The 57,671-nt window shown below is 45.7% G+C and carries 57 protein-coding genes (1 of these 57 cut by a window edge); 7 read left to right on the forward strand and 50 right to left on the reverse strand.

Annotation, left to right across the window (positions count from 1 at the left end; translation table 11 throughout):
- Positions 1 to 94 precede the first annotated feature (94 nt).
- From lipB to MHH57_RS14905, 6 genes are all read right to left on the reverse strand, one after another.
- Positions 95 to 793: a lipoyl(octanoyl) transferase LipB gene (gene lipB, locus MHH57_RS14880; RefSeq protein ID WP_029517284.1), complete on the reverse strand. Its 699-nt coding sequence runs from the start codon at positions 791 to 793 to the stop codon at positions 95 to 97.
- Positions 794 to 838: 45 nt separating this feature from the next.
- On the reverse strand, positions 839 to 2,230 hold the full coding sequence (locus MHH57_RS14885) for a dihydrolipoamide acetyltransferase family protein (protein ID WP_340932510.1): 1,392 nt from the start codon (positions 2,228 to 2,230) through the stop codon (positions 839 to 841).
- Positions 2,231 to 2,317: 87 nt separating this feature from the next.
- Positions 2,318 to 3,304 carry an alpha-ketoacid dehydrogenase subunit beta gene (locus MHH57_RS14890; RefSeq protein WP_029517282.1) on the reverse strand — a complete coding sequence of 329 codons (987 nt, stop codon included), beginning with the start codon at positions 3,302 to 3,304 and terminating at the stop codon, positions 2,318 to 2,320.
- Positions 3,305 to 3,306: 2 nt separating this feature from the next.
- Positions 3,307 to 4,335, reverse strand: a complete 1,029-nt coding sequence (locus MHH57_RS14895; RefSeq protein WP_029517281.1) for a thiamine pyrophosphate-dependent dehydrogenase E1 component subunit alpha — start codon at positions 4,333 to 4,335, stop codon at positions 3,307 to 3,309.
- 140 nt (positions 4,336 to 4,475) lie between these two features.
- Positions 4,476 to 5,897, reverse strand: coding sequence for a dihydrolipoyl dehydrogenase (gene lpdA, locus MHH57_RS14900; RefSeq protein WP_342434261.1), 1,422 nt, complete (start codon positions 5,895 to 5,897; stop codon positions 4,476 to 4,478).
- Between the two features lie 126 nt (positions 5,898 to 6,023).
- Positions 6,024 to 6,257, reverse strand: coding sequence for a hypothetical protein (locus tag MHH57_RS14905; protein WP_013310799.1), 234 nt, complete (start codon positions 6,255 to 6,257; stop codon positions 6,024 to 6,026).
- 208 nt (positions 6,258 to 6,465) lie between these two features.
- Between MHH57_RS14905 and MHH57_RS14910 the strand changes: the two genes are divergently transcribed.
- On the forward strand, positions 6,466 to 7,062 hold the full coding sequence (locus tag MHH57_RS14910; protein ID WP_023989232.1) for a thymidine kinase: 597 nt from the start codon (positions 6,466 to 6,468) through the stop codon (positions 7,060 to 7,062).
- Between the two features lie 171 nt (positions 7,063 to 7,233).
- The gene (locus tag MHH57_RS14915) at positions 7,234 to 8,010 is read left to right on the forward strand and encodes a sporulation protein (protein ID WP_029517278.1); all 777 of its coding nucleotides are present in this window, start codon (positions 7,234 to 7,236) and stop codon (positions 8,008 to 8,010) included.
- A gap of 106 nt (positions 8,011 to 8,116) precedes the next feature.
- Here MHH57_RS14915 and MHH57_RS14920 read toward each other — a convergent pair whose 3' ends face one another.
- From MHH57_RS14920 to MHH57_RS15080, 33 genes are all read right to left on the reverse strand, one after another.
- On the reverse strand, positions 8,117 to 8,521 hold the full coding sequence (locus MHH57_RS14920) for a hypothetical protein (RefSeq protein WP_029517277.1): 405 nt from the start codon (positions 8,519 to 8,521) through the stop codon (positions 8,117 to 8,119).
- Between the two features lie 368 nt (positions 8,522 to 8,889).
- Positions 8,890 to 9,393: a hypothetical protein gene (locus MHH57_RS14925; protein ID WP_342434262.1), complete on the reverse strand. Its 504-nt coding sequence runs from the start codon at positions 9,391 to 9,393 to the stop codon at positions 8,890 to 8,892.
- Between the two features lie 163 nt (positions 9,394 to 9,556).
- Positions 9,557 to 11,257: a methyl-accepting chemotaxis protein gene (locus tag MHH57_RS14930; protein ID WP_342434263.1), complete on the reverse strand. Its 1,701-nt coding sequence runs from the start codon at positions 11,255 to 11,257 to the stop codon at positions 9,557 to 9,559.
- A gap of 300 nt (positions 11,258 to 11,557) precedes the next feature.
- Complete coding sequence (locus MHH57_RS14935; RefSeq protein ID WP_342424982.1) at positions 11,558 to 12,307, reverse strand: class I SAM-dependent methyltransferase; 750 nt, start codon at positions 12,305 to 12,307, stop codon at positions 11,558 to 11,560.
- Positions 12,308 to 12,686: 379 nt separating this feature from the next.
- Positions 12,687 to 13,490, reverse strand: a complete 804-nt coding sequence (spo0A, locus tag MHH57_RS14940; protein ID WP_029517271.1) for a sporulation transcription factor Spo0A — start codon at positions 13,488 to 13,490, stop codon at positions 12,687 to 12,689.
- Positions 13,491 to 13,706: 216 nt separating this feature from the next.
- Positions 13,707 to 14,867 carry a SpoIVB peptidase gene (gene spoIVB / locus MHH57_RS14945; protein ID WP_069012724.1) on the reverse strand — a complete coding sequence of 387 codons (1,161 nt, stop codon included), beginning with the start codon at positions 14,865 to 14,867 and terminating at the stop codon, positions 13,707 to 13,709.
- Positions 14,868 to 14,990: 123 nt separating this feature from the next.
- Positions 14,991 to 16,709, reverse strand: coding sequence for a DNA repair protein RecN (recN, locus tag MHH57_RS14950; RefSeq protein WP_342434264.1), 1,719 nt, complete (start codon positions 16,707 to 16,709; stop codon positions 14,991 to 14,993).
- Positions 16,710 to 16,767: 58 nt separating this feature from the next.
- A complete protein-coding gene (gene argR, locus MHH57_RS14955) occupies positions 16,768 to 17,217 on the reverse strand; it encodes a transcriptional regulator ArgR (RefSeq protein WP_013310809.1) in 450 nt (149 codons plus the stop codon).
- Positions 17,218 to 17,233: 16 nt separating this feature from the next.
- Complete coding sequence (locus MHH57_RS14960) at positions 17,234 to 17,710, reverse strand: hypothetical protein (protein WP_029517268.1); 477 nt, start codon at positions 17,708 to 17,710, stop codon at positions 17,234 to 17,236.
- A gap of 155 nt (positions 17,711 to 17,865) precedes the next feature.
- The gene (locus MHH57_RS14965) at positions 17,866 to 18,717 is read right to left on the reverse strand and encodes a TlyA family RNA methyltransferase (RefSeq protein WP_029517267.1); all 852 of its coding nucleotides are present in this window, start codon (positions 18,715 to 18,717) and stop codon (positions 17,866 to 17,868) included.
- Positions 18,718 to 18,793: 76 nt separating this feature from the next.
- Positions 18,794 to 20,692 (reverse strand): 1-deoxy-D-xylulose-5-phosphate synthase, encoded by a 1,899-nt coding sequence (gene dxs, locus MHH57_RS14970; RefSeq protein ID WP_029517266.1) that lies wholly within the window; start codon positions 20,690 to 20,692, stop codon positions 18,794 to 18,796.
- Positions 20,693 to 20,799: 107 nt separating this feature from the next.
- On the reverse strand, positions 20,800 to 21,723 hold the full coding sequence (locus MHH57_RS14975; RefSeq protein ID WP_342434265.1) for a polyprenyl synthetase family protein: 924 nt from the start codon (positions 21,721 to 21,723) through the stop codon (positions 20,800 to 20,802).
- The gene (gene xseB / locus MHH57_RS14980; protein WP_013310814.1) at positions 21,695 to 21,955 is read right to left on the reverse strand and encodes an exodeoxyribonuclease VII small subunit; all 261 of its coding nucleotides are present in this window, start codon (positions 21,953 to 21,955) and stop codon (positions 21,695 to 21,697) included. Before xseB ends, MHH57_RS14975 begins: the two co-directional genes overlap by 29 nt.
- A complete protein-coding gene (gene xseA, locus MHH57_RS14985; RefSeq protein WP_165147057.1) occupies positions 21,945 to 23,309 on the reverse strand; it encodes an exodeoxyribonuclease VII large subunit in 1,365 nt (454 codons plus the stop codon). Before xseA ends, xseB begins: the two co-directional genes overlap by 11 nt.
- 12 nt (positions 23,310 to 23,321) lie before the next feature.
- A complete protein-coding gene (gene folD, locus MHH57_RS14990; RefSeq protein WP_029517261.1) occupies positions 23,322 to 24,179 on the reverse strand; it encodes a bifunctional methylenetetrahydrofolate dehydrogenase/methenyltetrahydrofolate cyclohydrolase FolD in 858 nt (285 codons plus the stop codon).
- A gap of 37 nt (positions 24,180 to 24,216) precedes the next feature.
- Positions 24,217 to 24,666 carry a transcription antitermination factor NusB gene (gene nusB / locus MHH57_RS14995; protein ID WP_013310817.1) on the reverse strand — a complete coding sequence of 150 codons (450 nt, stop codon included), beginning with the start codon at positions 24,664 to 24,666 and terminating at the stop codon, positions 24,217 to 24,219.
- Positions 24,667 to 24,802: 136 nt separating this feature from the next.
- Positions 24,803 to 25,036 carry a DUF2273 domain-containing protein gene (locus MHH57_RS15000; protein WP_023989248.1) on the reverse strand — a complete coding sequence of 78 codons (234 nt, stop codon included), beginning with the start codon at positions 25,034 to 25,036 and terminating at the stop codon, positions 24,803 to 24,805.
- A gap of 15 nt (positions 25,037 to 25,051) precedes the next feature.
- Complete coding sequence (gene amaP, locus MHH57_RS15005) at positions 25,052 to 25,591, reverse strand: alkaline shock response membrane anchor protein AmaP (protein ID WP_342434266.1); 540 nt, start codon at positions 25,589 to 25,591, stop codon at positions 25,052 to 25,054.
- A gap of 73 nt (positions 25,592 to 25,664) precedes the next feature.
- A complete protein-coding gene (locus MHH57_RS15010) occupies positions 25,665 to 26,078 on the reverse strand; it encodes an Asp23/Gls24 family envelope stress response protein (RefSeq protein ID WP_029517259.1) in 414 nt (137 codons plus the stop codon).
- A 125-nt stretch (positions 26,079 to 26,203) separates the two neighbouring features.
- Positions 26,204 to 27,547 (reverse strand): acetyl-CoA carboxylase biotin carboxylase subunit, encoded by a 1,344-nt coding sequence (gene accC / locus MHH57_RS15015; protein WP_029517258.1) that lies wholly within the window; start codon positions 27,545 to 27,547, stop codon positions 26,204 to 26,206.
- A 61-nt stretch (positions 27,548 to 27,608) separates the two neighbouring features.
- Entirely contained in the window at positions 27,609 to 28,100 is a 492-nt protein-coding gene (gene accB, locus MHH57_RS15020; RefSeq protein ID WP_029517257.1) for an acetyl-CoA carboxylase biotin carboxyl carrier protein, read from the reverse strand.
- 138 nt (positions 28,101 to 28,238) lie between these two features.
- Positions 28,239 to 29,063 carry a SpoIIIAH-like family protein gene (locus MHH57_RS15025; RefSeq protein WP_165147060.1) on the reverse strand — a complete coding sequence of 275 codons (825 nt, stop codon included), beginning with the start codon at positions 29,061 to 29,063 and terminating at the stop codon, positions 28,239 to 28,241.
- Positions 29,064 to 29,125: 62 nt separating this feature from the next.
- Positions 29,126 to 29,767: a stage III sporulation protein AG gene (gene spoIIIAG, locus MHH57_RS15030; protein ID WP_029517255.1), complete on the reverse strand. Its 642-nt coding sequence runs from the start codon at positions 29,765 to 29,767 to the stop codon at positions 29,126 to 29,128.
- Positions 29,768 to 29,783: 16 nt separating this feature from the next.
- Entirely contained in the window at positions 29,784 to 30,554 is a 771-nt protein-coding gene (spoIIIAF, locus tag MHH57_RS15035) for a stage III sporulation protein AF (RefSeq protein WP_165147063.1), read from the reverse strand.
- A gap of 39 nt (positions 30,555 to 30,593) precedes the next feature.
- Entirely contained in the window at positions 30,594 to 31,787 is a 1,194-nt protein-coding gene (gene spoIIIAE / locus MHH57_RS15040) for a stage III sporulation protein AE (RefSeq protein WP_069012727.1), read from the reverse strand.
- 12 nt (positions 31,788 to 31,799) lie between these two features.
- Entirely contained in the window at positions 31,800 to 32,189 is a 390-nt protein-coding gene (gene spoIIIAD / locus MHH57_RS15045; RefSeq protein ID WP_013310826.1) for a stage III sporulation protein AD, read from the reverse strand.
- Positions 32,190 to 32,197: 8 nt separating this feature from the next.
- On the reverse strand, positions 32,198 to 32,401 hold the full coding sequence (gene spoIIIAC, locus MHH57_RS15050) for a stage III sporulation protein AC (protein WP_010345636.1): 204 nt from the start codon (positions 32,399 to 32,401) through the stop codon (positions 32,198 to 32,200).
- 12 nt (positions 32,402 to 32,413) lie between these two features.
- The gene (gene spoIIIAB / locus MHH57_RS15055; RefSeq protein WP_342434267.1) at positions 32,414 to 32,932 is read right to left on the reverse strand and encodes a stage III sporulation protein SpoIIIAB; all 519 of its coding nucleotides are present in this window, start codon (positions 32,930 to 32,932) and stop codon (positions 32,414 to 32,416) included.
- Positions 32,925 to 33,920: a stage III sporulation protein AA gene (spoIIIAA, locus tag MHH57_RS15060; RefSeq protein WP_029517251.1), complete on the reverse strand. Its 996-nt coding sequence runs from the start codon at positions 33,918 to 33,920 to the stop codon at positions 32,925 to 32,927. The genes spoIIIAB and spoIIIAA overlap by 8 nt, the downstream gene beginning before the upstream one ends.
- A 413-nt stretch (positions 33,921 to 34,333) precedes the next feature.
- Positions 34,334 to 35,587, reverse strand: coding sequence for an aspartate kinase (locus MHH57_RS15065; RefSeq protein WP_069012730.1), 1,254 nt, complete (start codon positions 35,585 to 35,587; stop codon positions 34,334 to 34,336).
- Positions 35,588 to 35,780: 193 nt separating this feature from the next.
- The gene (gene efp / locus MHH57_RS15070; protein WP_029517249.1) at positions 35,781 to 36,338 is read right to left on the reverse strand and encodes an elongation factor P; all 558 of its coding nucleotides are present in this window, start codon (positions 36,336 to 36,338) and stop codon (positions 35,781 to 35,783) included.
- 33 nt (positions 36,339 to 36,371) lie between these two features.
- Positions 36,372 to 37,445 carry a Xaa-Pro peptidase family protein gene (locus tag MHH57_RS15075; protein WP_340885765.1) on the reverse strand — a complete coding sequence of 358 codons (1,074 nt, stop codon included), beginning with the start codon at positions 37,443 to 37,445 and terminating at the stop codon, positions 36,372 to 36,374.
- Between the two features lie 81 nt (positions 37,446 to 37,526).
- Complete coding sequence (locus MHH57_RS15080; protein ID WP_340885767.1) at positions 37,527 to 38,108, reverse strand: YqhR family membrane protein; 582 nt, start codon at positions 38,106 to 38,108, stop codon at positions 37,527 to 37,529.
- 21 nt (positions 38,109 to 38,129) lie between these two features.
- On the opposite strand from MHH57_RS15080, the gene MHH57_RS15085 reads away from it, so the two are divergent.
- The 4 genes from MHH57_RS15085 to MHH57_RS15100 all read left to right on the forward strand — a co-directional run bounded on the left by MHH57_RS15085 (position 38,130) and on the right by MHH57_RS15100 (position 40,881).
- A complete protein-coding gene (locus MHH57_RS15085) occupies positions 38,130 to 38,258 on the forward strand; it encodes a hypothetical protein (protein WP_340885770.1) in 129 nt (42 codons plus the stop codon).
- A 135-nt stretch (positions 38,259 to 38,393) separates the two neighbouring features.
- Complete coding sequence (locus MHH57_RS15090; RefSeq protein ID WP_340932527.1) at positions 38,394 to 39,395, forward strand: iron-siderophore ABC transporter substrate-binding protein; 1,002 nt, start codon at positions 38,394 to 38,396, stop codon at positions 39,393 to 39,395.
- Between the two features lie 165 nt (positions 39,396 to 39,560).
- A complete protein-coding gene (locus tag MHH57_RS15095; RefSeq protein ID WP_342434268.1) occupies positions 39,561 to 40,553 on the forward strand; it encodes a DUF1385 domain-containing protein in 993 nt (330 codons plus the stop codon).
- A 7-nt stretch (positions 40,554 to 40,560) separates the two neighbouring features.
- Positions 40,561 to 40,881: a hypothetical protein gene (locus tag MHH57_RS15100; RefSeq protein ID WP_029517244.1), complete on the forward strand. Its 321-nt coding sequence runs from the start codon at positions 40,561 to 40,563 to the stop codon at positions 40,879 to 40,881.
- A 119-nt stretch (positions 40,882 to 41,000) separates the two neighbouring features.
- Here the strand turns inward: MHH57_RS15100 and MHH57_RS15105 are convergent, their stop codons facing one another.
- From MHH57_RS15105 to mntR, 3 genes are all read right to left on the reverse strand, one after another.
- Entirely contained in the window at positions 41,001 to 41,990 is a 990-nt protein-coding gene (locus tag MHH57_RS15105; protein WP_029517243.1) for a patatin-like phospholipase family protein, read from the reverse strand.
- Positions 41,991 to 42,085: 95 nt separating this feature from the next.
- A complete protein-coding gene (locus MHH57_RS15110) occupies positions 42,086 to 43,828 on the reverse strand; it encodes a family 10 glycosylhydrolase (protein ID WP_342434269.1) in 1,743 nt (580 codons plus the stop codon).
- Between the two features lie 136 nt (positions 43,829 to 43,964).
- A complete protein-coding gene (mntR, locus tag MHH57_RS15115) occupies positions 43,965 to 44,390 on the reverse strand; it encodes a transcriptional regulator MntR (protein WP_029517241.1) in 426 nt (141 codons plus the stop codon).
- 252 nt (positions 44,391 to 44,642) lie between these two features.
- Between mntR and splB the strand changes: the two genes are divergently transcribed.
- On the forward strand, positions 44,643 to 45,707 hold the full coding sequence (gene splB / locus MHH57_RS15120; RefSeq protein WP_023989268.1) for a spore photoproduct lyase: 1,065 nt from the start codon (positions 44,643 to 44,645) through the stop codon (positions 45,705 to 45,707).
- Here splB and MHH57_RS15125 read toward each other — a convergent pair.
- The 8 genes from MHH57_RS15125 to adhE all read right to left on the reverse strand — a co-directional run.
- The gene (locus tag MHH57_RS15125; RefSeq protein ID WP_029517240.1) at positions 45,700 to 46,416 is read right to left on the reverse strand and encodes a cytochrome c biogenesis protein CcdA; all 717 of its coding nucleotides are present in this window, start codon (positions 46,414 to 46,416) and stop codon (positions 45,700 to 45,702) included. The genes splB and MHH57_RS15125 overlap by 8 nt on opposite strands.
- 160 nt (positions 46,417 to 46,576) lie before the next feature.
- A complete protein-coding gene (metG, locus tag MHH57_RS15130) occupies positions 46,577 to 48,595 on the reverse strand; it encodes a methionine--tRNA ligase (protein WP_342434270.1) in 2,019 nt (672 codons plus the stop codon).
- Positions 48,596 to 49,009: 414 nt separating this feature from the next.
- Entirely contained in the window at positions 49,010 to 49,300 is a 291-nt protein-coding gene (gene yidD / locus MHH57_RS15135; protein ID WP_342434271.1) for a membrane protein insertion efficiency factor YidD, read from the reverse strand.
- A gap of 1 nt (position 49,301) precedes the next feature.
- Positions 49,302 to 49,793 (reverse strand): Fur family transcriptional regulator, encoded by a 492-nt coding sequence (locus MHH57_RS15140; protein ID WP_039270917.1) that lies wholly within the window; start codon positions 49,791 to 49,793, stop codon positions 49,302 to 49,304.
- Between the two features lie 253 nt (positions 49,794 to 50,046).
- Positions 50,047 to 52,269, reverse strand: coding sequence for a copper amine oxidase N-terminal domain-containing protein (locus tag MHH57_RS15145; RefSeq protein ID WP_341070962.1), 2,223 nt, complete (start codon positions 52,267 to 52,269; stop codon positions 50,047 to 50,049).
- 219 nt (positions 52,270 to 52,488) lie between these two features.
- The gene (pflA, locus tag MHH57_RS15150; protein ID WP_029517235.1) at positions 52,489 to 53,247 is read right to left on the reverse strand and encodes a pyruvate formate-lyase-activating protein; all 759 of its coding nucleotides are present in this window, start codon (positions 53,245 to 53,247) and stop codon (positions 52,489 to 52,491) included.
- Positions 53,248 to 53,298: 51 nt separating this feature from the next.
- Positions 53,299 to 55,560 (reverse strand): formate C-acetyltransferase, encoded by a 2,262-nt coding sequence (gene pflB / locus MHH57_RS15155; protein WP_029517234.1) that lies wholly within the window; start codon positions 55,558 to 55,560, stop codon positions 53,299 to 53,301.
- Between the two features lie 328 nt (positions 55,561 to 55,888).
- On the reverse strand, positions 55,889 to 57,671 hold the 3' portion of the coding sequence (gene adhE / locus MHH57_RS15160; protein ID WP_069012737.1) for a bifunctional acetaldehyde-CoA/alcohol dehydrogenase. The gene runs 830 nt beyond the window's last position; 1,783 of the gene's 2,613 nt are visible here — the last part of the coding sequence; the start codon falls outside the window, past its right edge — the gene reads right to left on this strand; the stop codon is at positions 55,889 to 55,891.

The raw sequence follows: 57,671 nt of genomic DNA on the forward strand, positions 1-57,671 counted from the left end.
TGCTCTAAGGCATTATGAAGCCTTGAGTGGACGAGCTGTTACGTAAAGCAAACAGGCGGGCTCCCGTGTAAATACACAATAGCCCGCCTTACCTTTATTGGAAAGAATGCGTTTGCCATTGCGCAGCAAATGAAAATTGCTGTTCAAAGTACGGTACAATTTCCTTCGCAATCTGCTCCACCGACGTAGGCTTCTGTATGCAGTCCTCCAATGATGTCACACCGTATTCCTGAATTCCGCACGGGACAATGCCCTCAAAGCCCTCATGCTGTATCCCTGATTTGATGTTAAAGGCAAAGCCATGGCTGGTTACGAAGCCCCGGCGGTGCTTACACTTGTTGAATTTGACACCAATGGCCGCAATTTTAAGATTCCCGATCCATACCCCCGTATATTCAGGCTTACGACTTCCCTCAACCCCATAAGATGCCAACAACCGAATGATCACTTCCTCCAGACTTCGAAGGTATCCATGCAGATTCAGCGCCTCCCGGTTGCCGAGCATAAGTAGAGGATATCCGACAAGCTGCCCCGGCCCATGATATGTAATGTCTCCCCCACGGTCAATCTGAAAGACGCTGATTCCCTGCTCCTTCAGTTGCTCTGGTGTGAGGAGCAAATGCTCAGGATGCCGCTGAGAGCCAATCGTGTAGGTCGGTGGATGCTGGAGAAGCATAAGCGTTTCTCTTGCCTCTCCCGCATCCAGCTTTCCCACAATCTCCTTCTGGACATCCCATGCATGGGCATATTCCATCCTATTCGTATAGGTTACATCAAGCGGTCGTCTGTTCACGGCCTGTCACTTCCTCTCCGTACATTTCCTCAACTGTTCGGATGATTAGTACAGCTTCGTATCCAAAGTGTAGCCTTCAAGATTTTCTTTAACCCGTTGCAAGAATCGTCCACAGATCACTCCATCCAAAATACGATGATCCAGCGACAAGCACAAATTAGCCATTGAGCGAACTGCAATCATATCATCGATAACCACGGGTCTTTTGACAATGGATTCAAAGGTAAGAATTGCAGCCTGCGGATAGTTAATCACCGGATAAGATAAAATGGAACCAAAGGAGCCTGTGTTGTTTACAGTGAACGTTCCGCCTTGCATGTCGTCCAATTTGAGCGTGCCTTCCCGGGTTTTACGTGCCAAATCGTCAATTTCACGAGCTAATCCAGCAATATTTTTCTGATCCGCTTTTTTAATAACAGGGGTAAGAACGGAGTCCTCTGTACCCACGGCTAGCGAAATATTGATGTCTCTTTTGACGATAATTTTATCCACTGCCCAGACCGAATTCATAATCGGATATTCCTTGATTGCATTCACGACTGCTTTCATGAGGAAAGCCAGATACGTAATATTAATTCCTTCTTTTTGCTTAAATTCGTTTTTAATCTTGTTGCGGAGCATCACCAGATTGGTCACATCCACCTCAATCGTCGTCCATGCATGTGGAATTTCCGAAACGCTTTGTCGCATATTGCGAGCAATTGCACTGCGAATGGGTGTAACATCAATAAAATACTCGGATCTGTTATTGTTGCCACCCTCAACTTCGATCACAGGAGCTTTTGGAGCCTCCGTCAAATGAATCCCACTGTTACGAACCGGAATAGCAGGGTCCATATTTTGAATCGGTGTACTGTACTGAGGGGCAGACTGCTGTCTTCCTGCAAAAGGAGAGCCTTGTCCTGTTGCCGTCACAGTCGGCTGTCCAGATGCTCCAGTGGCAGCGGAACTGCCCCGCTGCACATAATTCAGCACGTCTTTGCGGGTAATTCGTCCCCCCATGCCCGTGCCTGGTACTTGGCTTAAGTCCACATTATGCTCAGCAGCCAGGGTTTGCACCGCTGGGGAAAACCGTCCTCTCATGGACTGATCCGATCCAGCACTCTGCTGAGTTTGTGTTTGTACGGTGCTTTGAGATGCTGGTGCAACAGGTGTCGCCCCTGATGCCACTGCAGGTGCAGCCGACTTCGTCTGAATACGGCAAATTAACTCACCTACCGCTACTGTCTGACCTTCCTCTGCCAACAGATCACCCATAATGCCGTCCAATGTGGATGGAATTTCTGCATTCACTTTATCTGTAATAACCTCGCAAATCGGCTCGAATTGCTCTACCGTTTCCCCAGGTTGTTTGAGCCATTTGGCAATTGTCGCCGATACGAGCGATTCTGCCAATTGTGGCATGGTCACGTCGTTCCATTGTGTTTGGTCTGACATTTTTTCAACTCCTTAACATCATAGAAGGGCGCGTTTTACCGCTACCCCACTACACTTTTGGAATGCTTTCGTCCAATCTTCCCTATATTAATACATTGCAAGACGGCGCATGGCTTCCTTCACTTTATCCTTGTTTAACATATAAAACTTCTCCATCGGTGGGCTAATCGGCATGGCTGGCACATCAGGAGCACATAGGCGCTCAATCGGTGCATCCAGCTCGAACAGACATTCCTCATTAATAATAGCCGATACCTCGGCACCGATGCCGCCCGTTTTGTTGTCCTCATGCACGATTAATACCTTACCCGTATGTCGTGCAGCCTCAACAATGGCTTCGCGGTCCAGCGGTTGGAGTGTGCGCAAATCCACAACCTGTGCAGTAATGCCCTCTTCCTTCTCCAATTCCTCAGCAGCCTGCATGACAAAATGCAAAGGCTGGCTATAACCGATGACCGTAATATCGTCACCCTCACGTAATAGATTAGCCTTGCCAATCGGAACGATATAATCATCCTCAGGCACTTCACCCTTGATCAGCTTGTAGGATTTTTTATTTTCAAAAAATAGCACTGGATCAGGGTCACGAATGGCTGCTTTCAGCAATCCTTTTGCGTCATAAGGTGTAAATGGAGCAACAATTTTCAAACCCGGCGTACCAAAAAAGATAGATTCTGGACACTGAGAGTGATACAAACCGCCAAAGATCCCTCCACCGATTGGTGCGCGAATTACAACAGGACAGTTCCAATCGTTGTTAGAGCGGTAGCGGATTTTAGCTGCTTCACTAATAATCTGATTCGTCGCCGGAAGCATGAAGTCCGAATATTGCATTTCAGCAATCGGCTTCATTCCGTACATGGCTGCACCAATCGCTACCCCGGCAATAGCCGACTCAGCCAATGGCGTATCCATGACACGTTGCTCACCGAATTGGTCCATCAGTCCCTTTGTCGTTGTAAAGACACCGCCCTTCACCCCAACATCCTCACCTAATACAAAAACTGTTTCATCCTGCTCCATCTCTTCTTTCATCGCAAGACGAATCGCATCAATATATTCCATAATCGCCATCGTTACAGGCCCTCCCCATCGCTATCTGCATACACATGCAGCAGCGTATCTTCGGGCTTTGGAAAAGGCGCATTATCTGCATATTCAATCGCTTCCTTGATTTCGAGCAGCAGCTCAGCCGACAGATCCGCATCCTTGGCCTCATCCCAAATGCCGCATTCAATCAAGTAGCTTTTCATACGGGCTACGCCATCCTTGGCCCAATTCTCATCCACTTCCTCCTTGGTTCGGTAAGCCAGATCATTATCCGAGGTGGAGTGAGGAGACAGACGGTACATCATGGCTTCGATCAACGTAGGACCTTCACCACGGACAGCACGTTCCCGTGCTTCTTTCACCGCCGCATATACGGCCAACGCATCATTACCATCGACTCGAATCCCTGGGAATCCATATCCCAATGCACGGTCGCTTACCTTGCCTGCCAACTGTTTATGAATCGGAACCGATATCGCATATTGATTGTTCTCGCACATAATGATGACTGGCAGCTTCTGTACACCAGCAAAGTTACAGCCCTCGTGAAAATCTCCCTGATTGCTGGAGCCTTCCCCAAACGTAACAAATGATACAAAATCCTTTTTCTGCATTTTGGCAGCCAAAGCTACACCCACTGCATGCGGAACCTGTGTCGTTACTGGGCTGGAGCCTGTCACAATACGTAGCCGTTTACTACCAAAATGACCTGGCATCTGGCGACCACCGCTATTGGGATCATCTGCCTTAGCAAATGCCGACAGCATCAGTTCGCGCGGCGTCATTCCTACCGCAAGCACGAATCCATAATCCCGATAATAGGGAAGAAAATAGTCCTTTTCCCGGTCAAGGCCGAAAGCTGCACCTACTTGTGCCGCCTCCTGTCCAATGCCAGAAACGTGGAAATTAATTTTCCCTGCCCGTTGCAGGAGCATGTTGCGCTCGTCAAATCTTCTTGCGAGCAACATATATCTGTACATATCAATAACTTGTCCGTGAGTAAGTCCCAGCTGCTCATGTCTGAAGCCAGCGTCTACAGCGCCTTTAGAACTCATTGAGGCACCTCCTTAAGTGTCAAACATCCTACTTCCAGTACCTAGTACCATCTTGTCTTAAAACCTGGTACTAAACTCTGGCTAACCCCATTATAATCCTTTTCTGCCCAAAAAGAAAAGCACCGATTTATTTGAAAGGTCTATATGCCAATCGCCTGTCCATCAACGGCCAACATCGCTTCTCCCAAAATCTCCGACAACGTCGGATGCGGGTGAATAAGCTGTCCGACTTCCCACGGCGTAGCATCCAGCAGTTGCGCAAGAGCGGCCTCGCTGATCAGATCCGTCACATGCGTACCGATCATATGTACACCGAGAATATCATGGGTCTTCTCGTCGGCCACTACTTTGACGAAGCCGTCCCGACTGCCGTATACTAGCGATTTTCCGATAGCTTGAAAAGGAAATTTCCCTGTCTTCACCTGATGTCCACGCTCACGGGCTTCTTGCTCCGTTAAGCCGACACTCGCGGCTTCAGGCCGTGTATAAATACACCGCGGAATCAGATGGTTAGGTACACTGTGAAACTCTTCGCCCGCCAGATGATGAACCGCCTGCAAACCTTCATGGCTTGCCGCATGCGCCAGTTGTAAGCCGCCGATACAATCTCCAATGGCGTAAATATGTGGCTCATTCGTCTGCAAATGCTCATTAACCGAGATAAAGCCATGCTCTACGCGGATATCCGTATTTTCCAGCCCGATATTTTCCACATTGGCCTGACGCCCTACAGAAATGAGCAATTTGGAAGCGCTGAGGGTTTCGGTTTCTTCCCCTTTTTGCACGTCAATCTGTACGCCTTCCTCATCTTTGTCGTATGTTTTAGCCAGCACTTGTGAACCCGTCAGCACCTTGACACCACGCTTGGTTAACAAGCGCTGCATTTCACGCGAAACGTCTTCGTCTTCCGTGGGGATGAGGCGATTCGCGGCTTCAACCACCGTAACCTCTACGCCAAAATCATTTAGCATGGAAGCCCACTCCACGCCAATCACACCACCGCCCACGATAATCAGGGATGCGGGTAGCTCCTCCATCGTTAACGCTTCGTCACTGCTCAGAATAAATTCGCCATCTGGCTCTAGCCCGGACAGCACACGCGGGCGTGATCCCGTTGCAATAATGAGATGTGCAGGAACAATCGTCTCCATCTCGCCATCTTCTAATTCCACAGCAACTGCCCCGCTTTTTGGAGAAAATATAGACGGCCCAATCACGCGTCCCTTACCGCTCAGCACCGTAATTTTATTTTTACGCATCAAAAATTGAACGCCCTGATGCAACTGCTCCACAACGGCTTCCTTACGCTCCTGAACCTTGGGAAATACAAGCTGTGCTCCCGATGTCTCAATACCGTATTGTGCACTTTCCTTAATTGTCGCATATACTTCCGCACTGCGCAGCAAGGCCTTACTCGGAATGCAACCACGGTGCAGACAGGTTCCGCCAAGCTTGTCCTTTTCGATGATAACCACTTCTTTGCCAAGCTGGGCGGCACGAATAGCTGCTACATACCCCCCGGTTCCTCCACCCAAAATAGCGACATCACAATGTATAGTCATGTTTCTCCTCCATTAACAATTGATTATATATAGCTTATTGTACTCTCTTTATTTCACTGTACAAAATATAGCGTTTAGGCATAGGCTACAAAAAAGTTAACCCTTTAATCTAGATCTCTTTCCATATCATTCATACAGCGCATCTCGTAATTTGGTAGACATCCTTGGACTTTGTGCTGATTTGGCTCGCAGCGCCTTGCGAAATGATTCATTTTGCTTGCGCAGAAAGTTCAGCTCTGTCTCCAGCTCAGTGATGAGTTCTAGAGCTTGCGGGCTGATAAGCCCTTGCTCCAGTAATGCTCCTTTTTTGGCACTATAATCCGTATTTTTTTCGTCCATGCCTTTCACTCTTCCCTTCATTCCACTACGCTTCACCATATCATGCCCGCGGCGGCAGAGCAATGACGACCACATTTACGTTTTAGGAATGGACATACAAAAACATGTCGAAAATCAATATATTTTCTCTAGTCTGTATACGGCTGGTTATGGTAATCTATAATGGCGTTTTCTTTCGGAGAAGAAGATTAACAGTGTTATGTACATGTTAGAGAGAGGGGAATTCGCTTTGCCTACAGGACGAATTACGATTATTACAGGCCCCATGTTCAGTGAAAAATCCGGCGAATTGATTCGCCGCTGTCAAAAACTAATCCAATACGGGCATCGTAAAGTGGTCGCTTACAAACCCGCTGAAGATAACCGTTATGCCGAGGACGAAATAGTAAGCCGGATCGGATATCGCCTGCCCGCTATCTCTATCCCCAGAAAACTCACAGATGAGCTCGTTCAGCGTATTTTGCAAGAAACGAAAGATGCCGATGTGGTTGCCTTTGACGAAGTCCAGTTTTTCAGTCGTCATATTATGTCGCTCGTACAAGAGCTAGCTTATTGCGGCAAGCATGTCATTGCCGATGGGCTGAATCTGGATTACCGAGGCAAGGAATTCGGCTATGTCGGTGGTCTGCTCGCCATGGCGGATGACATCGAGAAGCTGACTTCCTTTTGCGCTGTATGTGGCAGCTCGGAAGCAGTATTTACGCAACGTATGGTAAATGGTAAACCTTCCACTGTGGGACCTATTGTGATGATCGGCGACTCTGAGGCTTATGAGCCTCGTTGTCGAAATTGCTTTATACCTCCTCATAAAGTGAACTGCGATTAGTAGACAGATGGATCGACAAACTGCAATATGCCTACGTGAGTACCAGTGACTTTTTTCTTGCATTTTTTTGGAACGATTCGAATCATTCCCCCGTATATCCGGTTAAGCTGTACAAGTTTTTAGTCTTCGTTTGTATATCATGACCATGAGATTATATGGGGGGAAGGAATAATGAGTTTCTTTAACAAAATCTTAGCAAGCGCAGGAATCGGTTCAGCTAAAGTTGATACGCTGGTGGATCAAGCCGTATATGTGCCTGGGGAAGAACTTAGTGGCGTCATGCGCATCAAAGGCGGCAAAATTGATCAGGAAATCGGCAAAATTGACATCGAGCTCAAGACTGAATATATCGTGGAGCACGATGATAAAAAAACTACCACCACCTGCTGCATTGCACGAATTAAGGTATCTGACGGCTTTCATCTAGAGCAAGGACAAGAGCTTGAAATTCCTTTTTCCTTCAGATTGCCGTTGGAAACTCCTGTTACTCACGCCAAACAGCCCGTCTGGCTGGAAACAGCATTAGATATTGGCATGGCTTTGGACCCGACCGATCGTGATTCACTCAAAATTGAGCCACATCCCTATATGAATACAGTGTTTGAGGCGGTTCACCTGTTGGGTTTCCGATTCCGCTCCTCCTCATGCGAACGTCACCCCAAGCTTGGACGCAGTGTTCCATTCGTGCAGGAGTTTGAATTTACGCCCGGCTCGGAATATGCACGGGATATCGAGGAACTAGAGTTGGTTATGCAGTTGGAACCCGAGGGTGTGCATGTGCTTGTAGAAGTAGACCGCAGGGGCAGAGGGTTGTCTGGTTGGCTGGAGAGTGCCTTTGATATGGATGAGCGTCATGCCTGGTTGAGCTTAAGCCGGGAAGAGCTATCCTATGGACCAGATCACATAGCAGATGCGCTTGAGGAATTAATTGACAGGCAACTTAGATAACAATGTAGAACATAGGCAAAAAACTCCTAACCAATTACTACATGGGTTGGGAGTTTTTATTAGTTTAAGAATTCTCTTAATGATGGTCCTCAACAGTCTGTATAGACTAAAGTGGCAACATATCTTGTCTTTCCGCCTTATGTTTACACTCTTTGCAGACCCCATACAGCGATCCATTGTCATCCGCATAGAAGGTTAATTTCTCTTCTTTTTTACAAAAGGAACATTTTTGCTTGCCAGTGCCCTGGATTGAGTCAGACAGTCCAAATCCAGTTTGGGCCTGAATACCTGCTGCTTTTGTATTCACGCGTGAACCGGAAGACCCTTTAGACTTAGATTCATTTCCAGTGCGGGATTGTCGAGCAGACTTACGAGGACGAAATTCAACGACATTACTGCCCCGCTGTTCATTCACTTGTTTGTTGCTGCTGCGATTACGCCTTGCTTTAACAATCAAACCCAATGCCACCAACAACACGCCGAAGAACACCCAAGTCAGACTATTCCACATGCTCTCATCCCCGCCTTTGCTTTAGAATCAATTGGGTTAATACCACTAGCCCGTTCAATGCGATGACTTAGCCTATAGTTTTATTCATTACAATATACCCGTGTGTACAGCCTCTGTGCTGTTCATCCAATGCCTACCCACATAAAAACCGTACCCTCCAATGCAACATCCGACTCACCTCTTAGCAAGAAATTGAGCATGTTAGGTAAATCATCTTCTCCTGAGGAGTACATTGACCGTTTTACAAATTGTACATCATCCTTTTGAAAAACGATAATATCTACTCTATGGAAATCGTTCTCCTTATCAAAATGCTTATCTACTGCTCAATGGTGAGAACAAGAACAAAAATGCCTCAGATGGCTACATTACTCCCCTTGATAATAAAAATCAATGAATCTTTTCGTCAACGGATTAAACTTATCAAAGCGTTTGCGATGCGGTAAAAAACCTGACTTATGTACTTGTTCTGCTAGTGTTTCTACATGTTCAAATCGCTTGAAAAAAGGCAACGCGAAAGTGTAGATATCTTCAATAATCTCTTGGATCACGCGCTCTCTTTCTGCTTCTGTGGACACAAGGTAATCCCTGTTTTCCGTATATTTCTTGGTCAAAGCAATCAACTCACTGTGAAAACAAGCCCCCGTACTATACTTCTTTTTTATTTCTTTGGATTCCACGATAATATAAACTTTTAATGCACCATATTTAGTCGCACCAAAATAAATTTCAAATATAAATTCCTTGGTGTCTTTTTTCAAAACTTTTCTGCTTTTCAGATATTTAAAATCATTCAAAAATGGTGTAGCTATAATTTTATCTATCGCTAACTGACGTAGGTCACTTGCTTTAAGTTCAGTCTTATTGTTCATGACGTCACTCCAACCCAAAGAATTTCCCACCATTATATCATATCATTCCAATTACAGGCTCTTCTTATCTTCCACTCTTTGATCGCAATGTATTAATAAGAAACAGAAAAAAGCCGCTCACATAGAGCAGCTATTCTCTGAAACATAAAAAGCAGTATATGGATTATACTTTGAATTTACCAATTTGCCCTTGCAGATCTTCTGCCATTTTGGACAAGTTTCTTGCAGAGGAAGCAATTTCCTCCATCGATGCCAGCTGTTCTTGAGTCGCAGCAGACACGTGCTGTGTCCCGGCTGCAGCCTCTTCAGCAATTGCTGAAATTTGTTTAACAAAGCCAACAATCTCATCGGTACTTGCAGACATTTGCTCCGATCCAGCAGAGACCTCTTCAATTTCACTGGCCACTTTATTGACGGTTTCCTGAATGAGTTCAAACGATGCGCCTGCATTTTGTACAACTTCACGCCCTGTCATGACATCCTTCCCGTTGGATGCTACCGCCTCAATTGCATGGGAAGTATCCTTTTGAATCAATCCCACAAGCTCCGTAATTTGTTGAGCAGAGTGAGCTGATTGTTCGGCCAACTTGCGAACTTCGCCTGCAACTACAGCAAATCCGCGACCATGTTCCCCTGCGCGGGCCGCTTCAATCGCAGCGTTCAAGGCAAGAAGGTTGGTCTGACTAGAAATATTGGTGATAACATCAATGATCTTGCCAATTTCGTCTGAGCGCTCTCCCAATCCACCCATGAGATCTGCTAATCCATTCATGGAATCATTCACGGCATTCATCTGCGTAACTGCCTGCTGAATCATCTGGTTACCTTCAGCCGATTTATGGGCTGCATCTTGCGCAGATGCGAATACATTTTGCGCGCGGATGGCGATTTGCTCAACACCGATAGACATTTCCTCAATAGCTTGGGACGATTTCGTCACCATATCCACCTGGTCTCCTGTTCCAGTAGCTACTTCTTGCACCGTTTCGGTTATTTGTGCAGAAGCTTGGCTGTTTTGCTCTGCACTGGCCGTCAATTCTTCTGAGGAAGTGGTTACCAACTCAGTCGTCTTACTCACAGATTGAATCAGTTCACGAAGGTTCTCAACCATAACATTGAAGGAATGTGCCAATGTACTGATCTCGTCCTTGCCCTTCACATCGATAGCTTCACTTGTAAGATCACCCGATGCAATACTTTCAGCAGCACGACTGATCCGCAAGATAGGTTTAGAAATGATTTGGGCTATGATGATTGCCATGATCAATGCTAATATAACGGCTGCTATACTCAAAACGATGACCAATTGTCTCCCTGAAATAAAGTTATCAACAGCTTCTTTCGTAGTCTGTTTAGATCCGTCTGCATTCAATTTAATGAGCTGACTGATCATATCGTTTGAACTATACCATAACTTATAGGACTCTTGATGAAGGATGCTTGATTGAGTGTAATCATTAGCTTTACCCGCTTCAATCACTTCTGGCAACTTAGCCAAATACTCCGTATAATTTTTGGAGAATTCTTCATACATTTCGCGTTCTTTAGGGGTAGCAATTAATTTTTCGTATGTTTTTCGGCCGTCCTCAACCTTTTTTAGAACCTTATCAAATTCGGCCTGAACCTTCTCCATTTCCTCCGCGTCGCGTTCTACAATAATGTTTAATGAGATCCGCTCTACATCAGATATATCACCATTTAGTGTTCCCAGGATAGTCACACTTGGCATCCAATGGCTATCTATTTCCATCGAAGTGTCGCCTAAATTTTTCATTTTTGAGATAGATGTTGTACTAATGACAATCAATAATATTATTACCGCAAGAAAACCCAATATCAATTTTGTTCGAATGTTAAATTTCATATATTCGCTCCTCAGTTCTCTTTATATTAGATACTATATCGACAAGAAACGACACATAGTTTATATCAAAATTAAAGAGAATTTCAGAACTGTCTACAAAAGGAAAATTTTTCTTTGTGATGGTTAGCGGAACTAATTCAGGTTTATATTATATACCTCTTGTAGAGTATTATGTTTTATAATTCCCAACAATTGTACCGTCATATATAGCAAGAGAGATGCTGCAAATCTTTATTCACTTATTGCATCAAACTTCTAAGTTTAAAAAAAAGATACCCAAAACGGGTATCTCTTTATGTTTTACTTCCTAGCAATCACCATAAATCGTTCTGAATTTGTCCTTATTCCTATTTCGGTTTGGTTTTCCAAAATAAATTGTTGGAGTATTTGAAAATCAATTTCTTTTTCTCCGAAGTTAGGAACTATTGGAGTGTATTTCAAGAGAAATATTAAGTCTGCAGGAGTCTGATAATATTCGGTTGCATTGAATTCAAATGACTGTATGTCGTTAAAGCCCGCATCACTTAATTCCGTAATATATTTAGCTTTTAACGAGTCTTTCTTAGCACCCCATGCCTGTCCTCTTCCAAACGCTTCTTTAATATTTAATTTGTCGTTTTCGCTTACTTGCTGTGTCAGGAACATACCACCCTTTACTAACACCTTTTCTATTTCTTTTGCATAAAAACATGAGTGTCGAGAAGAGATTACATTAAAGAAGTTCTCAGGAAAATTTAGATTTTCAGCACCCATCTGGAGAAAACGAACATTTGCTATGTCTGATTCAGCAGAATTCTTGGTTGCTGTTTCAATCATTCCGGTGGAATAGTCAATCCCAACTAGAAGTAATGCAGAATCTGCTATTGATAAAATGGCTTCCCCGCCGCCAGTACCGATGTCAAGCAATATGTCCGACTTCTTGCATGTCTTCGCTACTTCATTGTAGAAGTCCCATTTTACGCCTTTGGAGATACATTTCACGTTACTGAAATCCCATCCGTTGATTTTTCCAATCTTATCATAAAACTCTTTATACTCTATTGAATTCATTTACTTTTCACCTTCCAAATAAGGATAAAAGCTACGGGCTAGCAGACCGATATTCAAAATTTTAGTTTGTTTAGTCAAAAGGATAGACTCCCCCCTTGACGGCTGGTACGCGTTTTTTCCAACCCGGAAACTAAATACTTCGAACAGTACGGAAAGACATCCGATTCACCTCATTTGAAAGATTGTTTTAATTATAAAAAATACCGCTCCTTTACTGGTGTCTGGAAGAACCAATAAAAAGGCGGTATTAGTTGTCCACTATTCAGAAGTATATCGGTATCGGGACGGCTGTTGTGGAGATTCGTAGCCGTCCCTACAATTATCATTGATAAACGTCAAAACCCAAGAATTCCTTGCTTCATCAATCATTCTGGCCCTTTCAGGACACCTTGTTCTCAATTCTCAGCTTATCTGCCACCATCGCTATGAACTCTGAATTGGTTGGTTTGGACTTACTGATATTAATGGTGTAACCGAACAGGTGTGAAATGCTGTCGATATTTCCGCGGGTCCATGCTACCTCGATAGCATGACGAATGGCGCGTTCTACGCGAGATGCCGTCGTTTTGAACTTTTCGGCAATTGCCGGATATAATGTTTTGGTGATGGCTCCTAAAATTTCGATATTATTGTACACCATCGTAATGGCTTCACGTAAATATTGATAGCCCTTGATGTGAGCTGGTACACCAATTTCATGTATGATGGCCGTGATACTGGCATCCAGGTTTTTCGTCTTACCCATAGGTACAACGTTGGACCGCATGGATGAAATGGTCACCGGACTGCTGTTAACTAACTGAGGTCCCACCAATTGGCGAACACGGTTAGCCAGCACTTCCATGTCAAACGGCTTCAAAATATAATAAGATGCCCCGAGCTGTACGGCCCTCTGTGTAATATTTTCTTGACCGAATGCAGTCAGCATAATGATTTTCGGCTGTGGAGTCAGGTTCATTTCTCTCAAACGCTCCAATACACCCAGACCATCCAGATGAGGCATAATAATATCCAAAATAAGTACATCAGGTATGTTGCGGGATTCTGCGATGCGTTGGAGCACTTCTTCGCCGTTATAGGCGATTCCTGTAACTTCCATATCCTCCTGATCGGAAATATATTCAGCAAGCAAATTCGTAAATTCCCGGTTGTCATCAGCCAACAATACCTCAATTTTTTGCAATGTACTTCCTCCTCATTGAGTGATATTCCATTGTGATATCTGTTTACAGTATATAAATATTTCTTGTCGGAGTATATGATTTCGACATCGAATTATGAATTCCTTCTGTCGAAAATTATTTTTATTTATTTTTTTTATAGTTTCTATTATAATTGATTCTTTATCTTGCAATTATGAGCTATTCCCCTGCTTTTCGACAAAAAAATCTTAAGGCCACTAGCTCGCCTTAAGATTAGAAGATGATTTTAAGCTTACGTTATTCTGCATGATTCCTGCATCGCGCAGCATCCATTCGATAAAACAACCGTAACCTGATTTAGGATCATTCACAAATACATGTGTTACAGCCCCGATAAGCTTACCATTTTGGATGATCGGACTACCGCTCATTCCTTGCACGATTCCCCCGGTCTTATCCAACAGCTTTGGATCTACAATACGAATCACAAGTCCTTTGGTTGCCGGTTTGTCCTGCTGAGAAATGTGTACAATTTCCGCCTGAAACCGCTGAATTTGTTGACCTTCCAGTACAGTCAAAATTTCTGCAGGTCCTTCCTTTACTTCATTCGCAAGAGCCACCGGAATAGGAGTCGAATACAATCCATATTGCGGCTCATCTGACATTTTCCCAAAGATTCCGAAATTCGTATTTCGTTCAATATTTCCTAATACCCGATGATCTTTGAGAAAATGAGCGCGTTTTTCTCCTGGTTCCCCACTTTGGCTTTTCGCAATTGATGTCACATTGGACTGCACAATCTCTCCGCTTCCCACGACAATAGGGGTTTGGGTATTCATATCGGTAATTACGTGGCCCAAGGCCCCGTATACACCTTGGTCTGGTGCGTAAAACGTTAATGTACCTACACCTGCAGCCGAGTCCCTAATATACAACCCAAGCCGCCATGCTTTATCATCCTGATCATATGCTGGTGTTAACTTGGTGGAAATGGTCTGCTCACCTCGACAAAGCGTAATGTCGAGCGCCTTTTTATTCTTACCTGCTTCGTCTACTACTTCAGCAACCCTTGCCAGGCTATTGAGTGGTTTGCCGTTCATGTGTGTAATCCGATCCCCTAGGCGAATCCCCGCTGTTTCACCAGGTGATACCTTACGATCATTACTTTCCTGAATGATATGGTGACCGACGACAAGCACTCCTGAAGATTTTACTTTAACCCCAATCGTCTGCCCTCCCGGGTATACTTTTAAATCGGGAATTACACTTTCTTGGGTTGTCCTCACGCTTTTAGAACCGAACAAATCCAAAGAAGCTTGTGGAGGCAGCGCTGCTTGCACATGCTGAGCGTTACCGATAGAACACATAAGAAAAACAAGCAAAAGACCGAGCAATTTGATCCTGGAGTAAAAATTCAATGGCTGTCACGCTCCCTTTGCTTCTTTCGCTTGACGAGTAAAGGTGGTCGCCAATTGCGTACCTATAAGGTAACCTTGCCCCCAGGCTTTTATAACTGTTAAACATTACGCCGGCCGCTCTTTTCAGGCTTTCTTTCCTTCCGCCAAATTCAGCATTTCCTGTGCGTGATGCAATGTTTTTTCGGTAATTTCCACACCGCCCAGCATCCGTGCCAATTCTTTAACACGCCCGTCCTCCGTAAGTCCCTCAATTTGAGTCATGGTCCGTCCGTCATGAACATTTTTCTCAATAAGGTACTGATGATCTGCCATACATGCCACCTGTGGCAAATGAGTAATGGAGAACACCTGACAAACGGAAGATAAAAGATATAGCTTCTCGGCAATGGATTGAGCTGCACGACCACTCACCCCAGTATCCACCTCGTCAAAAATGAGTACTGGAATTTGATCATGACGCGCAAAAATACTTTTCATCGCCAACATGATACGTGATAGCTCACCGCCTGAAGCGATCTTACCAAGTGGACGTAATGGCTCACCTGGATTAGGGGAAATAAGAAATTCAGCATTATCAATGCCCTGCTTGGTAGGTCTTACCTTCAGACCTTTGTACTCATATCCGCGTGGATCTTCAATTGGATCAATGCGCACCTTGAGTGACGTTCTTTCCATCTGTAGGTCTTTTAACTCCTGCTCCACTTGCTCTGCAAGCTCTTCAGCGCAAATTTCACGTGCTTCTGTAAGCTCTTCCGAAATCTCAAGCAAATCGGACAGCAACTCGTCCCGTTTTGCAATGAGCTGCTCCAGCCGCTCATCTTTATTTTCCAGCAGATCGGTTTCCTGCTCAATACGGCTATAGTATTCCAAAATCTGCTCTATACTATCACCATATTTTCGCTGTAATCCGGTAATTTGATTCAAACGTTGTTCCACTTCATGCAGCTTGCCTGGATTAAATTCAATATCCTCACGATAAGAACGTAATTGGAATGCTGCGTCCTCCAACTGGTAAAAAGCAGACTGAATCTGCTCTGCAATGGGCTGAAGGCTTTTGCTGTCATAGTTTTGGACATCGTTCAATCTGGACAACACGTTATTGATCGTATCCAGTCCACCTCTGCCGCTTAAGAGTTCGTATGCTCCTGATATCCCATCCATCATTTTCTCACTATGGGATAGCTTGACCCGTTCTTCTGCCAATAATTCATCTTCTCCCAATTTCAACTCCGCCGCAGCGATCTCTTCTAGTTGAAATCGGTACATATCCAAAAGCTGATAAGCCTTTTGACTGGAGCTTTGCAGTTCTCTTACTTCTTTTTCCGCTTTGACAAAAGCATTGTAACGCTCCCGATAAAGCGTTTTGACCTGACCGATCACCGAATCACCGAACGTATCCAGCAGCGCCAGATGGCGATCTGCACGTAGCAGGCTTTGATGCTCATGCTGCCCGTGTATATTGACGAGTTGTTCACCTACCTCACGCAGCATCGTTAAATTAACCATCTGGCCGTTAATTCGAGAAGAGCTTTTTCCCTGAACCGTAAGTTCACGACGAATTAGCAAATGCTCCTCCGCATTAGCCTTAATCCCTTGTTCCTCAAGTGTATTCCAAACGGGATGTTTTACTGGCAGTTCAAACAAGGCTTCCATCTCTGCTTTATCACAACCGTAACGTACTAAATCAGCAGAGCCCCTACCGCCTGCAATTAGCCCAAGCGCATCGATAATAATGGATTTACCAGCACCTGTTTCCCCGCTCAACACATGAAACCCTTTATAAAAATGAACATCGACGGCCTCTACGACCGCCAAATTCCGTATAGACAAAGTGACCAGCATCGTTCTTTCACCTCTATGATGTACAAATTAAAACGCCTAATATGCGTAGCCATTATAATTAGGAAATGTAGCCCATAAGACGATTCACGATAGCTTCGCTGTTTTCTTCCGATCGGCAAATAATCAAAATGGTGTCATCTCCACTAATCGTACCCATAATTTCGGACCATTCAATATTGTCCAATAAAGCAGCAATCGAGTTGGCTGTTCCCGGCAGACACTTCATCACAATCAGATTGGTTGTGTAGTCAATATGCAAAAAGTTATCAACCAACGTACGTTTCAGTTTCTGGGCTGGATTGTAGCGCTGATCTGAAGGCATCGAATATTTATATCTGCCATCGTCCATTGGGACCTTGATGAGCAGTAGCTCCTTGATATCACGCGATACGGTCGCCTGTGTGACCTGAAAACCAGCCTTACGCAATGCTTCAACCAGATCATCCTGCGTCTCAATCTCATGTTGTGAAATAATTTCCCTAATTTTAATATGTCGTTGACCCTTCATATAATCCTCCTATGGATTAACCTTCATATTCCTCTTCTTCGAGGTCTTCCACTAATGTAATAAGGCGAATACTTCGCTCGTCCGTATCAACGTACAATACACCCGCGCAACCCGGATAGAGCAATAAATACGGCATGAGCCTGTCCCTTAAATCAGGACCACTCCACTCCATTGGTTTCTTGCGGCGTGACGTTTTGACCATATATGTCGAACCGTTTCGTACAGCCACGTAGTCTATAAACAAACGGCTATACACGGTATGTCCGTTCACTTTAAAAGCAAGCGGTATTTTCATCTTCCCGCCCACTACTTCATATCCTGCTTCTTCGAGTAGGTGTGTGGCAGGTCCTTCGTCCAAGTCCTCGTTAATCGGTATCGTCTTTAGCACAAGCGGCTCTGGCTCCTTCAACCAGGCACGTAGGCTATACAAAGCCCATATTCCTAATATCACCCCGATCACAGCGATGATAACCGTATCATATCTTGTGTCCATGGACCGATCACCTCATGGACATATTCTAGGACAAGATGTAAAATCCCTTTTCCTTTGTACATCTCATTATAGGCGAACGTGAGTTCTATAATCAATCCCTCACACCAAAAAGAGGTTCCCTTAAGTTCACAGAACTCATGGAGAACCCCTGAATGTTACTTACGCGATGGACCATTATTAAAAGTCTGACCTGCTTCCTGAACGGTACGTTCAATCAGTGGTCTGAAATCCATCTTCTCCAACTGCGATTCTGCAGCAGGAAACCCATCCAAACGCCAATGCGCTAAAAATTCAATATTGCCTTCTCCACCTGTAATAGGTGAATAAGCCAAACCTTGCAGCGTAAGTCCAAGCTCATGTGCAAACATCAGAATGGTCTGCAACACTTCTTTATGCGTAGCAGGATCACGGACCACACCGGATTTTCCGACCTTTTCGCGTCCAGCTTCGAATTGCGGCTTGATTAGAGCTACAATATCAGCAGGTTGATGCAACAAGGCAAGCAACGGGGGCAAAATAATACGTAATGAAATAAAGGAAACGTCAATACTAGCAAAATTCGGCACGGAACCATTCAAATCCGCGGGTGTCATATATCTGAAATTCGTTTTCTCCATTACGCATACTCGTTCATCATTACGAAGCGACCAATCCAGCTGGTTATAACCCACATCAATGGCGTATACGTATTCAGCTCCATGCTGAAGCGCACAATCCGTAAAACCTCCAGTGGACGAGCCAATATCCAGCATTGTCCTGCCCTTCATATCCAGCTCAAATTGACGGATGGCCTTCTCCAGCTTCAATCCTCCACGGCTTACATACGGATGCACCGAACCCTTAACTTTAAGCTCGCTGGCGCGTGGTACCTTCATCCCCGCCTTCTCGATCCGTTCGCTGTCCGCCAGCACTAGCCCAGCCATAATCGCAGCTTTAGCTTTTTCACGGCTTTCAAAAAAGCCTTGTTCTACAAGTAATACATCAATGCGTTCCTTCGGAACAGACATGTTAATCTCCCTTTAGGCAGCCAGGCTGCTCTTGTCATACTTTTTATAAACGTCATGGTCTTCACTTCAAGTTACCCTATACAGATTGTCCCATGCCATATGCTGGCTCAGCAGCCCATTTACGCAACTTTAAGCATACATCTTCAATGGTGAGACCTACTTCAGCACGCTGCTCTTTGATGGAGCCATGCTCCACGAACAGATCGGGAATCCCCATTAGGCGCACCTGTGCCTCTTGTATTTCGGCTTTAGCGTAAAATTCCAGTACAGCGCTACCCAAGCTTCCTGCTTCAGAAGCTTCTTCCAATACGATCAGCTTCGTATGCTGACGAGCCAGCTCACGCAACATATCCTCGTCCAAAGGTTTCAGGAAACGAGCATTCACGACGCCCACTTGCAAACCTTCCCGTTTCATCGCCTCCGCAGCCTCTGTCGCCACCTGGAGCATCGGTCCTGATGCAATTACAGCAAAGCCCTCACCCTTACGCAGGAGCTCCCAACTGCCGATGGGAATAGCCTGTAATTCTTTATCCAACGGCACGCCAACCACATTAACACGTGGGTAACGATAAGCAATTGGACCATCTTCATAGTCGAGCGCTGTTTTCATCATATGACGTAGCTCGTTCTCATCCTTTGGCATCATAAGCACAAGATTGGGGATATGACGTAAGAATGCCACATCAAACACGCCATGATGAGTTTCCCCGTCAGCCCCAACAAAACCTGCACGGTCAATCGCGAACATTACGTTCGCATTATGACGACAGATATCATGCACAATCTGGTCATAAGCACGCTGCATAAAAGTGGAGTACACCGCAAACACCGGCTTCATCCCTTCCATTGCCAACGCAGCACACATGGTAGCTGCATGCTGTTCAGCAATGCCGACGTCAATCATACGGCTAGGAAACTCTTTACTAAACGGTACCAAACCTGATCCGCCAGGCATAGCGGGTGTGACCGCAACGATGCGCTCATCCTGCTCAGCCAGCTCAATCAACGTTCGACCGAAAATTTCCGTATACATCGGATTACCTACAGCTTTGAGTACCTGACCCGATTCAATTTTGTAGGGACTGATTCCATGCCATTTGTGTGAATCTGCTTCCGCAGGTTTATAGCCCTTGCCCTTGGTGGTTACGACATGCACCAATACAGGGCCAGTGACATTATCAGCCTGCTGGAAGGTTTCGATTAGCTTCGGCAAATCATGTCCGTCCACTGGACCGAGATACGTAAGTCCCAGCTCTTCAAACAGTACACCAGGCACCATCATATATTTAAGACTGTCCTTGACACGGCCAGCCGATTTGGCAAGTTTACCGCCGATCGCGGGTATTTTTTTCAGCAAAACTTCCAGCTCATCTTTTGCCCGCAAATAATGGCGGTCCGAGCGGATTTTACTCAAATAATTATGCATGGCCCCTACATTAGGTGCTATGGACATTTCGTTGTCATTCAGAATGACCATTAAATTTTTGCGCTCATGTCCGATATGATTCAACGCTTCGAAGGCCATCCCCCCAGTCAGCGCGCCGTCTCCGATCATTGCAATGACTTTATTGTCCTCGCCCTTCAAATCTCGAGCCAAAGCCATTCCCATTGCGGCCGACAGAGAAGTGCTGCTATGACCGGCTTCCCAAACATCATGCTCGCTCTCACTTCTTTTTACAAAACCACAAAGTCCATCACGCTGACGAAGTGTATCAAAACGGTCCATTCGCCCTGTCAATATTTTGTGTACGTAGGCTTGGTGCCCAACGTCATAAATCATCTTGTCCTTCGGACTGTTATAGCAATAATGCAGGGCGATCGTGAGCTCAACCACTCCCAGATTCGATGCCAGATGCCCCCCAGTCACGGACAGCTTCTCAATCAAAAAGCTCCTGATTTCCTCGGCTAGAGAAGCCAACTCCTCAACCGACAGTGATTTCAGATCGCCTGGTTGCTTTATGTGTGGAAGCAGCACGCATATCTCCCCGCTTTCCTTCAAGTTTGTGAGTAAAGTTAACAAGTATTATATCACACTTTTTGACTGTGCTTAAACGCAGACAAGTCAAAACAGCTCTAACGCAACTAATGATCACGCTTCATCAGGTAATCGGCTATCTCCAGCAAACGAGAAGAATCGGGGATACCACTCTCTATTATCACTCTTTTAGCAGATGCGGTGAGTTCCTCTACCTGCTGCAAAGATGCGTCCATACCAATGAAATACGGATAGGTGACCTTCTCTTGTTCAACATCACTTTGCGTTTTCTTACCCATTTTACTCTCATCGCCTATGAGGTCCAGTATATCGTCCTGTATCTGAAAAGCCAGCCCCAAATCTCGTCCAAAGCGTCGAAGCGCCTCTAATTGACCCTTGTCCGCCCCACCAATCCGTCCACCTGCCAAGAGCGAGAAAATAATCAAATCAGCCGTTTTATGAAGATGGATATATTCCAGTTCCTCGATCCCCGTCATTCCTTGCTCGCCTGACATATCGGCGACCTGTCCGCCTACCATGCCCCGCGCGCCACTCATTTCGGACAAATCCTCAACTATGGACAATAGCGAATCAGACGAAACACCGTGACGCCGTCCTGCTTGCACAATACTGTAAAAGGCATGGGTCAACAAAGCATCACCCGCAAGGACGGCAACCGCCTCGCCGTATACCTTATGATTCGTCAGCTTACCTCGCCGATAGTCATCATCATCCATGGCTGGCAAGTCGTCATGAATGAGGGAGTACGTATGTACCATTTCTACCGCACATGCCACTGGCAGCGCAGCTTCCCTGCTTCCACCGAATGCTTCAGCAGCAGCGATCACAAGCAGAGGCCGCAGCCGTTTTCCGCCTGCGGTGAGTGAATAATTCATGGATTCTCGAAGAACATCGGGAATGTCCCAATCGACCGGGAATTGCTCGGTCAGTGCGGACGAAACCGCATCCGTCGTCCCGGTCAAATATTCCTTGAACGACGGTCTATTCAAGTCCTTCACCGCCGTTTTCATCCAGTCCCCCACCAAAAGGCTTCTTGCGCAAATCTCCATCCTCTTCCACGATCATTTCAATTTTACGTTCAACCTGCTCCAGCTTCTGACTGCAAAGTTGAGACAACTTCATCCCCCGCTGGAACAAATCAATGGCTTGCTCCAGAGGAACGTCTCCATGCTCCAGTTGTCCGACAATTTCTTCAAGAGCAGCCATAGCCGCTTCAAAATTCAATTCCGTTTCATTCGCCACCGTGCTTCGCGTCCTCCTTCATTCCCCATACTTGGCAGTCCAACTGCCCATCACTCACTTTAATCTTGATGGAATCTCCCGGCTGTACGTCTTTGAGCGACTTAATCAGCCGTTTTTCCTGCTCATCGTATACCAAGCTATAGCCTCGGGCCATGACTTTGAGTGGGCTCAGCGCATCCAGTTGACGAATTCCCGTGTGCAACTGCTGCCGTCCCGTTTTCGTAATAGCACGCATCGCAGACTCCAGCTGACGTTGCGCCATATCCGTCTGCTTGCGTGCTGAACGAATTTGTTCACGCGGATTAAACCGTTCTAGTACCTGACGCATACGTGCGTTCTTTTCTGCGTTCAAACGAGAACGGTTACGCGCTGCGCGGATTAGACGCTGATGCAGCATGTCCATTCGCTCTGCATGCTGTAGCATATAGCGGCGTGGGTGCAGCAGGACTGGTGAACGCTGAAGCCTCGCCAAGCGTACACGGCTGGTTTCCAGCCGCTGCCGGAGGGCGTTACGCAACCGTTGCTCCCGCTGGAGCAGCTGATCCCGTAGCTCTGCCTGATTAGGCACGGCCAACTCGGCTGCTGCGGTTGGCGTTGCCGCACGTAAGTCAGCCACAAAATCGGCAATGGTAAAATCCGTTTCGTGTCCAACTGCCGAAATAACCGGAATGACCGATGCGTAAATGGCGCGCGCAACCGCTTCCTCATTAAACGCCCACAGTTCTTCCAACGAGCCACCTCCCCGTCCGACAATCATCACCTGAACCTCTTGCATACGATTCATAGTTTCAATTGCCTTGACGATCGAGGGGGCGGCACCTTTTCCTTGTACAAGCACAGGATACAACACAATTCCAGCCTGCGGGTATCGCCGCTGAAGTGTCGTAATAATATCACGCACAGCCGCTCCAGTCGGTGACGTAATCACGCCAATGGTTACTGGATGGGCAGGGAGGTTACGCTTACGAGCAGTATCAAACAGTCCCTCTGCATCCAGCTTTTGCTTGAGCTGCTCGTAAGCTAAATAAAGGCTTCCTATACCATCAGGCTGCATTTGAGTCGCATAAAACTGATATTGTCCATCTCGTTCGTACACGGATACGTTTCCCCGGGCAATAACACGCGTACCTTCTTTCGGTACGAAAGGGAGCCGCTGATTATGGGTTGCAAACATAATCGAACGTATGCGGCTCCCCTCATCCTTGAGCGTAAAGTACATGTGACCACTTGAATGATGCGTAAAATTAGAAATTTCCCCGCGTATCCATACATCAGACAGCACCTGATCCGACTCCAATTTCATCCGGATATAACGATTCAGGTCCTTTATAGAGTAAATACGTTGTTCAGCCACAGGCAGCTGTCCTTATGCCAAACCGTGCGACCGCTTGGCCGCTACGAGCGTATTTTGCATCAGCATCGTAATTGTCATCGGCCCTACTCCGCCGGGAACAGGCGTAATCGGACCAGACACTTGCTTCACGCTCTCAAAATCAACGTCCCCCGCCAGCTTTCCGTTCTCCAGACGGTTCATCCCTACATCTATCACTACCGCTCCGGGCTTCACGAACGAAGCATCAATAAAGTTGGCTTTGCCGATCGCAACGACTAAGATATCTGCTTGTCGACTTAGGTCCGCAATATTCGCTGTACGGGAGTGGCACATCGTAACCGTAGCATTTTCACGCTGCAACAATAAAGACACTGGCTTGCCCACGATATTACTGCGACCAATAACTACCGCATGTTTACCGGCTATCTCCACTCCAGCACGCTTAATTAACTCAATGACTCCAGCAGGAGTACAAGGCAATAGACTATCGTCACCGATGACCAAATTCCCTACGTTCACCGGATGGAATCCATCCACATCCTTCTCCACTGCAATCGCGTCAATGACAGCTTTTTCATGAATATGCTTTGGCAACGGCAGTTGCACCAAAATTCCATGGATGGTACTTTGATGGTTCAGCTTGTTTACCAGTTCCAGTAATGCTTCCTGCGAAGTATCTGCTGCCAACCGATGAACCTCGGAGTAATAGCCGAGATCATGGCATGCCTTTTCCTTGTTTTTAACATACACTTGCGAAGCGGGATCTTCGCCTACCAATACAACAGCCAGTCCGGGTTGAAAGCTGTGCTCTTTCAGACGAATGACCTCTTGCTGAATGCTTGCGCGAATATCCTGAGAGATTTGTTTACCATCAATGATCGGTGCTGACATGTTTTACCACTCTCCAACCTGATTCAGTAGTCTCTACTTAAAAACGTGCTTTCAATTGCTCCAGTTCTTGTATCACTCGCCCCAGTACGCCATTAACAAATTTACCGGATTCCTCGGTACCAAAGTGCTTCGACAACTCAATCGCTTCATTAACAGCTACCTTGGCTGGAACATCCTCACGGAAAATCATCTCATATGCCGCAAGCCTTAAAATTTGACGATCTACACGTGAAAGCCTGCTGATCTGCCAGCCTTTAAGATAATCCACCAGCAGCCCATCAATGGCTTCCTTGTGCTCCCACGTACCCCGCACATGCTCCAAGACATACGCTCTTAACACTGCTGCATTTTTAACGACAACTTCCGCTTCGTTTTCCTCAGCGGCTTCCTGAAGCAACATGTCCACGGCTGCTGCCGCATCCACTTCATTCATTTCCATATGGTACATACTCTGTACCGCTAATTCCCTCGCCAGACGTCTTTTCATGCCCTGCCTCCTACGCTTGCCTATATCTATTTTTCATTCTAACCAATTTCCACAAAAAAACCTGTGAACGCATCCTCCAAAACGTTGGGCGCAAAGAAGCTACAGCTCTATTTTTGGAGAACACGTATCACAGGGTTCATTTAAAAGGACGCCAACGTTGCGACAACCAATCGCCCCATTCCTTCCAAGGGAGGAATGAACCGAGCGCTGAATCGCTACGTCTTCCTAGCGTATATCCGATGAACACCATCAATGCAAAGAACAACATATTCCAAAAGCCTGCCCACAAATAAATAAAACCGAAAAAAATACCAGCCGTGATCCCCATGATCCGGCCCTTGTAACTTCCCCATATTTCTTTCCAGGGCATCAGGGAAAATCACCTCTATTCCACACGACTCTTAAAGCTGGGTGACTGAGAAACATTAGCGATGTACACCGATACATTGGACACAGGAATTCCTGTAATTTCTTCCACATGATCGTGTACCCCCTTTTGTACCTCGAAGGTTAACACCGGAATGGAGCTTTCCCCGTCTACAACCGCCCGAATCGTAATATCAAGTCCCGAATCCAACACACGAACGCGTGCTTTCAAATCCTGCATCCCGCGAAATCGGGAAGCTGCTTTGAGGCACAGATTTTCAATGGTATCCACTGAAATCTGAATGTCACCGTATTCCGTTCGTTGATCAATAGAATGCTGTACGGTTTGGTTCCGTCGAATAGAGATATAAAAAAAACGAAGACTCAATAACAACAGAACCCCTGCAATAATCAGGCTGGTAAACCACACTACTCGCTCATCCTCAATACTTAAAACATACGGAATGGCCCCGCTCAGGAGGAGGATGGCGAGAATGGAAATAATTCCGATACTTAAGCTGTACAAGAACAGCAGAAGTCTGTCCATAACTTTAGCCACGAAACGCACAGCCTCCTTAAATTAGAGTAAACCCTCGACCCATAAGGGTCGGGGGTTTGTACAAAGTATCGCTCTATTTAACCCGTCCGGCGCCCAGCACTTCCGGCTCTTCTACTTTATCGGCATTTTTGAATTGAACATCATGAATTTGCACGTTCACTTCAACAACGTTAAGACCTGTCATGTTCTCAATCGAACGCTTAACATTATGCTGAATAGCAGCAGCCACCTCAGGCAGACGGTTACCGTACTCAATAATGACGGAGACGTCTACAGCAGCTTCACGCTGTCCGACTTCCACTTTTACACCTTTAGATAAATTTTTGCGGCCTAGCAGTTCGGCAAACCCACCAGCAAATCCGCCACTCATTCCCGCAACGCCCGGTACCTCAACGGTAGCCAGTCCGGCAATGACTTCAATAACTTCTGGGGCAATTTGAATCTCCCCAATTTCTGTACGTTCGAATTCGGTTGGCACTGTGCTCATACCTTCAACACCTTTCGGTCAAAATAAGTTTCATTCCAGCTTTGGATTTCAAAGCAGACATGCTCACTTATTATCCATACTATATCATTTGGCGTTCATTATGACAAACGGAGGAAATATACCGATTAAACTTCGTTTTCCTCCAAAAATTTAATATCAAAATCGCCTTTAATAAAGGTCGGATGCTCTAGCAAGCGCTGATGAAAAGAAATCGTTGTGGGTATGCCCTCAATAGCAAACTCAGTCAAAGCCCGCTTCATTTTGGCAATTGCATCCTGCCGTGTAGGTGCCCACACAATCAGCTTGGCGATCATAGAGTCATAATAAGGAGGAATGCTATAACCTGGATATACTGCACTGTCTACCCGTACCCCAGGACCGCCTGGAGGCAGATAAAACCCGATTTTACCCGGTGCAGGCATAAAATTACGATCCGGATCCTCAGCGTTAATACGGCACTCTATCGCCCAACCATTGATGGTGACTTCTTCCTGCGTAAAGGAAAGCGGATGCCCTTCAGCGACAGAAATCATTTCCTTAATCAGGTCTACACCGGTAATCATTTCTGTTACGGGATGTTCTACCTGAATACGTGTATTCATTTCCATGAAATAGAAATTGTTGTCCGGGCCGAGCAAAAATTCGAGAGTACCTGCACCAGAGTATTGAACGGCCAAAGCTGCACGAACAGCTGCCTGACCCATTTCTTCACGGACATCCTGTGAAAGTACAGGACATGGTGCTTCCTCCAACAACTTCTGACGACGACGCTGCACAGAGCAGTCCCGTTCGCCCAAATGGGCAACATTACCATGCTTGTCCGCTATGATTTGTATTTCCACATGTTTCATACCGGTCAAATATTTTTCTAGGTACACACCCGCATTGCCAAATGCCTTTTGCGCCTCCTGCTGAGCAGTAGTGATTTGCTGAATGAGGTTATCCTCATCTTCGGCGATACGAATACCTTTACCTCCGCCACCTGCTGTGGCCTTGATAATTACCGGATATCCGATATCACGTGCGATGCCGATCGCATCCTGCAAATCCTCAACCAGCCCGTCTGAACCCGGAATAACCGGAACTCCGGCATCCTTCATGGTCTGCTTGGCAACGGCTTTATCTCCCATTTTGTTAATGGCTTCAGGAGAAGGACCAATAAACGTAATATTACACGATTCGCAAATTTCAGCGAAGTCTGCGTTTTCCGCCAAAAATCCGTAACCTGGATGAATGGCATCACATTCAGTCAATGTAGCAACGCTCATCAGATTCGTAAAATTAAGGTAGCTGTCCTTAGATAGCGTCGGTCCGATACAGTAAGCCTCATCTGCGAGACGCACATGTAACGAATCCTTGTCAGCTTCCGAATATACAGCAACTGTCGAAATATTCATTTCGCGGCAAGCGCGAATGATACGAACCGCAATTTCTCCACGATTCGCAATCAATACTTTTTGAAATGTCATGACTTTATCCTCCCTGGGAGCAGTCTTGCCGAACCCTCAAAAGAGGGTGCAAACAAGCTTTTTACTCCGGTTTCACAAGGAACAATGGCTGGCCATACTCGACCAACTGTCCGTTTTCGGCCAAAATTTCCACAATTTCGCCCTTCACTTCAGCTTCCAGCTCGTTCATCAGCTTCATCGCTTCAATGATACATACCGTTGTTTTTTCGCCCACTTTGCTGCCGATACTCACATACGGAGCCGTATCCGGTGATGAAGAACTATAGAAAGTGCCTACCATCGGAGATACGATTTTATGTAGATTGCTTGCATATTCCCTCGGTTCTCCAGCAGTTGTAGATCCAACATCGGACTGTACTTGTGGATTTGGAATAACAGCTTGTGGTGCCACTGCATAAGCAGGTGTTGCCACAGGAGCCTGTACTGTAACGATTTCGCTTTTGCCCGGTTTACGGATCAACAGGCGAGTTCCTTCATTTTCAATTTCAAGCTCATGCACAGACGTTTCATCCACCAGCTTGATCAATTCCTTAATCTCGCTTAATTTAAACATCTCTATTAATCACTCCTTCAGCATTTTGCCGGTTGCTGATAACATTGTTGAAACAGCTTTATGTATTATATCACAATCATTAAAAATAGAAAGAGCCCGGAATAATGCAGAAATCCGGGCTTTTTCGCGTTTTTTGTCTTATTGTGTAACATATTGGACACTGATCTTATCCTGCGTTACGTTCAGTTCCTTCATGACTTTGTCGACAATTGTTACCGCTTGCTTAGCATCCAATTTTTCACTCAGAACCACTACTTTGTATTTATCAGCGTCTTCCTCACGGACGACCGCATTGGCGAACTGTTGCTGAAGCTCTTCTTCAATTCCAGTAATTTTAGCCTGCTTATCTTCAAGTACATGTAATTCCTTTTGAGCCTCCGCAGCTTTCTTTGGTGTGCTGTCGTTCATTGCGGTAGTCAGTTCATCATTTTTCTTCTGATTTTCCACGTCCCGTTCCAGCAAATAGTTGTCAATCACAGCTGCTGCTGTAGGTTGGGCAGCTTGATCAGTTGCCACTTGATCCAGTACCTGCTGGTCGGTTTTGGCTGTAGAGGCTGCTTTGTCGTCACTTTGTGCTGTCGCGTCCGTCTTAGTCGCTGTTGTGTTTTGATTGGATGTCGCCGGTTCAGTAGTAGGGGTAGCTGCCGTACCTTTGTCGCCTTTTGAGTTTTCTGTTGCTGGGTCAGTTGTAGAAGCCGTATCCGACTTTGTGGAATTTGCTGATGCTCCATCAGTTACTTCTCCATTCGTCACTACTTCGTTTACCTTCAGTTCGTTCAATTGTTCCTCTGCCTTCGTCGTTGCTTCCTGTGCGGCATCCTGCTTAACCTTGCTCACTTGTTCACTATCGGCTACTGGTGGATTTGCAGGGCTTGAGTCCTCCGTAAACAAATAATACGCAGACAGCACGACCATTAAACTCAGCATGGACACCAGCCAAACGGTTTGTCTTTTATTATTCATGTTCCGTCCTCCATATTCATTAATGGTTTAAAATATAAACTTCTTTGTTCCTGAATTCCAAATTATCCCTGCTTGCGCGGTACGACTGAAATTTTGTAGGAAGGTACATTTAGCCCCTTCTGTACAGCATCGACAATTAGCTGCTTCACTGTAGGGTTTTCTGCCCCCATAGCCACAACAAGCACTCCCCTCACCTGCGGTTTTACTTTTTTTGTCACAATCGGGGTGTGCTGACCACCAGATGATTCATAGGTGACAATTTCGCCATCACGTGTATATTGAGTAGTGTGCCGTTGTCCACCATTGGCGTCCGTCTCATTGTTCTCTTCCTGCATGTCCTTTACATTGCGTTGAACGATAACTTCTTCGGTGGAGTCTACCGTAACCATGACATCAACGGTTCCTACGCCAACAATCTGCTCCAGCATCTGTTTCATATTGTCCTCAAAAACCTTCTCAATCCCGGCAAAAGAACTTTCTTCACCTGTTGTTGTCTCTAACGTAGGCTCATTTTTCATCACGCCAGGCGGCTCACGCCCTACGTTTTCTGGATCAACCTTTTTTACATTAACGAATGAATTAAAGAGCATAATCGCTACACCGATAAGGCCAAGAATAAGCAACCAACGAAATGAATTGAACCTTTTCGCCCCATCCGCCCCTCCACCCAGCCATTGCTCCAGCTTTTTCAGCCATTTGCTCATTTCTGCTCACCTCCTGTTACCATTCATGTGTTCCATCCTGCGAAGAAAGCACCTGAACATTTTTGCTATCTATCCCCCATTTTTCACGTAAAAGTCCTGTAATTAAGCCAAATGCTTTCGTATCTGTTGGCTTTCCGTCCTCAACAGTTTTGTCAGGATTACGATCATCTTCTCGCGTTCCTTCATTAAAATCTGAAGTTTTTGCATGTGTTGGCTCTACACGAATATTCACTGTCTTTTCGGCTACAGGCTCCACCATAATCGGCTTGACATCTGCACCAGGCGAGACGTCTGTGTTTTTCTTTTCTTTTTCTGGCTGCTGTTCTGCCAATTGGACCACTACCGACTGGACACCCGTTCCTGCCTCCAGCCCTGATTCCTCCTGTTGAATCTTTGCAAGGGTAACCTGGACCGACTGAATTGCTAACCCAGTATACTGTTCCAACTGTCCTTTCATTTCCTTAGCTACCTCTTTGCCAGCCCATTGCATGGAGCTTTGTTCTTGCTGTAGCTTTAACTGGCTGCCTTTTGCTAGAATCTCCTCCAATGTCGGTTCCCTCTTGCCTGTCTCAGCCTGACGTTGAAGATCCAATGCTCGCCCTAGAACCTCGGAAGGACTGGTGCTCAGTAAGCGCACGACCGGAGACAGCAACGTCAGCAGAATAAGCAGGCTGAGAACGAGTTTGACATATCTCTCCATAGATCGGCTCGGTAAGATCATATCGACAAAAGAAGCCAGCAACACGATTAGCACCAGTTCCTTGAGCCAGCCTGCCAGCCAGGTCACGTCACTCTCCTCCCCCCTTGTTGGTTTACGTGCATTGGTTCACCTCATCATGACTGTCATATTGCCTGCTGCGAGCATGACTGTAATTGCAAGGAAGGACATCAATCCCACTGCTGCCAGCGCCGCGAAAACATAAATCATGCTCTTGCCGATCGCATCCAGACATGCCACGATAGGCGTATCACCCAAAGGCTGCATGATCGCTGCTGTCACTTTATAAATGAGCGCCAGCGTCAGAATCTTGAGGGCGGGAAAGGCGCATAGGAACAAAATAATAATGACTCCTACCAGACCAATGGCATTTTTAACGAGCAGCGAAGCCGAAATAACTGTATCTGTCGCATCTGCCAACGCCTTGCCGACCACCGGAACAAAGCTACCTGTAATATATTTGGCTGTACGGATCGTTAATCCGTCAGTAACGGACGATGTCAAGCCTTGTACCGAAATGACTCCTAGAAAAATGGTCAGCAGCACTCCCAGCACTGCTACTCCAGCGTTCCGCAACAGATCGGCTAGCTGGGTCAGCTTGTATTTGCCCGTCAGCGAGTTGACCAAATACAGCACAGCCGAGAAGAACAGCAGTGGGAAAACCAGCGTATGAATGACTGTTCCGACTGTGTTGATCATAAATACAATCAGCGGGTGGGTCACCGAAACTGTTACGACGTTCCCCATCGAGGCTAGCATGGTAAACAGCAAAGGCAACATTGCCATCATGAAGTGAATCATGCTATCAATCGCTTCTTTGGCATAACCAATCGCTACACTAAAGCTATTAATCGCCAAAATGATAATGACCATGTATACGATAGCGTAGGCCACTTTGCTGACCTGTTTGCTTTCAAAAGCGCTTTGCAGCGTTTCCAGCACCATACTCATAATGCTGAGCATGACGATGGTGACGAGCAACTTGGCATTTACTCGGATTTCATGGATGAAAAAATCAGCTATAGCGCTCAATACACCCTTTATGCTGAACCCTTCACCGCCTGGAAGCAGCATGTCCATGAAGGAAGGCGTTTTCTGATCAGGGAAAAATCCGCCGTATTGCTGCATGAGCCCGTCCCAATAATGTTCTACTTCGTCTTTGGGCATTTGCTCCGCCTGCTGTCTGATCCATTCGTTTGTCGGTGTATTATCTGCAAAGAGGAACGCAGCCGAGGCACACCAGAAACATAGCAGCAACATTGCAATTACTTTGAGATTCGGCATGCCCCCCAGCCTTTTCATGGCATCACCCCCTCAGGCGGGCATCAGCTTCAGAATGGTATCAATAATAATGCTGATAATTGGGATTGCGAGCACCATAATGAGTACCTTTCCGGTAAGCTCAATTTTGGAAGCAATCCCGTCTTGTCCTGCATCCCGAACGATTTGCGCTCCAAATTCAGCAATATAAGCGATACCGATTATTTTCAAGACGGTTTTAAAATAGATCATGTCCATGCCTGAAGACCGGGCCAGTCGCTCCAGTACAGCAACCACAGATCCGATCTTGCCAATCAGCAGCAAAAAAATGACGATTCCCGCAGCTGTTGCAATCAAAAAGGCAAACATCGGCTTCTGTTCCTTAATGACTAAAATAAGGACTGTGGCAATGAGGGCGAAGCCCACCACCTGAATAATTTCCATGTGTCCACCTACTGAAAAAGAAAGATAGATTTGATCTCTTGCAGAAGGTTATCCAGCATTCGCACCACCATGAACAGGACCACGACGAAGCCGATGACCGTTACCCAGTGCGCCATGTCTTCTTTGCCCATTTGCTTTAATACGGTATGAATCATAGCGATAATAATGCCAATTCCGGCAATTTGGAAAATTGCGTTCACTTCTAAATTCATTCGAGCACCCCGCTAATAGATCAAAATGACGATCAATGCTCCGATCAGCAGTCCCAGGCTCCTGCTCATACGCTCGTACCTCACCTGATCTGCCTGCGCCTGCGTTTCCTCATGGGATAACTGCTGGATGGTCAACGCAATGTGCTTGATCTGGTCTTCACGGTCGCTGGTTCCAAGACTGTAAGCAAGCTGCCGCATCGCTTCCTTCTCGGCTTGCTTCATAGAGGAACGGCTCCACGAGTCTTCAATGGCTTTATGCAAGCTTTCTCTGGCAGTCAGGCCAAAAGAGGGGTGCATCCAGCGTGAGGCTTGCTGAAACAGAGTGCGTAAGGGCTCTCGCAAGGGCTCTCCTGTCTTGGCGAAAGCATCTGGTAGCGGAGACACCCCGTAGGAAACCTCGGTGGTCAATCTTTGCAGCGCAAGAATCAACTCCCTGATTTGCCGCGGCCTCATTGCAAACTGCCTTGCCCGTTGCCAACCTGCCAGCGTAGCGGCCAGTATAACCAAGGCTGCACCCAGCAGCTTAAGCATAGGAGATACCCCCATTCTGCCCTTCTCCAGACAGTGTAAGCCTGCGTTGCTTGGCATCTGCCAGTCGGAATGAGACGCCCCGGCTCGTCCGCTCCAGCATGACGTAGAGTTGAAATAGCTCTTGTCCTGTAGTTAATCCAGCAAAAGCAGACCGGGTCGCCATTTCAGCCACATCGCGACCATGTGCGGAAGCAATGACTGCAATGCCTGCATGGAGCGCTTCGCGCACCGCCTCCGCATCTTCCGGTCGTCCGATTTCATCAACAATGAGGACATCCGGTGACATCGAGCGGATCATCATCATCATGCCTTCTGCTTTCGGACATCCGTCCAATACATCGGTGCGAGGCCCGACATCAAAACCCGGGATACCTTTGTGACTACCAGCGATCTCAGAGCGTTCGTCTATAATGCCTACCTTGAGTCCATTCCGTCGCCCCCCATGGCTTTCCATCCCTCCGTAACTGAGTTGCCGAGCCAAGTCCCTAAGCAGTGTCGTTTTGCCATGCTGAGGAGGGGACAAAATGAGGGTATGCCGGATTTTCCCGGACATTCGATCTGCTACATAAGGCAATATCCGATCAGCTATGCCGGGAATTGCACGCGCAATTCTTACATTAAAGCTGCTTATATCCCTCAAATGCTCCACTCGTCCTCGGTTGAGCACGGTTCTCCCTGCCAAGCCAATACGATGACCGCCAGGGATCGTAATAAACCCTTTACGAAGCTCCTCTTCCATCGTATAGAGGGAATGATTGCTGATAAAATCCAGCAGTCGGTGGGCATCCTCACGGTCAGGCTTATAGGCTTCCACATGGTTCAAAGTCAGCTGACCAGCAGACGTTACAAAATGATGTTCACCGTTTGCATTAATTTCCAACGGCCTTCCTTCCCTGACCCGGATTTCTTCCAGTTGCTCAAATACCGTTTCTGGAAGCCTTCCGAGTATACCGTGCAACGGTTCGGGAAATAACTCCAGCCATTCCATACCGATGCAGCCCCCTCACAGTTGTCCTTTTTCTTTAAGACAAGTCTATGGTTGACTCTCGCTTTTTATGCCGAAAATATATTGAAAACCTAGGCAAACTTTTGCTAACTCCTATCAACACTCAACAGACCTTTCTCCCGCTTGTTTAAGCACCATTCTCTAATTTGCACAAATAAAAAAGGGCCTCTCAAAGCCTTGTCGGCTAAGGGAAACCCTTGGGTAGAAAAGATAGATTCAGAAAAAAAGAGGCTTCCCCTCAGTTTAACTCTCACTGATGGAACAACCTCTTAACCTACTGCTGTATTCTATGATTTATCAAACTATAAATAGAGGGCATATAATGTATCAACCTTTATCTGTCATAAGCATCGTTCACATTAGCCATATTCAGTGTCTAGATCACGTTGCAGTTATTAACGACGGTCTTGCGGTCCACCCACAAACGCTTGCTCCTCGGTGTCCAGGTTATAAGCTGTATGCAACGCCTGAATAACCTCATGAAGCTTACCCGCTTCAATTACACACGATACTTTGATTTCAGATGTGCTTACCATTTTAATGCTAACGCCTTGCTCTGCCAGTACGGCAAACATTTGCGCAGCAACACCTGGATGGCTAACCATTCCTGCACCTACAATGGATACCTTCACCAGGTTTTCCTCAGACGTTACTTCACGGTACGGAAGCTCTCCACGAATACCTTCCAGCGTCTTCAGTGCTGCTTCACGATCCGTCAGAGCTACTGTAAAGGAGAAATCCGCTTTACCAGCTTCAACCCCGCTCTGTACAATAATGTCTACATCAATTTTGGCTGCCGCCAGTGTTCCAAATACTTTCGCCAGTACACCGGGGATATCGGCGACGCCCAAAATACTGATTCTTGCTACATTTTTATCATATGCAATCCCACTGACTACAACGCCTTGTTCCATTACTGCATCCTCCTTTACGACCGTTCCTTCATTATGGTTAAAACTGGACCTCACAATCAGCGGTACCCGGTTATGTTTAGCATATTCTACCGCACGAGGATGCAATACAGCTGCACCCAGATTGGCTAATTCCAGCATTTCATCATAAGAAATTTCTTTTAGCTTACGAGCAACTTTTACGATCCGTGGATCAGTTGAATATATACCGTCCACATCCGTGTAAATTTCGCAGGCATCCGCTTGAATCGCCGCCGCCAGCGCAACCGCCGTCGTATCAGAGCCACCACGTCCCAGCGTTGTAATGTCTCCCTCTGCAGACATCCCTTGGAAGCCAGCTACAACAACGATCTTGTTGCTGCTCAGTGCTTCCAGCACTCGCTGAGGTTGAATGTCCGTAATTCGTGCTCGACCAAAGTCAGATTCAGTACGGAAACCAGCCTGCCATCCCGTAAACGATACCGCTTCATGACCCAACTGCTGAATAGCCATCGACAACAAGGCGATTGAAATTTGCTCACCTGTCGTCATCAACATATCCAACTCACGTGCAGGCAACTGCTCATTCAACAATTTGGCCTGGTCAATCAGTTCGTCTGTCGTGTCTCCCATTGCGGAAACGACCACTACACATTGATGCCCTTCACTCTGTTTCTCAACAACGCGTTTTGCCACGCGTTTCATGCGCTCCGTGTCACCGACGGAACTGCCTCCGAATTTCATGACATACAAAGACAACGATATTCACTCCCTCAGACTCAGTATGTAACCTTGAGATGGCACCCAACGACTTGAACGTGACATCCTGCGGAATAACTTTAGTACAGTATAATATGAAAGTGCTGTGCGGAGCCATTGTTTTTTAATATTAGTGCTTATAAAAATATCCCCTGCCCTTACAAGGACAGAGGAAATCTAAAAGCAGCAAATTTTATGCGCGAGACATGTATTTACCGTCACGTGTATCAATTAACAATACGTCATCTTGGTTAATGAACAAAGGAACTTGAACATTCAAACCCGTTTCCAATTTGGCATTTTTGGTAGCACCTGTAGCTGTATTACCTTTAATACCTGGTTCTGTTTCGATTACTTTGAGTTCAACGCTGGTAGGCAGGTTAATACCCAGGATTTCGCCGTTATAGCTAACGATATTTACATTCATGTTTTCTTTCAGGAAGTTAAGTTCCCATTTCAGTTGATCGCTGGACAATGTGAATTGATCATATGTTTCATTATCCATGAATGTATGATCGTCTGCACTAGCATACAGATAAGATACACCGCGATTTTCGATTTGCGCCCGACCGATCGTTTCACCCGCACGGAATGTACGTTCAACGGTGTTACCGTTACGCAAGTTTTTCAACTTGGAGCGTACGAATGCTGCACCTTTACCCGGTTTTACGTGTTGGAAATCCAGCACCGTAAAAATATCTCCGTCTACCTCGACGGTCAAACCTGTTTTAAAATCATTAACGTTAATCACTAAAATACCCCTCCTACAGGACTGTTATCGTTATTAAACGACTGTAAATTCTTTGCTCGAATGTGTTAATAATTTGATGCCGCTATCTGTAATAACGATATCATCCTCGATCCGTACACCGCCCAATCCAGGCACATAGATACCTGGCTCGACCGTTACCACCATACCCGGCTCCAGAATATCATCACTCGCCTTCGACAGGCGTGTAGATTCATGTACTTCAAGACCCAGACCATGACCTGTACTGTGCCCGAAATTGTCTCCATAGCCATGGCTTGCAATAATATCCCGGGTCAGTGCATCCGCTTCACGGCCTGTCATGCCCGGCTTAATATGTTCAAGTGCGTGAAGTTGCGCCTTGAGTACAATATCGTAGATCTCACGCAACTGGGGCGCTAAATCCCCTTGTGTGGCCACTGTACGTGTCAAATCGGAGCAATAGCCATCCAGCAACGCACCAAAATCAAACGTAATCAGCTCGCCTGCTTGTACTAACTTAGCACTGGCTACGCCATGAGGCAATGCCGAACGAACTCCAGAAGCCACAATTGTGTCAAATGAAGAGGATGTAGCTCCCTGCTTGCGCATGAAGAATTCCATTTCCAGATCCAGCTCACGCTCGCTGACACCTGGTTTGATGTAAGGTAAAATGTGTGCAAAAGTAGCATCTGCCAAATCCGCTGCCCGCTGCATCACTTCCAGCTCTTCCGCATCCTTGTACACCCGTAATTTCTCTACAATGCCCGACACCGGAACCAGTGAAATAGGTGACAAATCTTCGCTATAAGCTTTATGCGTCGCAACAGTTACAGCGTCTTGCTCAAAGCCTGTTTCGCTGATCTGATGGGAAGACAGCAATTCTTTCACCGTTTCCATGACCTGTGCAGCGTGCTGCACTACCGTGAAGCCTTCGGCTTGTTCGGTCGCTTGCGTCATATAGCGAAAGTCAGTCAGCAAATAGCTATGGGATTCCGTAATCAGCACATAACCTGCCGAACCTGTGAAGCCTGTCAAATATCGACGATTGACAGGGCTAGTAATCAGCATAGCCCGCAGATTATGCTCGCCCAGCGCCTGCCGCAGCTTTAACACCCGGTCATTCTTCATCTTTCATTCCGCTCCCCTCTGTCAAATAACCAAATGCTATTTTAACACAGGGAATAGGCGCTTGAGAAGTTTTTGTTACGTTCAGCCCTCAGCTTTCTCAGGCTCGCGCTTTCTTTCATCCGTATACTCGACAGCAACGGTATATCCGATAAATAGTCCCCACAGTAAAAACACACAAATTTCCGTATACAGGGAATTCCATGTTAACCGATCAGGAGCATTCATCATCCCTAGCTTAGGACCTGTTAATACAAATAAAACAACCCACCAAATCAGGCCATACACAATGCCGGGTAAAGGACCCTTAAATCTGCGCAGCAACAGAGTGTACACCAGTGAAGCTACGACGGATAATCCAATAAAAAACAGTAGCCCTACCAGATGTCCCGCCATGGTGTTCATAAATGAATGCTTGAAAAAAGGCTCTGCGAGAAAGCCAGGCGCTACTACAGTAAAGTGCAACTTATAAAACAGCCAGCGCAGCAATCCCCAGAGCAAACCCGAAAAAAAACCCAACTCAAGCGCAAAAGGAATGAGAGGCGTATGTATTTTGCCTGACTGCTGCCTGCCTCTACCACTGTCGTTATGATTACGTTGATCCTGAGATCCACGAGGTTGCTCCTGTTCATGTCCTATCTTGGGTATAGAGAAGGTTTCGCTCATGTTGTTTAATCCCCTTTCAATATGAAAACTTTTTCCCATCGTAAAGACTATCGCAATCGGATATGCATGTACTTCCATCGGATTCTGCATTCCATTTTGCTGGTAGTATGCTCCAAGGGAGGAGAGTTTAACAATGAACAGGAATGCTGAATAATGGCAGCTTTCGACTTGAGGGTACGGACCCGTTTTTTACATTGACAAAATTTCAATCCTCTATCATAATATAATGGTGAAAATGATAATCATTATCATTTTATAAAAACATATATACGGGAGAACGCTTCTATGAAAAAGGGATTCATCGGGATTTTATTGTTAATGGTTTTTACGCTCACTCTGGCAGGTTGCGGAGCAGCCGACAATGCATCGGACAAAGATCAGGTAGCCACATCGGGTAGTAAACCGACTGACACAGCGACCGGTCCTGTGACGGTAAAGCATAATCGTGGTGAGATCACGCTCGACAAGCCCGCACAGCGTGTCGTAGTGCTGGAATGGACATTTACAGAGGATTTGGTTGCGTTGGGCGTTCAGCCGGTGGGTAATGCTGACAATGCCAACTACAAGGTATACGTGACACCGGAGGCGGCTCTGGATAGTAGCGTGGTCGATGTCGGCACGCGTAACGAGCCGAATCTGGAAGCAATTGCTGCATTGAAACCGGATCTGATCATTTCCAATGTTGATGGGAATGAAGCTATCTATGAGCAACTTAAGGCCATCGCTCCTACGATCGAATATAATCTGAACAATGGTAATGGCTACGATCATGATAAAATGGTAGAAATTTTTAATAGCATCGCAGTTGCTCTGGGAAAAGAAGAAAAAGCTAAGCAGGTGCTTGCCGAACTGGATCAGCATTATGCTGAAGCCAAAGAAAAGCTCGCCGCTGCTGGCAAATCGGATTATCATTATGTACTGACACAAGCTTTCACTTCGCAAAATGCGGCCAGCCTCCGTATGTTTTCGGATAACTCAGTGGTCGTGGCAACACTGGCCAAGATCGGTATGATTAATGATTGGAAACCAAGCAAAGTTGAACCGTATGGCTTTACAACCGTCGGTATTGAAGCTCTGTCTGCTGTTCAGAACAGCAACTTTATCTATATTGTGCAGCCGGACGATGATGTTTTCGGGGCACCTATGAAAAATAATTCGGTCTGGAACGGTCTGAATTTCGTTAAAGAAAAACGCACCTATCCACTGAACGGTACGACATGGACATTTGGCGGCCCCCTCTCATCAAAAGGACTGGTTGACCAGGTTGTTGGGGCAATTACGCAATAGGTTGTTTCCGAAGTTTTATAATGAGTAGCATTTATGTGAGCAGTCTGACGCTCCATAAATGCTTTTTTTATAAGCCTGTGGTTACACCAGTTTCATCTAACTAGATATTCCCTTCCAAATTCGATACAATATACAAAAAAGCATGTATTAAGAGAGGTGAGACGGTTGTCACAAGCATCCAAGCCTGTGAGCTACGGTGGTCAGGCAGTCATTGAAGGTGTCATGTTCGGCGGCAAGCGTGTCAATGTCACGGCAGTTCGCCGCAAAACTGGCGAAATCACATATTTGGAAGTACCACGTAAGGAGCAATCCTGGGTATCCAAATTCCGCAGAATTCCTTTATTGCGGGGGATTGTAAGCATCATCGACTCCAGCGCCAAAGGTACCAAGCATTTGAACTATTCAGCCGATGCGTATGCTGATGATGAAGTAGATCCGGAAGAACGCGCTGAACAAAAGAAAAAAGAAGAGTCCCGTTGGAGTCTGAGTATGATGATCGGTGTAGCGGCAGTCGGGATTATTTCCTTTTTGTTCGGCAAAATTGTGTTAACCCTCGTTCCGGTTATTGTAGAGAATTTCCTGTTCGACGGCTTGTTTCACAGCCAAATTTTGCATAACCTCGCCGAAGGAGCCATTAAGCTGATTCTGCTGCTAGCTTATTTATGGGGCATTTCCCAAACTCCGTTAATTAAACGATTGTTTCAATATCACGGTGCAGAGCATAAAGTAATTACGGCATTCGAAGCTGGGGAAGAACTAACTCCGGCCAATGTGCAAAAATACAGCCGTCTGCATTACCGCTGCGGTAGCAGCTTTATTATGCTGACCGTGATCATCGGCGTACTTGTCTATTCCCTATTCACCTACGATAATCTGTGGGAGCGTATGGGGCAACGGCTTCTACTGCTTCCGATCGTACTGGGGCTTTCTTTTGAATTTCTCAAGCTGACCAATGCTCTTCGTGAAATTCCGGTACTTCGTTATTTAGGTTACCCCGGTCTGTGGCTGCAACTACTTACCACCAAAGAACCGACTGATGATCAAGTGGAGGTATCCATTGCCTCATTTAAGCGTATGCTTGAATTGGATGCTGAGTTGGAAAATGTACCTGTAAAGGAGACCTTCAACAGTCCTGCCCTTGATCCTGTGAAAGGATGAGTGAATAATGAACAGACATGCTGTTATTTTCTGGCTTACCCTTGCTTTGGGTGCATATGGGATTGTGGATATGCTGTGGAGAGGAAGTTGGGGCTTTCTCATGAGTTTACTCATTCCCGTCCTTGTTTTTGCAGTTATATTTCTGCTATACAAATACCTGCCAGGACAAAGCAATCGTACTCCCAAAATCAAACCCTCTGTGCGCACCATGGCCAAAACAGCCAACGCACGTAAGCAGCAGACTACGGGCAAGCGCAAAGCGTATCCTTTTCATGTGATTGAAGGTTCCAAGGGCAAAAATGAAGAAGAACAACCTAAATATCATTAACGATAATAATCATCCTTTAAAATGCAACACAAAGGAGCCGTCACCCGCGTATTAAAATATGACGGGAAGAGGCTCCTTTTTTCACACCCTTTTAAATTACTTTAACTGCCAATTAGTGTTCATTTCATAGCGTACATGGTATCCTTCATCAATTGGTATTTGCTATACTGCTGCTGGTAAGAAGTGATGCTCCATTTGTGGAAAAAAGCATCCCCTGCCTGCACACCGGAAGCATACAGCAAATCACTTTGCACTGTAGAAATGTTAAATTGTGCAGTGCGGATCCCCAATGTTGGAATTTTAATCGTCCGATACCGATTCTCCTGCTCAATATATCGTTCATCGTGTGCTGATAGCATGGTATCGAAAATAGCCTGCAGCATGGTCAAAGGACCCCGTATATAAGAAACTTTGGTCTCCGTACCCGTCTTGCCCACCATTTGAAACCCTACCGTTGGAATCGTTTTGGCCTCACGTTCATTTACAGGCTCATCAAAAAGCCACAAAGGCAAATTGCTTAGTAAAGCCCCATCAACTACAAATACAAATTGCTGGGAAAAGGTTTTTCCCTTGGCAAGTGCAGAATCAAGTCTTAACATAACGGGATCAAAAAAGTAAGGGATACTTGTGCTCATCCGAATGGCCTTTGCTACCTCCAGTGAAGAAGGATTTATACCAAAACGTTTGATATCCTCAGGAAGCACCAGAATGCGTCCATTCGTGATATCTGATGCAATAATGCGCAGTTTGCCAGGAGGTAAATCCGCAAACGTACGCACTCCCTTAGCTCGTAACAGCTCACGTACCCAGTGCTCCAGTGCCTCCCCTGAATAGAGACCTTTTTTAAGAAAGATACGAGCTGCTGGTCCAACCCACTTAATATTGAACACTGGAGAACGTCGTAACAACTTAACCAAGGGGGTTTTCTCTATTACGGCTTTCATTTCATCCGCAGAGTATCCCGCAGCCAATAAAGCAGCTACAATAGCACCTGATGATGTACCTGCTAAACGATTGAATACAATTCCATGCTCCTCCGCAGCCTTAACTGCACCCGCCAGCGAAATTCCCTTAACCCCTCCACCCTGGAACACAGCATTGATCAGCATAGATCAAAAAACCTCCGTTCTCTTGGGAGTAAGCAGTTCTACTGCTTATCTATGAGAACGGAGGCCCAAATAGAACCTATATGATCCAATTTATATCACATTTGATAATAATTTTGAAGAAGCTGAATGAGTCCATATGGATTTTTACGCAAATGCTGTGCACTAAAGTAAATATCCCCTTTGACCTGTTTATAATCTTTGTTCAGTTCAAGCTGCTTAATTAGCTCTTGAGCCGTTTGCCAGCCCTTTTCAGGGGTGCCGATTTTATACGGAGAATGACCGATATATAGCTTAACATCTGAATTTTTGACCTCATTGGACCACCATGCGACAAGCTTGTCATATCCAGCCGCAGGGAAACCGATACTCCAGTAAATTTGTGGAGCTACATAGTCAATCCATTCTTTGTTAATCCAGGTTCTCACATCCGCAAACGTCGTATCATACGCTGTAACGCCTGCCTTCGTGTCTGAACCCGTTAAGTCCTGAGATTTGTTGCGCCACACTCCAAATGGGCTAATTCCGAATTGAACTTTAGACTTGCTGGCATGAATGCTTTTGCCCAAATCGCGAACAAAACTGTTCACATTATCTCTCCGCCAGTCGCCCTTATTAGAGATTTTGTTGGCATTATATGCTTTGAAGGTCGCATCATCATCAAAAGTCCCGCTGTAAGGATAAAAATAATCGTCCAAATGGACGCCGTCAATATCATATCCGTCCACGACCTCCATAATCGCCGCAATGACATGCTGACGTGCAGCCGGAATTCCTGGATTGATGTACAATTGGCTACCATTCTTAACAATCCAGTCCGGGTGCTGATTAGCCAAATGGTTTGCAGCCAAACCGCTGGTTGTTCCTGTAGAATTCGCACGGAACGGATTAAACCAGGCATGGAATTCCATCCCTCGCTTATGCGATTCGCTAATCATAAATTTCAAGGGATCATAGCCTGGATTTTTACCTTGGGTGTTGGTCAAATACTTGCTCCAGGGTACGAGACTCGACGGGTAGAGCGCATCACCGCTGGCACGAACCTGAACAAATACCGCATTGATGCCCATCCCCTGCAAATCATCGAGCATTTTAGTAAACTCCTGCTTTTGCTTCTCGGAGCTGCTTCGGGCAGCGGAAGAAGGCCAATCTCCATTGATGGTAGAAATCCATGCCCCACGCATGGAAGTTGAAGCCTTTACCTGAACAACATTTGCCTGTGAAGAACTTGAACCGTCCTCACTAGTAGACGTTGACGGTGAAGTGACAACCGTCTGCTCATTATCGCTGGCTCCCTGATCCGTACTTACACTCTCCTGATTGCCAGATGCAGACGTATCTGATGTGGAAGCACTGTTTCCCGCTGAGCTACTCCCACCCGTTGAGACACCTTCCTTACCACTGCTTAACGTAATGACTCGCTCTGAAGCTTGCCAATCCACTTTTAATCCCAACTCTTCTCCAACAAAACGCAGAGGCACCATGACTCTCCCGCTTGTCATACGGGCAGATGCATCCAGTCGAACTGACTTGCCATTCACCGTAGCGCTTTGTGCACCGTTCTCCATAGATATATTTTTGTTCTGAGCCGTAATCGTTACCATACCGGACGATTCCGACCAGTTGACTTGAGCGCCCATTCCCTCACTAATCACGCGCAAAGGAACCATCGTAACATTGGCTCCCTGTACAATATACGGTGACGCGTCGCTTTGCAGGGACTGTCCGTCCAATATAATTTCAATATCACCAGTTGGAGCTGCTTGAACTCCAGGAACGATGGCAGTCTGCACTGCTAAGAGTAGGCCTGCAGCCAATGCCACTATTTTCTTTCGATTCATATTATTACAATCCTCCGCTAACCCTGTTAATTTTAACCCCTATCTTGTCCTGCTATATAATGGATAGACGCTAATCACCGGATATTTGTTGCGGTCGGGACAAATAAAAAAGCATCGTCCATAAGGACAGATGCTTTTAGGAATCTCCACTCAATTCCTTGTGTATGTCATGAAGCTGGCGCAAGCGATCTTCATCCCGACGAAAATATTCAACCAATGTTTCGATACGGGTGATGGAATCCCAGCTCAAATGATGCTCAATACCTTCCACATCTTTATATATCAGGTCCTTCTCAACCCCAATCATATCCAGAAATTGCTCTAATAACTGATGGCGATCAACCAACCGTTTGCCGACCTTTTTCCCTTTTGGTGTCAAAATCAGTCCCCGATACTTCTCATATACAAGATAATCGTCCTTATCCAACTTCTGAATCATTTTGGTGACGGACGAAGGATGCACCTCTAAACCCTCTGCGATGTCCGAGACACGAGCATATCCCTTCTCATCAATCAGTTGGTAAATGCGTTCCAAATAATCTTCCATGCTTGGCGTTGGCACTTGTTTCCCTCTTTTCTGTTATTGAACGGGCGCTTACCGCCTTCATTTCCTGCGTTAAACCTACTATGTAATGATACATGTTATCATTGCCCATTGGCAAGTCTCATCCCTTCACTCACATCTATTGCCACGATTTGTTCAATTTAAGCCGGGTACACTAATATCGTCGTCCCTGTATCATTTACTTCTGCGGCAATATGTTAAAGTTGGACACCAGAGCACTGTGGATTTATTTTGAAAGGAGCGTTAGCCATGTCTACGCTTGAGCGTACTCCTGTCCAAACCAGAGGAACCAAGCCATTTTTGCCTGACCTGGTGTTTTTTGAGCCAGACGCACTAAATTATCCCAAGGGCCAGCGTATTATGGATTGGGTTAAAGCCAAGGATATTCCGTACCGGATGACTACCTCTCACAACCGAATTACCAATTTACCAGGTGAAACTGAAGTTGAAAAGTACCGAATGGCAAAAAAAACTTTGGTAGTTGGTATCCGTAAAACGTTAACTTTTGATCAATCCAAGCCTTCTGCTGAATATGCCATCCCCATTTCGACTGGTTGCATGGGGCATTGTCACTACTGTTATTTACAAACAACCTTGGGAGCAAAGCCGTATATTCGTGTATATGTCAACACTGACGATATCTTATCAGCAGCTAAAGCTTATATCGAGGAGCGTGCGCCTGAAATTACCCGTTTTGAAGCAGCTTGTACCTCCGATCCGGTTGGTTTGGAGCATATCACCGGAACGCTTGGAGACTTGATTCGTTTCATGGCAGATGAGGAATTTGGCCGTCTGCGTTTTGTTACTAAATATCATCATGTTGATCCATTGCTGGATATTAAACATAATGGTCATACTCGCATCCGCTTTAGCATTAATTCCGATTATGTTATTAAACAGTTTGAACCTGCAACTTCCCGCTTCGAGGAACGTATTGAAGCCGCGGGCAAAATCGCACGAGCCGGTTATCCGCTTGGGTTCATCATTGCACCCATCATCTGGTATGACGGCTGGGAAGAAGGTTACGGCGAGTTACTGCGCAAATTGGGAGAAACCTTGCCCCAGCATGCTACAAAAGATTTGACGTTCGAATTAATACAGCATCGCTTCACCAAAACATCCAAAGCTGTCATCGAGAAACGTTATCCGAAAACCAAGCTGGAGATGGACATAGAGAAACGCAAGAAAAAATGGGGACGCTGGGGACAAAACAAATACGTTTATCCCGATGAACAGCAAAATGCACTGCGAGAGTTTATCACAGAGCGTATTTTTGAACATTTTCCTTTAAGTCGTATTGAGTATTTCACATAACTAGCATCCAACCCGGGGTAATCCGTTGTAAAAATAGCGTTACATCGGTCATATGATCCGTTACCAGTAAAATGCCAGTGATAACAAGTAGTATGCCACCTGTTTTGATGAGGATGGAGGTATAGCGAGAGGATAGCCGAACAGAGCCTACCAGCAAAGCTAATACAAAAAATGGAATCGCAAACCCGAGCGCATAGCCTGTAATCAGTTTGAACCAAATGTGATGCTCTACTGCAGCCAAAGCGATAATAGCTGTTAGCATGGGACCGATACAGGGCGACCAGCCTGCCGCAAAACCAATTCCGATTACAAAGGAGCCGGCGTACCCGGCAGGCTTCCATGTCCAGCGAAGCTTATGCTCCCTCATTAGAATCAAAGGACTTACCACACCGAGAGATACCAGTCCCATTAGTAAAATAAGTAACCCTGCTACCACTCTTAGCGTATCCCCATAATTGGCAAACCATTCTCCAAGCAACCCGACACCTGCACCCAGTGAATAGAAAACGACCGAAAAGCCCAGTACAAAAGCAAGTGTATGCCCCATCGTACGATAACGAACCTCGGCCTTATGCCGTCCTTCAGCCAGTTCACGCGCAGACATCCCTGTCATATACGATAAATAAGATGGATACAGCGGTAAACAACACGGTGAAAAAAAAGAAACCAGTCCGGCTACGATCGCCAATCCGGCGTTAATATCTGTCATCCTCATTTCCTCCCCTGTCTTAAGTGAACACGAGCAAACAAGCCCTGCCAACTAAACATACGTGTAGCGGGAGCAAAATATGATGCACGCCAAAAAGCGCATGCCCAAGAAGAATGATTCTCGGGCATACGCTCATTACGTTCTTTTATTAACTAGCGTACTACTTTACAACTGCACCATTCGGCATACCTTCCGGTACGGTGGCGAGCGTAAGCTGATCTCCATGTGAAGCTGCCAAAATCATACCTTGCGACAGCTCTCCCCGAAGTTTTACTGGCTTAAGATTGGTCACACAGATCACCTTGCGCCCAATGATATCTTCAGGTGTATAAAACTTCGCAATCCCTGATACTACCTGCCGTTGCTCATAACCAAGATCAAGTTGGAGCTTCAACAGTTTATCGGCCTTCTTTACAGGCTCGCAGGCGACGACCTGAGCAACGCGCAGTTCCACCTTGGCAAAATCCTCAATGCCAATCTCTTCCTTTGCCTCCGGCGCTTCCTGGCTCGCCTCAGATGCATTCTGTGGTTGAACTTGTGTCGTAGCTTCCTCTGGTTTCTTACCTCCTGTCATTGCTTCCACGATAAAAGCAACCTCTTGCTCTGAATCCAGACGTGGGAAGATCGGATTACCTTTGACCAACTGTGTTCCTTCCGGAATACGACCAAACTGCTTGCCGCTATCCCATGTAGTCAGCTCACCTTGGCTAATACCGAGCTGTTCCCAAATTTTATGAGGAGCACGGGTTAAGAATGGCTGAAGTAAGATGGAAGCGATGCGCAAGCTTTCTACCAAATGCAACATAACCGATGCCAATTCACGACGTTTTGCCTCATCCTTAGCCAAATTCCATGGTTGCGTCTCGTCAATATATTTGTTGCTACGGCTAATAAATTGGCTAATCGCCGTTAATGCCACGGAAAACTCCATGTTTTCCATGGCTTCTTCTACTTTGCTATAAGTCGATGTTGCCATGTCTTCCAGAGCTCCGTCGAATTCTGTTACATTTGCTTCATAAGCCGGAACCTTGCCGTCAAAATATTTATCTACCATCGCCACGGTACGATTCAACAAGTTGCCCAGATCATTTGCCAAATCCGAATTAACTCGATCTACAAAACTTTCTGGTGTAAATGTTCCATCTGCCCCAAAAGGCACCTCGCGCAGCAAGTAGTATCGAAGTTGGTCCAGACCATAACGGTCAATCAACGTTACCGGGTCTACCACATTGCCTTTAGATTTCGACATTTTACCATCTTTCATAAGTAACCAACCATGTGCAAATACTTTTTTAGGTAACGGAATATCCAATGCCATCAGCATGATTGGCCAATATATCGTGTGGAACCGTACAATCTCTTTACCCACGATATGCACATTTGCTGGCCAAAATTTATCGTACAGCTCAGTATTAGAAGAACCATATCCCAAGGCTGTGATGTAGTTGGAAAGTGCGTCAATCCAAACGTATACGACATGCTTCGGGTCTCCCTTGACCTTAACACCCCAGTCAAAAGTTGTACGGGAAACAGCCAGATCCTCTAGCCCCGGCTTGATGAAGTTGTTAATCATTTCTTTTTTCCGGGATTCCGGTTGGATAAACTGCGGGTTCTCTTCATAAAATTGCAGCAACCGATCAGCATACTTGCTCATGCGGAAAAAGTAGCTCTCTTCCTTGACCAATTCTACAGGGTGCCCACTATCCGGGCTCTTACCTCCAGTCACATTGCCTTTAGCGTCCTTCACCACGTCAACCAGCTGAGTTTCTGTGTAGTACGTCTCGTCAGGGATGCTGTACCAGCCTTCGTATTCTCCCTTGTAAATATCGCCTTGTTTTAATAAACGATCAAAAATTTCCTGTACGACAGCCTTATGACGTTCCTCCGTAGTACGGATAAAATCGTCATTGGAAATGTCGAGCTTCCGCCACAGGTCTTGGATGCCTGCCACAATGTCATCTACGAAACGTTGTGGCGTTTTGCCAGCTGCACTTGCCTTTTGCTCAATCTTCTGACCATGCTCATCCGTTCCTGTCAAATAACGCACTTCATAACCGCGTAGCCGCTTGTAACGGGCCATTGCATCTCCCGCAACTGTCGTGTAAGCATGACCTATATGTAGCTTGTCGCTCGGATAATAGATCGGTGTCGTAATGTAAAATGTGTTCTCATTGGACATGTATGTTGCCTCCTGTTTTGTTCACGGCAGCTCGATAAGACCTGCTGACATGATGGTACTCCAATTTATGAATTTGGCACAAATTGGGCACAAAAAAGACCCCCGTCCCTATGGGACGAGAGTCACCTCACGCGTTACCACCCAATTTTCCTGTATCCTCGCAGACTACAGGCTTCACCGGTCACATCTGACCGCCCATTAACGCTGGAACACGCCTCCCCCTTACGTTTGCCTCCCGTGCACAAATAACTGTGGCAAATACGCTCGAAAAAGGTTCCTCCAGGACCATATTCAGGCTTCGCTCCAGACCGGTTTGCAGCTAACCCCGGCTCTCTGTACTGGACAATTCACCCTACTCATCCCTTCGCAGGAAAACAATATTAACCAAAATATAACGAAATCCGCATAGCGCTGTCAAGTCAGACTCTTCTCGGAATGAGTAGCCAAACGATCTTCGCTAGACCTGTCTGTCTCCTTTTTTGCAGGAGGAACCAAATCTACGCCTCCTGGATGAAAGGGATGGCATTTGGCTATACGCTTAGTAGCAAGCCATGAACCTTTGAGCGCACCATGCACTTCTACCGCCTCCAACGCGTACGCTGAACACGTTGGATAGAATCGGCAGGTAGCCGGCTTAAACGGTGAAATATAGGAACGATAAAACTTAATCGGAGCCTGTACCACTCTGCGTGTGGTGATTTTCATTTCAGTAGCCCCCGTGGCTGTGAGTGTGACTGCTCGTCTGTCTGAATCCCCCATCCGAATTACTATCAGTATGTCCATTCTTCTGTTGACATTCTTTACAATAACCAAAAATTTCAAACTTGTGCTCGACGATTTGGAATTGATCCGTTGTATCCGTCATTTGCATTGGGCAAAAAGAAATCGGTAATGTTTTCTGACAGCTCAAGCAAATCATATGGTGATGGTGATGATGCTCATTACAGCTCACCTTGAACTTCATTCCATCCTCAAAAGATACCTGTTCCAGCACACCTAATTCCTGCATTACACGCAAATTACGATAAACTGTATCAAAGCTAAGTCCACTGTACTTCTTACCCATATATTCATAAACGTCTTTGGGGGACAGATACCCTTCATTCTCGGAAAATAACGTGGCCAACGTTTTGCGCTGATCTGTAATACGCAGCCCCTGAGCGGACATTGTTGCAATAATCTCATCCTTTGTCAGCATGCGTTTCACCCTCCCCTGTCTGTAGTTTCAGGTTTTCTGATGCAGGCTTAGGCTTGCATCTATTTATTATACCACGATTAAAGTCAATATTATAAGAGATATTCGCATCTATACATAAGAAAAAGACGCTCTCCAGCGCTACGATCAAATTCGCAGCAGGAGAACGCCTATATTCTGCAAGTGACATCGACTTTTAAACGGTGAATGACGAGACCCAAGGTCTAAGCCGGTAAACAGTACCGGTTAATTCATATTAATTTTTAATAGCTGGTAAAGGCATAACTACTACGGAAACCGGCAAGTTACTTCCTGCAGCAGCAGTGAAATACATCTCTACACTTTCCTCGATATGCCCTGTGCGATACAGCACACTCATCTCATTTGGAGCCCATACCGAGCCGTTTGTCGGGATACCCACAACCTGATTGTTTACCATCGCATAGCCGGAATATTCGCCTCCACGCGGGTTGAACGTAATCAGTGAATACGGCGCTACATGATCCAATTTAACTTTATATACAACACCAAAATTACCGGCATTGGAAGCAGAAGAGCCGTCCAGACCATCCGTACCAATCAGGTTCGGGTCTACCTTATTATCGCCAAGAACGATACGTTGAGCTGTTTTACCAACCTCTTCGGTATAATTGAGTGAGATATCCGAATTAGCGTACGTTCCACGGTTATGAATACCGTCCTTAGGCAGTTTTGCCAAAGTAGGCAACACGGTCAACGGATCTGTATTTGCATCTAACACAATAACCGTGTATTGAATAGGTTGATCCGTATATAAATCGGATAACAGAGAAATGACTTGTTTTTGCTTGATTTTTTGTGCGTTCAGATCCTGTAAAATAACGCGGCTTTCGCCAGGATTTAGAACTGTGCTAGAACGCTTGCTTCCATCCTGCATGGATTGAAAATATCGTTGAATCGAGACTTTACCCGCAGCCGTTGCAAATTCAGATGGTCCGGCAAAACCGGAATTTTCGACATTCATGTTGGCAGGAGTAATATTGTTGTTGGTTGCAATCACGTACATTTTCACATCTCGACCCGTTTCATTCACATGATGGACGAGTATGCGCGTGCTTCCTGATCCGGTTTCCTGATACACAATTCCGTCCTGAAATACACGTTCCGGGCTGTTAGCACGGATCAAAAGACGCGGTGAAGATGTACTTGTCAAAGGAATGGTAGCCATGGTAGGCACCTGACTGCCGTCTACTGTATATTTATCACCATATGGTGTGAAGATTTTATTGAAATCATCTTCGTTGTACAGCAGTTCATTCGTAATTTTAATCGTTTCACTTTTGGTACCTGTTGCGCCGTGCTTATCAGTCACGGTTAACGTAATCGTTACATCACCTGGTTGGAAGAAGGCAAGTTTCTTGTTCTCCCAATCACGCTTAGTAATAGCATTCTCATCATCCGTACTCAGGTCCGTAATGGTGATCTTTTCACCCATCTTGTACTCTTTTTTATCTGTAGTAAACAGAGCGACTGGCGGTTGGTTCGGCGGTCTTACTGTAATTGTAACTGAGTAAGGATCACTCCAGTTTCCAGCTGAGTCAAGAACAGAATAGGTAACTACATATGTACCCGGCTCCTGAAATACGTCCTGCTTACCTTCCCAACGTTGGTTCACAATCGGTAGACCTGTAGGAGAAGATTCCTTCGTCAAATACGTAACTTGGGTTTCGCCCGCATAGATATCTTTTTGCTGAACCGTGAAGGAAGCTTTAGGCTTCTGATTCAAATCCATGATAACTTGTTTAGTCGTATTATTCACAGTATAAGGAATATTTAAGGCCTGTGTAATCGAGGTCAACGGCACCATAAATACGTTCTTTTGCTGAAAAGCCGGTCCCTTCATTTGTCTGGCTTCACCGTTAACCGTATAAACCTTGCTGTCTGTTTTGAAGCGCAGGACATTTGTTCCTTGTGTGATTACGGTTTCTTTGGTGGCAGTGTCATAACTAAACTGCAATCCGACACGGCTGACAAGAGAACGGATAGCTACATAGGAAACTCCGTCCTTAACAGTCATCGGCTGAGTTGCCGTATATACCTGTCCGTTTTGTTCCATTTTCGCACTGTTTAAATACAAAATCAGTTGATTAGCCCCCATGTTTGTTGGAGCTCCACCAGGATTGGTGATCGTTCCGTCTCCACCGTATACATCATTGGATACGTTCGATCCGTTGGTTGTATCCGTAGGCAGGCCAGTCAATGGATCATTGGTTACGCCTGTGTTATCTGGTGTTACCGTGTTGTTTTGTGTGCCTGTTCCCTCTTGAGCTCCGATACTATTCTGAACGCTGGAATCAGCAACATTGGTCTGAGCCTGCTGTGCGCTAACCGAATCGGTGGATTGAACGGTTGTTGATGCTGCTTCTGCTCCTACAGGGGCTACTGCGGCCACCTGAGCTACCGCCAAAGCGGTGAGCATGGTCCATTTCTTGAAATTCATTGTCTGTCTCCTTCTATCACCAAATTATTATCATTCCCGTAAAAAGTCATACTATTAGACGCGTCAGTTGTTAAAAAGTTTCTGGAAATTTTGCTTATCATGAAAAAAAGGGAACTTTCTCCTGTGACTGCAAAAAATTCAACAACAAAAAACCGCCACCCATCTGACCTGATGTGGCGGCGGCTTCATTACTAAGAAATAGCTTTTGCACCATTTACATTATGATGGACGACAGACAGCATTCTTTCCTGCAGTCTCCAGACGACCCTCTTCAATGAGTCGGTAAGCACGTTGAACTTCTTCGTCTGTAGGAGATGGAACTCCCTCCAACGGATACTCCTTACCGAGCATTTCCCACTTGTAAACACCCATTTGATGGTAAGGTAAAATTTCGAATTTCTCGACTCCGTTCAACGTTCCGATAAACCGTCCCAAATTCAATAAATCTTGCTCGTCATCATGAATACCCGGTACAAATACGTGTCTAATCCACATTTTACGCCCTTGCTCAGACAACCAGCGAGCTGTGCTTAGCATACGGTCGTTGGACTTGCCTGTAAGCTTAATATGCTTGTCGTTGTCAATATGCTTTATATCAAGTAACACCAAGTCTGTTACGTCCAGCAGATCATGGATACGGCCCGCATCATTAAAGCCATTACTGTCCAGTGTCGTGTGCAAATTCCAGCGACGTTTCACTTCTTTGAACAGCTCTGCTACAAAATGAGCTTGCAATGTCGGTTCTCCACCGGATACGGTCAATCCGCCTCCCGAAGAACGGTAATAGGCTAAATACGGTTCAATTTCAGCCAATACTTCCTCTAGGGTCATTGGATTGCCTTCATTCAAGGCCCAAGTGTCCGGATTATGGCAATACTGACATTTCAACAAGCATCCTTGCATAAAGAGCACGAAGCGGATGCCGGGACCATCGACGGTCCCGAAGGTTTCCAATGAGTGTATGTGTCCTTTCAACATGTTGCATCATCCTTCCCGCATCCGCTATGCGTGCGTCATTGTAATACTTATTTACATTGTACCGTGGAAAGTACGGTTAATAACATCCAATTGTTGTTCACGAGTCAGCTTGATAAAGTTAACGGCATAACCGGAAACACGGATCGTCAGCTGTGGATAGTTTTCTGGGTGTTCCATTGCATCCAACAGTTGTTCGCGAGCAAACACATTGACATTCAGATGATGTGCGTGGCTTCCAAAATAGCCATCCATCATCGAAACAAGGTTTGTTTTGCGTGTTTCTTCTTCTTTACCCAGTGCTTTAGGCACGATAGAGAAGGTGTTCGAGATACCATCCAGACTGTGTTCATAAGGCAATTTGGCTACGGAACTCAGAGATGCCAAAGCACCTTTTTTATCACGGCCGTGCATTGGGTTTGCCCCTGGTGCAAACGGTTCGCCTGCTTTACGTCCATCCGGTGTTGTACCTGTTTTCTTACCATACACCACGTTAGAAGTAATAGTCAGTACAGATTGAGTAGGAAGCGCATTACGATAAGCTTTATGCTTGCGAATCATGCTCATGAAGCTCTCTACCAGTTCCACAGCGATGTTATCTACACGGTCATCGTTGTTACCGTAGCAAGGGTATTCGCCTTCAATTTCAAAGTCAACAGCAATCCCTTTTTCGTTACGGATTGGTTTAACTTTTGCAAATTTAATGGCACTCAAGGAGTCGGTAGCAACTGACAGACCCGCAATACCACAAGCCATGGTGCGGAGAATATCACGATCATGCAACGCCATTTCAATGCGTTCGTAGCTATATTTATCATGCATGTAGTGAATAACATTCAAAGTGTTCATATACAGTTTGGCCAACCATTCCATCATAGGTTTGAAGCGACTCAACACTTCTTCATAATCCAGAACTTCACCTGTAATGGCTGGGAATTCAGGCCCTACTTGGACGCCAGATTTTTCATCTTTACCACCGTTAATTGCATACAGCAGAGCTTTAGCCAAGTTAGCACGAGCACCAAAGAATTGCATTTGTTTACCGATTTTCATTGCCGATACACAACAAGCAATACCATAGTCGTCTCCATAAATCGGACGCATCAGATCGTCATTCTCGTACTGAATGGAGCTAGTTTCAATAGAAACTTTCGCACAATATTTTTTGAAGCCTTCAGGCAATTTTTCCGACCACAGTACAGTCAGGTTCGGTTCCGGTGCAGGTCCCAGATTGTAGAGGGTGTGCAGGAAACGGAAGCTGTTTTTAGTTACCCGAGTTTCTCCAGTTACGGACATACCACCAATGGACTCAGTAACCCAAGTTGGATCTCCACTGAACAGTTCATTATAGTCAGGTGTGCGCAAGAACTTAACAATACGCAATTTCATAACAAAATGATCGACCAGTTCTTGAGCTTGTTCTTCTGTCATTGTACCCTCTTCCATATCACGTTGAGAGTAAATATCAAGGAAGGAAGATACACGTCCTAAGGACATTGCTGCACCATTTTGTTCTTTGATTGCTGCAAGATATCCAAAATATACCCATTGGAAAGCTTCTTTCGCATTGTTAGCAGGTTTTGAAATATCAAAACCGTGCTCAGCAGCCATTTGTTTCAGTTCATTCAAAGCACGAATTTGCTCGGAAATTTCCTCACGCAGACGAATTACGTCTTCTTCCATGGAATCAACTTCAAGGCTTTTCAGTTGCAGCTTTTTATCTTGGATCAAGAAGTCTGCACCGTATAAAGCTACACGACGATAGTCACCGATAATACGACCACGGCCGTATGCATCTGGCAGACCAGTAATGATACCAGCTTTACGAGCCGCTCTCATTTCATCTGTATAAGCGTCAAATACACCTTGGTTGTGAGTTTTACGAATATGAGTGAAGATATCAATGATACTTTCTGGCACTTCAAAACCATAGGCTTTGCAAGCGTCGATCATCATTCGAATTCCGCCAAACGGCTGTAAAGAACGTTTGAATGGAGCATCTGTTTGTACACCGACAATTTGCTCTTTATCCCGGTCTAGATAACCCGGTTTATGTGAAATAATAGTGGATGGCGTATTCACGTCTACATCAAGCACGCCGCCGTTTGCCAACTCTTTTTTGGTAAGATCGGATACAATATCCCACAATGCAGTTGTGTTGGCCGTAGGACCAACCAAAAATTCTTCATTGCCAACATAAGGTAAGATATTGGTTTCAATAAAATCGTTGACGTTGACTTCTTTAGTCCATTTGCCTTTTTTAAAACCTCTCCAGCCAGATTGTTGCTCTTGTAATTCTCTCTCAATCACCGACATGTAAATCCCTCCAAATTGTTTGGTCTTCCGGACTTGTGATTTTTTTCACGATAAAGCTATTTCTTGAGCCCGGCCTGTTCACCGATGCCTTACGCTCAGTGTCGGGACCTTTCTTACACCCTTATTGTAGAATAATGATAGAGTGTAGTATGTGACAAAAATCACAATATGAGTGATTTTTGTCACTTTATTTTCCCTAGCTTCGCGCCTATATCCTTAGCCTTGCCGTTCACCTCCCTTCCCAAACCAACAGGCCCTCTATATAGAGAGCCTGCATCGGTATTGAACGAGAAAATGCTTTTTCACAAGCCTCTTCTTACCTATTATATTATTGGTCAAAACGTCCGTAGAAGGCATTGCGATAGACATCAGCCAACTCAGTAACCAGTGGCAACTTAGGATTCGCAGTTGTACATTGATCTTCAAATGCGCGGTCAGCCAGATAATCTACACGTGATTCGAAATCTTTCGCATCGAAACCGATTTGTTGGAACGATTCCTCGATACCGAGTGTTTTGTTCATTTTACGGATCGCTTCGATCAAGCTGTTAACCCCTTCTTCGGTGGTGCGTGCAGGCAGTCCCAGTATGCGCGCGATTTCTGCATAACGCTCATCCGCAACAAAGTGCGAATATTTAGGGAACGAAGCAAATTTTGTCGGTTTTTTCGCATTATAACGAATAACGTGCGGCATCAAAATGGCATTCGTGCGGCCATGCGCTGTATGGTATTGTCCACCCCATTTATGTGCAAGACTGTGGTTAATGCCCAAGAATGCATTAGCAAACGCCATACCAGCAAGTGTGGAAGCATTATGCATTTTTTCACGAGCCAGCTTATCACCGGTCAGAGCCGATTGTTCTAGGTATTGGAATACCAATTGAATGGCTTTAATTGCCAGACCATCTGTGTAGTCATTAGCCATTACGGACACGTAAGCCTCGATAGCATGTGTCAGAACGTCCATACCTGTGTCCGCTACAGCTGTTTTAGGCAGCGAATATACAAACACTGGGTCAATAATTGCCACATCAGGAGTCAACTCATAGTCAGCCAGTGGGTACTTCGTGTCGCCCAGGTTTTTGTCCGTAATTACTGCGAACGATGTAACTTCGGAACCTGTACCCGATGTTGTAGGGATAGCTACAAATTGTGCTTTTTGGCCCAGACGTGGGTACTTGTAAATCCGTTTACGGATATCCATGAATTTTTGTTTTAAGTTATTGAAATCAGTATCTGGATATTCATAGAACATCCACATGCCTTTAGCGGCATCCATTGGCGAACCGCCGCCCAGTGCGATGATGCAATCCGGTTGGAAACGTCTCATCATTTCAGTACCACGTTCTACCGTAACTGTCGATGGATCTGGCTCTACTTCAGAGAACACTTCGATAGCTACTGGTGTTTGGCGCTGATGCAGATAATGAATAACACGATCTACATATCCCAGTTGTACCATCATAGGGTCTGTGATAATAGCTACACGTGTGATATCAGGCATTTTAGCAAGATACTGTGTCGAATTTTTTTCAAAATAGATTTTGGAAGGTACTTTGAACCATTGCATATTCACCGTCCGTTTCGCCACCCTTTTCACATTAATCAGATTGACTGCCGATACGTTCGACGAAGTCGAGTTACGACCGTACGAACCGCAACCAAGTGTCAACGAAGGAAGATTGGTGTTGTAAATGTCGCCAATCGCACCATGTGTGGAAGGTGCATTTACAATGATACGTCCTGTTTGCAAACGGTTTGCAAACCGAGCGATAACATCCTCATCGTTCGAATGAATAGCGGACGAGTGACCCATGCCCCCGAATTCCACGACTTCAGCAGCGCGTTGAATACCTTGTTCCGCATTTTTTACTTTATAGCAAGCCAATACAGGACTCAATTTTTCCGCAGACAATGGGAATTTTGTTCCTACCCCTTCAATCTCAGCGACCAAAATTTTAGTTCCTGTTGGTACTGTAATACCACTCATTTCAGCAATTTTCACAGCAGACTGCCCGACAATAGCTGGGTTCACTGCACATTTCTCGACATTCATAGCTCCTTGAGTGAGCTTAGCTGCTTCTTCTTTATTTACAAAATAGCAACCGTTA

Source organism: Paenibacillus sp. FSL H7-0442 (genome assembly GCF_038593105.1).
GTDB lineage: Bacteria > Bacillota > Bacilli > Paenibacillales > Paenibacillaceae > Paenibacillus > Paenibacillus polymyxa_D.

Excerpts from the sequence above, each read along its gene's own strand:
- MHH57_RS14885 (WP_340932510.1), bottom strand. The coding sequence starts at position 2,230 with ATGTCAGACCAAACACAATGGAACGACGTGACCATGCCACAATTGGCA.
- MHH57_RS14890 (WP_029517282.1), bottom strand. The coding sequence starts at position 3,304 with ATGGCGATTATGGAATATATTGATGCGATTCGTCTTGCGATGAAAGAA.
- MHH57_RS14895 (WP_029517281.1), bottom strand. The coding sequence starts at position 4,335 with ATGAGTTCTAAAGGCGCTGTAGACGCTGGCTTCAGACATGAGCAGCTG.
- lpdA (WP_342434261.1), bottom strand. The coding sequence starts at position 5,897 with ATGACTATACATTGTGATGTCGCTATTTTGGGTGGAGGAACCGGGGGG.
- MHH57_RS14905 (WP_013310799.1), bottom strand. The coding sequence starts at position 6,257 with ATGAAGGGAAGAGTGAAAGGCATGGACGAAAAAAATACGGATTATAGT.
- MHH57_RS14915 (WP_029517278.1), top strand. The coding sequence starts at position 7,234 with ATGAGTTTCTTTAACAAAATCTTAGCAAGCGCAGGAATCGGTTCAGCT.
- MHH57_RS14920 (WP_029517277.1), bottom strand. The coding sequence starts at position 8,521 with ATGTGGAATAGTCTGACTTGGGTGTTCTTCGGCGTGTTGTTGGTGGCA.
- MHH57_RS14925 (WP_342434262.1), bottom strand. The coding sequence starts at position 9,393 with ATGAACAATAAGACTGAACTTAAAGCAAGTGACCTACGTCAGTTAGCG.
- MHH57_RS14930 (WP_342434263.1), bottom strand. The coding sequence starts at position 11,257 with ATGAAATTTAACATTCGAACAAAATTGATATTGGGTTTTCTTGCGGTA.
- MHH57_RS14935 (WP_342424982.1), bottom strand. The coding sequence starts at position 12,307 with ATGAATTCAATAGAGTATAAAGAGTTTTATGATAAGATTGGAAAAATC.
- recN (WP_342434264.1), bottom strand. The coding sequence starts at position 16,709 with ATGCTGGTCACTTTGTCTATACGGAATTTGGCGGTCGTAGAGGCCGTC.
- argR (WP_013310809.1), bottom strand. The coding sequence starts at position 17,217 with ATGAAGGGTCAACGACATATTAAAATTAGGGAAATTATTTCACAACAT.
- MHH57_RS14960 (WP_029517268.1), bottom strand. The coding sequence starts at position 17,710 with ATGGACACAAGATATGATACGGTTATCATCGCTGTGATCGGGGTGATA.
- MHH57_RS14965 (WP_029517267.1), bottom strand. The coding sequence starts at position 18,717 with ATGTCTGTTCCGAAGGAACGCATTGATGTATTACTTGTAGAACAAGGC.
- MHH57_RS14975 (WP_342434265.1), bottom strand. The coding sequence starts at position 21,723 with ATGAAAACGGCGGTGAAGGACTTGAATAGACCGTCGTTCAAGGAATAT.
- folD (WP_029517261.1), bottom strand. The coding sequence starts at position 24,179 with ATGTCAGCACCGATCATTGATGGTAAACAAATCTCTCAGGATATTCGC.
- nusB (WP_013310817.1), bottom strand. The coding sequence starts at position 24,666 with ATGAAAAGACGTCTGGCGAGGGAATTAGCGGTACAGAGTATGTACCAT.
- MHH57_RS15000 (WP_023989248.1), bottom strand. The coding sequence starts at position 25,036 with ATGCCCTGGAAAGAAATATGGGGAAGTTACAAGGGCCGGATCATGGGG.
- MHH57_RS15010 (WP_029517259.1), bottom strand. The coding sequence starts at position 26,078 with ATGAGCACAGTGCCAACCGAATTCGAACGTACAGAAATTGGGGAGATT.
- accC (WP_029517258.1), bottom strand. The coding sequence starts at position 27,547 with ATGACATTTCAAAAAGTATTGATTGCGAATCGTGGAGAAATTGCGGTT.
- accB (WP_029517257.1), bottom strand. The coding sequence starts at position 28,100 with ATGTTTAAATTAAGCGAGATTAAGGAATTGATCAAGCTGGTGGATGAA.
- MHH57_RS15025 (WP_165147060.1), bottom strand. The coding sequence starts at position 29,063 with ATGAATAATAAAAGACAAACCGTTTGGCTGGTGTCCATGCTGAGTTTA.
- spoIIIAG (WP_029517255.1), bottom strand. The coding sequence starts at position 29,767 with ATGAGCAAATGGCTGAAAAAGCTGGAGCAATGGCTGGGTGGAGGGGCG.
- spoIIIAE (WP_069012727.1), bottom strand. The coding sequence starts at position 31,787 with ATGAAAAGGCTGGGGGGCATGCCGAATCTCAAAGTAATTGCAATGTTG.
- spoIIIAD (WP_013310826.1), bottom strand. The coding sequence starts at position 32,189 with ATGGAAATTATTCAGGTGGTGGGCTTCGCCCTCATTGCCACAGTCCTT.
- spoIIIAC (WP_010345636.1), bottom strand. The coding sequence starts at position 32,401 with ATGAATTTAGAAGTGAACGCAATTTTCCAAATTGCCGGAATTGGCATT.
- spoIIIAB (WP_342434267.1), bottom strand. The coding sequence starts at position 32,932 with ATGCTTAAGCTGCTGGGTGCAGCCTTGGTTATACTGGCCGCTACGCTG.
- spoIIIAA (WP_029517251.1), bottom strand. The coding sequence starts at position 33,920 with ATGGAATGGCTGGAGTTATTTCCCGAACCGTTGCACGGTATACTCGGA.
- MHH57_RS15075 (WP_340885765.1), bottom strand. The coding sequence starts at position 37,445 with ATGAAGAATGACCGGGTGTTAAAGCTGCGGCAGGCGCTGGGCGAGCAT.
- MHH57_RS15080 (WP_340885767.1), bottom strand. The coding sequence starts at position 38,108 with ATGAGCGAAACCTTCTCTATACCCAAGATAGGACATGAACAGGAGCAA.
- MHH57_RS15085 (WP_340885770.1), top strand. The coding sequence starts at position 38,130 with ATGAAAACTTTTTCCCATCGTAAAGACTATCGCAATCGGATATGCATG.
- MHH57_RS15090 (WP_340932527.1), top strand. The coding sequence starts at position 38,394 with ATGAAAAAGGGATTCATCGGGATTTTATTGTTAATGGTTTTTACGCTC.
- MHH57_RS15100 (WP_029517244.1), top strand. The coding sequence starts at position 40,561 with ATGAACAGACATGCTGTTATTTTCTGGCTTACCCTTGCTTTGGGTGCA.
- MHH57_RS15105 (WP_029517243.1), bottom strand. The coding sequence starts at position 41,990 with ATGCTGATCAATGCTGTGTTCCAGGGTGGAGGGGTTAAGGGAATTTCG.
- MHH57_RS15110 (WP_342434269.1), bottom strand. The coding sequence starts at position 43,828 with ATGAATCGAAAGAAAATAGTGGCATTGGCTGCAGGCCTACTCTTAGCA.
- splB (WP_023989268.1), top strand. The coding sequence starts at position 44,643 with ATGTCTACGCTTGAGCGTACTCCTGTCCAAACCAGAGGAACCAAGCCA.
- MHH57_RS15125 (WP_029517240.1), bottom strand. The coding sequence starts at position 46,416 with ATGACAGATATTAACGCCGGATTGGCGATCGTAGCCGGACTGGTTTCT.
- metG (WP_342434270.1), bottom strand. The coding sequence starts at position 48,595 with ATGTCCAATGAGAACACATTTTACATTACGACACCGATCTATTATCCG.
- yidD (WP_342434271.1), bottom strand. The coding sequence starts at position 49,300 with ATGAAAATCACCACACGCAGAGTGGTACAGGCTCCGATTAAGTTTTAT.
- MHH57_RS15140 (WP_039270917.1), bottom strand. The coding sequence starts at position 49,793 with ATGCTGACAAAGGATGAGATTATTGCAACAATGTCCGCTCAGGGGCTG.
- MHH57_RS15145 (WP_341070962.1), bottom strand. The coding sequence starts at position 52,269 with ATGAATTTCAAGAAATGGACCATGCTCACCGCTTTGGCGGTAGCTCAG.
- pflA (WP_029517235.1), bottom strand. The coding sequence starts at position 53,247 with ATGTTGAAAGGACACATACACTCATTGGAAACCTTCGGGACCGTCGAT.
- pflB (WP_029517234.1), bottom strand. The coding sequence starts at position 55,560 with ATGTCGGTGATTGAGAGAGAATTACAAGAGCAACAATCTGGCTGGAGA.